Annotated in this window: 46 protein-coding genes and 2 tRNA genes (2 of these 48 running past the window's edge); 29 read left to right on the top strand and 19 right to left on the bottom strand. The window is 72.7% G+C overall.

Going from position 1 to position 57,671, the window contains the following annotated elements; translation table 11 throughout:
• Nucleotides 1–364, top strand: the 3' portion of a protein-coding gene (locus ACQY0Z_RS07440) for an SSI family serine proteinase inhibitor (protein ID WP_254587604.1). 125 nt of this gene lie to the left of the window's left edge; 364 of the gene's 489 nt are visible here — the last part of the coding sequence; its start codon lies off the left edge, out of view; the stop codon is at nucleotides 362–364.
• Nucleotides 365–580: 216 nt separating this feature from the next.
• Nucleotides 581–5,689, top strand: coding sequence for a PAS domain-containing protein (locus ACQY0Z_RS07435; protein WP_439811996.1), 5,109 nt, complete (start codon nucleotides 581–583; stop codon nucleotides 5,687–5,689).
• Between the two features lie 101 nt (nucleotides 5,690–5,790).
• Here ACQY0Z_RS07435 and ACQY0Z_RS07430 read toward each other — a convergent pair whose 3' ends face one another.
• The 3 genes from ACQY0Z_RS07430 to ACQY0Z_RS07420 all read right to left on the bottom strand — a co-directional run bounded on the left by ACQY0Z_RS07430 (nucleotide 5,791) and on the right by ACQY0Z_RS07420 (nucleotide 8,708).
• Nucleotides 5,791–7,506 carry a long-chain fatty acid--CoA ligase gene (locus tag ACQY0Z_RS07430; protein WP_381726494.1) on the bottom strand — a complete coding sequence of 572 codons (1,716 nt, stop codon included), beginning with the start codon at nucleotides 7,504–7,506 and terminating at the stop codon, nucleotides 5,791–5,793.
• An 84-nt stretch (nucleotides 7,507–7,590) separates the two neighbouring features.
• The gene (locus ACQY0Z_RS07425; RefSeq protein ID WP_189897197.1) at nucleotides 7,591–8,151 is read right to left on the bottom strand and encodes a SigE family RNA polymerase sigma factor; all 561 of its coding nucleotides are present in this window, start codon (nucleotides 8,149–8,151) and stop codon (nucleotides 7,591–7,593) included.
• A gap of 266 nt (nucleotides 8,152–8,417) precedes the next feature.
• The gene (locus tag ACQY0Z_RS07420) at nucleotides 8,418–8,708 is read right to left on the bottom strand and encodes a hypothetical protein (RefSeq protein WP_439811995.1); all 291 of its coding nucleotides are present in this window, start codon (nucleotides 8,706–8,708) and stop codon (nucleotides 8,418–8,420) included.
• Between the two features lie 397 nt (nucleotides 8,709–9,105).
• Between ACQY0Z_RS07420 and ACQY0Z_RS07415 the strand changes: the two genes are divergently transcribed.
• The 4 genes from ACQY0Z_RS07415 (at nucleotide 9,106) to ACQY0Z_RS07400 (ending at nucleotide 11,465) form a co-directional block, all read left to right on the top strand.
• Entirely contained in the window at nucleotides 9,106–9,966 is an 861-nt protein-coding gene (locus ACQY0Z_RS07415) for a bifunctional DNA primase/polymerase (protein WP_439811994.1), read from the top strand.
• 115 nt (nucleotides 9,967–10,081) lie between these two features.
• Complete coding sequence (locus ACQY0Z_RS07410) at nucleotides 10,082–10,513, top strand: hypothetical protein (RefSeq protein ID WP_189897194.1); 432 nt, start codon at nucleotides 10,082–10,084, stop codon at nucleotides 10,511–10,513.
• Nucleotides 10,510–11,046 (top strand): DinB family protein, encoded by a 537-nt coding sequence (locus tag ACQY0Z_RS07405; RefSeq protein WP_347226255.1) that lies wholly within the window; start codon nucleotides 10,510–10,512, stop codon nucleotides 11,044–11,046. The genes ACQY0Z_RS07410 and ACQY0Z_RS07405 overlap by 4 nt, the downstream gene beginning before the upstream one ends.
• Nucleotides 11,043–11,465 (top strand): YunG family protein, encoded by a 423-nt coding sequence (locus ACQY0Z_RS07400; RefSeq protein WP_254588664.1) that lies wholly within the window; start codon nucleotides 11,043–11,045, stop codon nucleotides 11,463–11,465. The genes ACQY0Z_RS07405 and ACQY0Z_RS07400 overlap by 4 nt, the downstream gene beginning before the upstream one ends.
• 606 nt (nucleotides 11,466–12,071) lie before the next feature.
• Here ACQY0Z_RS07400 and ACQY0Z_RS07395 read toward each other — a convergent pair.
• Together ACQY0Z_RS07395 and ACQY0Z_RS07390 are read right to left on the bottom strand one after the other, a co-directional pair.
• Nucleotides 12,072–12,158 (bottom strand) — tRNA-Ser (locus ACQY0Z_RS07395).
• Between the two features lie 64 nt (nucleotides 12,159–12,222).
• The gene (locus tag ACQY0Z_RS07390) at nucleotides 12,223–13,665 is read right to left on the bottom strand and encodes a S1C family serine protease (protein ID WP_439811993.1); all 1,443 of its coding nucleotides are present in this window, start codon (nucleotides 13,663–13,665) and stop codon (nucleotides 12,223–12,225) included.
• A 290-nt stretch (nucleotides 13,666–13,955) separates the two neighbouring features.
• Between ACQY0Z_RS07390 and ACQY0Z_RS07385 the strand changes: the two genes are divergently transcribed.
• From ACQY0Z_RS07385 to ACQY0Z_RS07375, 3 genes are all read left to right on the top strand, one after another.
• Nucleotides 13,956–14,786, top strand: coding sequence for a glycerophosphodiester phosphodiesterase (locus ACQY0Z_RS07385; RefSeq protein WP_254588395.1), 831 nt, complete (start codon nucleotides 13,956–13,958; stop codon nucleotides 14,784–14,786).
• Between the two features lie 222 nt (nucleotides 14,787–15,008).
• A complete protein-coding gene (locus tag ACQY0Z_RS07380; RefSeq protein ID WP_189897186.1) occupies nucleotides 15,009–15,653 on the top strand; it encodes an ATP-binding protein in 645 nt (214 codons plus the stop codon).
• A 215-nt stretch (nucleotides 15,654–15,868) separates the two neighbouring features.
• On the top strand, nucleotides 15,869–16,834 hold the full coding sequence (locus ACQY0Z_RS07375; RefSeq protein ID WP_439811992.1) for a DUF5926 family protein: 966 nt from the start codon (nucleotides 15,869–15,871) through the stop codon (nucleotides 16,832–16,834).
• A gap of 305 nt (nucleotides 16,835–17,139) precedes the next feature.
• Here ACQY0Z_RS07375 and ACQY0Z_RS07370 read toward each other — a convergent pair whose 3' ends face one another.
• Nucleotides 17,140–17,541 (bottom strand): hypothetical protein, encoded by a 402-nt coding sequence (locus tag ACQY0Z_RS07370; RefSeq protein ID WP_337662821.1) that lies wholly within the window; start codon nucleotides 17,539–17,541, stop codon nucleotides 17,140–17,142.
• 385 nt (nucleotides 17,542–17,926) lie between these two features.
• Entirely contained in the window at nucleotides 17,927–18,592 is a 666-nt protein-coding gene (locus ACQY0Z_RS07365; protein WP_189897183.1) for a bifunctional DNA primase/polymerase, read from the bottom strand.
• Between the two features lie 502 nt (nucleotides 18,593–19,094).
• On the opposite strand from ACQY0Z_RS07365, the gene ACQY0Z_RS07360 reads away from it, so the two are divergent.
• Together ACQY0Z_RS07360 and ACQY0Z_RS07355 are read left to right on the top strand one after the other, a co-directional pair.
• Nucleotides 19,095–20,606: a PP2C family protein-serine/threonine phosphatase gene (locus ACQY0Z_RS07360; RefSeq protein WP_254588393.1), complete on the top strand. Its 1,512-nt coding sequence runs from the start codon at nucleotides 19,095–19,097 to the stop codon at nucleotides 20,604–20,606.
• Nucleotides 20,607–20,724: 118 nt separating this feature from the next.
• Nucleotides 20,725–22,188, top strand: coding sequence for an aminopeptidase P family protein (locus ACQY0Z_RS07355; RefSeq protein ID WP_439811991.1), 1,464 nt, complete (start codon nucleotides 20,725–20,727; stop codon nucleotides 22,186–22,188).
• Between the two features lie 73 nt (nucleotides 22,189–22,261).
• Here ACQY0Z_RS07355 and ACQY0Z_RS07350 read toward each other — a convergent pair whose 3' ends face one another.
• Nucleotides 22,262–22,717, bottom strand: coding sequence for an ATP-binding protein (locus tag ACQY0Z_RS07350; protein ID WP_189897180.1), 456 nt, complete (start codon nucleotides 22,715–22,717; stop codon nucleotides 22,262–22,264).
• A gap of 220 nt (nucleotides 22,718–22,937) precedes the next feature.
• Between ACQY0Z_RS07350 and ACQY0Z_RS07345 the strand changes: the two genes are divergently transcribed.
• The 9 genes from ACQY0Z_RS07345 to ACQY0Z_RS07305 all read left to right on the top strand — a co-directional run bounded on the left by ACQY0Z_RS07345 (nucleotide 22,938) and on the right by ACQY0Z_RS07305 (nucleotide 32,951).
• Nucleotides 22,938–23,720 (top strand): hypothetical protein, encoded by a 783-nt coding sequence (locus tag ACQY0Z_RS07345; RefSeq protein ID WP_189897179.1) that lies wholly within the window; start codon nucleotides 22,938–22,940, stop codon nucleotides 23,718–23,720.
• Nucleotides 23,721–23,899: 179 nt separating this feature from the next.
• The gene (locus ACQY0Z_RS07340; RefSeq protein WP_439811990.1) at nucleotides 23,900–24,640 is read left to right on the top strand and encodes a YcnI family copper-binding membrane protein; all 741 of its coding nucleotides are present in this window, start codon (nucleotides 23,900–23,902) and stop codon (nucleotides 24,638–24,640) included.
• Nucleotides 24,641–24,729: 89 nt separating this feature from the next.
• Nucleotides 24,730–25,386, top strand: coding sequence for an SCO family protein (locus tag ACQY0Z_RS07335; RefSeq protein ID WP_189897175.1), 657 nt, complete (start codon nucleotides 24,730–24,732; stop codon nucleotides 25,384–25,386).
• A complete protein-coding gene (locus ACQY0Z_RS07330; protein WP_254586581.1) occupies nucleotides 25,383–25,832 on the top strand; it encodes a copper chaperone PCu(A)C in 450 nt (149 codons plus the stop codon). Before ACQY0Z_RS07335 ends, ACQY0Z_RS07330 begins: the two co-directional genes overlap by 4 nt.
• Nucleotides 25,833–25,845: 13 nt before the next feature.
• A complete protein-coding gene (locus tag ACQY0Z_RS07325; RefSeq protein WP_439811989.1) occupies nucleotides 25,846–28,035 on the top strand; it encodes a copper resistance protein CopC in 2,190 nt (729 codons plus the stop codon).
• A 6-nt stretch (nucleotides 28,036–28,041) separates the two neighbouring features.
• A complete protein-coding gene (gene efeB, locus ACQY0Z_RS07320) occupies nucleotides 28,042–29,319 on the top strand; it encodes an iron uptake transporter deferrochelatase/peroxidase subunit (protein ID WP_381729705.1) in 1,278 nt (425 codons plus the stop codon).
• A gap of 71 nt (nucleotides 29,320–29,390) precedes the next feature.
• Nucleotides 29,391–30,323, top strand: a complete 933-nt coding sequence (gene pheA, locus ACQY0Z_RS07315; protein ID WP_189897169.1) for a prephenate dehydratase — start codon at nucleotides 29,391–29,393, stop codon at nucleotides 30,321–30,323.
• 541 nt (nucleotides 30,324–30,864) lie between these two features.
• Nucleotides 30,865–32,142, top strand: a complete 1,278-nt coding sequence (gene serS / locus ACQY0Z_RS07310; protein ID WP_254586578.1) for a serine--tRNA ligase — start codon at nucleotides 30,865–30,867, stop codon at nucleotides 32,140–32,142.
• Nucleotides 32,139–32,951: an HAD family hydrolase gene (locus tag ACQY0Z_RS07305; RefSeq protein ID WP_189897165.1), complete on the top strand. Its 813-nt coding sequence runs from the start codon at nucleotides 32,139–32,141 to the stop codon at nucleotides 32,949–32,951. The genes serS and ACQY0Z_RS07305 overlap by 4 nt, the downstream gene beginning before the upstream one ends.
• Nucleotides 32,952–32,983: 32 nt before the next feature.
• Here the strand turns inward: ACQY0Z_RS07305 and ACQY0Z_RS07300 are convergent.
• The 5 genes from ACQY0Z_RS07300 to ACQY0Z_RS07280 all read right to left on the bottom strand — a co-directional run bounded on the left by ACQY0Z_RS07300 (nucleotide 32,984) and on the right by ACQY0Z_RS07280 (nucleotide 36,901).
• A tRNA-Ser gene (locus ACQY0Z_RS07300) sits at nucleotides 32,984–33,068 on the bottom strand.
• Nucleotides 33,069–33,391: 323 nt separating this feature from the next.
• The gene (locus ACQY0Z_RS07295) at nucleotides 33,392–34,111 is read right to left on the bottom strand and encodes an ABC transporter permease subunit (protein WP_189897164.1); all 720 of its coding nucleotides are present in this window, start codon (nucleotides 34,109–34,111) and stop codon (nucleotides 33,392–33,394) included.
• Nucleotides 34,112–34,120: 9 nt separating this feature from the next.
• Nucleotides 34,121–35,032, bottom strand: a complete 912-nt coding sequence (locus ACQY0Z_RS07290; RefSeq protein ID WP_037640554.1) for an ABC transporter ATP-binding protein — start codon at nucleotides 35,030–35,032, stop codon at nucleotides 34,121–34,123.
• Complete coding sequence (locus ACQY0Z_RS07285) at nucleotides 35,029–35,943, bottom strand: ABC transporter permease (RefSeq protein ID WP_189897160.1); 915 nt, start codon at nucleotides 35,941–35,943, stop codon at nucleotides 35,029–35,031. The genes ACQY0Z_RS07290 and ACQY0Z_RS07285 overlap by 4 nt, the downstream gene beginning before the upstream one ends.
• Nucleotides 35,933–36,901: an ABC transporter ATP-binding protein gene (locus ACQY0Z_RS07280; protein ID WP_028960566.1), complete on the bottom strand. Its 969-nt coding sequence runs from the start codon at nucleotides 36,899–36,901 to the stop codon at nucleotides 35,933–35,935. The genes ACQY0Z_RS07285 and ACQY0Z_RS07280 overlap by 11 nt, the downstream gene beginning before the upstream one ends.
• Before the next feature lie 171 nt (nucleotides 36,902–37,072).
• Between ACQY0Z_RS07280 and ACQY0Z_RS07275 the strand changes: the two genes are divergently transcribed.
• The 5 genes from ACQY0Z_RS07275 (at nucleotide 37,073) to ACQY0Z_RS07255 (ending at nucleotide 41,959) form a co-directional block, all read left to right on the top strand.
• Nucleotides 37,073–38,830 carry an SDR family oxidoreductase gene (locus ACQY0Z_RS07275; protein ID WP_439811988.1) on the top strand — a complete coding sequence of 586 codons (1,758 nt, stop codon included), beginning with the start codon at nucleotides 37,073–37,075 and terminating at the stop codon, nucleotides 38,828–38,830.
• A gap of 156 nt (nucleotides 38,831–38,986) precedes the next feature.
• Entirely contained in the window at nucleotides 38,987–39,535 is a 549-nt protein-coding gene (locus ACQY0Z_RS07270; RefSeq protein ID WP_189897155.1) for an RNA 2'-phosphotransferase, read from the top strand.
• Between the two features lie 15 nt (nucleotides 39,536–39,550).
• The gene (locus tag ACQY0Z_RS07265; RefSeq protein ID WP_189897153.1) at nucleotides 39,551–39,997 is read left to right on the top strand and encodes a hypothetical protein; all 447 of its coding nucleotides are present in this window, start codon (nucleotides 39,551–39,553) and stop codon (nucleotides 39,995–39,997) included.
• Nucleotides 39,998–40,070: 73 nt separating this feature from the next.
• Entirely contained in the window at nucleotides 40,071–40,973 is a 903-nt protein-coding gene (locus ACQY0Z_RS07260; protein WP_189897151.1) for an LLM class flavin-dependent oxidoreductase, read from the top strand.
• 98 nt (nucleotides 40,974–41,071) lie between these two features.
• Entirely contained in the window at nucleotides 41,072–41,959 is an 888-nt protein-coding gene (locus ACQY0Z_RS07255) for a Cof-type HAD-IIB family hydrolase (protein WP_189897150.1), read from the top strand.
• 41 nt (nucleotides 41,960–42,000) lie between these two features.
• Here ACQY0Z_RS07255 and ACQY0Z_RS07250 read toward each other — a convergent pair whose 3' ends face one another.
• The 5 genes from ACQY0Z_RS07250 to hisC form a co-directional block, all read right to left on the bottom strand.
• Nucleotides 42,001–43,056 (bottom strand): M23 family metallopeptidase, encoded by a 1,056-nt coding sequence (locus ACQY0Z_RS07250; protein ID WP_189897148.1) that lies wholly within the window; start codon nucleotides 43,054–43,056, stop codon nucleotides 42,001–42,003.
• Between the two features lie 478 nt (nucleotides 43,057–43,534).
• Nucleotides 43,535–47,032, bottom strand: coding sequence for a thiol reductant ABC exporter subunit CydD (gene cydD, locus ACQY0Z_RS07245; RefSeq protein WP_439811987.1), 3,498 nt, complete (start codon nucleotides 47,030–47,032; stop codon nucleotides 43,535–43,537).
• 13 nt (nucleotides 47,033–47,045) lie between these two features.
• Nucleotides 47,046–48,050 (bottom strand): cytochrome d ubiquinol oxidase subunit II, encoded by a 1,005-nt coding sequence (gene cydB / locus ACQY0Z_RS07240; protein WP_189897145.1) that lies wholly within the window; start codon nucleotides 48,048–48,050, stop codon nucleotides 47,046–47,048.
• A 20-nt stretch (nucleotides 48,051–48,070) separates the two neighbouring features.
• A complete protein-coding gene (locus ACQY0Z_RS07235; protein ID WP_189897143.1) occupies nucleotides 48,071–49,576 on the bottom strand; it encodes a cytochrome ubiquinol oxidase subunit I in 1,506 nt (501 codons plus the stop codon).
• A gap of 259 nt (nucleotides 49,577–49,835) precedes the next feature.
• Complete coding sequence (hisC, locus tag ACQY0Z_RS07230; RefSeq protein WP_254586574.1) at nucleotides 49,836–50,915, bottom strand: histidinol-phosphate transaminase; 1,080 nt, start codon at nucleotides 50,913–50,915, stop codon at nucleotides 49,836–49,838.
• A gap of 438 nt (nucleotides 50,916–51,353) precedes the next feature.
• Between hisC and ACQY0Z_RS07225 the strand changes: the two genes are divergently transcribed.
• The 3 genes from ACQY0Z_RS07225 to ACQY0Z_RS07215 all read left to right on the top strand — a co-directional run bounded on the left by ACQY0Z_RS07225 (nucleotide 51,354) and on the right by ACQY0Z_RS07215 (nucleotide 55,089).
• Nucleotides 51,354–52,466 (top strand): substrate-binding domain-containing protein, encoded by a 1,113-nt coding sequence (locus ACQY0Z_RS07225; RefSeq protein ID WP_189897140.1) that lies wholly within the window; start codon nucleotides 51,354–51,356, stop codon nucleotides 52,464–52,466.
• A 475-nt stretch (nucleotides 52,467–52,941) separates the two neighbouring features.
• A complete protein-coding gene (locus ACQY0Z_RS07220) occupies nucleotides 52,942–54,036 on the top strand; it encodes a metallophosphoesterase (RefSeq protein WP_254586573.1) in 1,095 nt (364 codons plus the stop codon).
• Between the two features lie 183 nt (nucleotides 54,037–54,219).
• The gene (locus ACQY0Z_RS07215) at nucleotides 54,220–55,089 is read left to right on the top strand and encodes a hypothetical protein (protein WP_439811986.1); all 870 of its coding nucleotides are present in this window, start codon (nucleotides 54,220–54,222) and stop codon (nucleotides 55,087–55,089) included.
• 29 nt (nucleotides 55,090–55,118) lie between these two features.
• Here the strand turns inward: ACQY0Z_RS07215 and ACQY0Z_RS07210 are convergent, their stop codons facing one another.
• Nucleotides 55,119–56,507: a VWA domain-containing protein gene (locus ACQY0Z_RS07210; RefSeq protein WP_347226242.1), complete on the bottom strand. Its 1,389-nt coding sequence runs from the start codon at nucleotides 56,505–56,507 to the stop codon at nucleotides 55,119–55,121.
• Nucleotides 56,508–56,676: 169 nt separating this feature from the next.
• Between ACQY0Z_RS07210 and ACQY0Z_RS07205 the strand changes: the two genes are divergently transcribed.
• Nucleotides 56,677–57,671: the 5' portion of a hypothetical protein gene (locus tag ACQY0Z_RS07205; RefSeq protein WP_439811985.1), read on the top strand. The gene runs 88 nt beyond the window's last position; only the first 995 of its 1,083 coding nucleotides appear in the window; it begins with the start codon at nucleotides 56,677–56,679; its stop codon lies beyond the right edge, outside the window.

The following is a 57,671-nucleotide window of genomic DNA, read 5'->3' as shown; positions in this document are numbered from 1 at the left end:
GGGACCGGCGCCGGAGGGCGACCGGCTCACCGTCACCGTGCGGGACGCGGGCGGCGGGGCGGACGGGACGTACGAGGTACGGTGCCGGCCGAGCGGCGGGACGCACCCCGACCCGGACGGCGCCTGCGCGGCCGTGGAGCGGCGGACGCGGTGGGGGCAGGACGCCTTCGCGCCGGTGCCGGAGGACGCCGTGTGCACCATGCAGTACGGCGGCCCCGCCACCGCCCGCATCACCGGCACCTGGGCGGGCCGCCGCGTCGACGCGACGTACGACCGGGCGAACGGGTGCGCGATCGAGCGGTGGGACCGGCTGGTGCCGCTGCTGCCGGCGGTGGGCCGGGCGGAGGGTGCGCCCGGGGCGTAAAGGTCCCGCGAAGGTTCGCGGTGCGTCGGCCCAGGCAGGCGCGGTTCCGGACGTACCGGGCGTCACATCACCGTCACCTCGGGGTGCGATGTGCGTCCCATCCGGCGTCCCCGGCGCACCCCCAGCCCTTAGACTCCCTCCCGTGACACGTTGCGGGCCCGTTGGCAAGATGGCCCGAGCGGTCGGCACGTCGCGGTAACAGGGAGGAAGCGTCTCGTGAGCAGCAGGCCATCCCGAGGCGCTGCTCGCCTCGCAGCCATACTGGACGCGCTTCCCGACGCCCTGGTGCTGGTCAACGCCAACGGGACCGTCGTCAACGCCAACACCATCGCCCTCGAGGCCTTCGAGGCGCCGGGCACCGCCCTGGTGGGGCGCGGGCTGCTCGACCTGCTGCCGGAGTTCGACAGCAAGCTCATCCCCGGCTCCATGCGGCGGCCCGACCACATCGACCCGCGCGGACGCACCAAGCCGACCCGGATGACCGCCCGGCGGACCGACGGCACCGAGTTCCCCGTCGAGGTCACCAGCGCCAACCTCGAGAACACCTCGCAGGCCTACGACAGTTACGGCTACACCGGCGACGAGCTGCTGATGCTGGTCGTCCGGGACCTCTCCGGCACGGTCGACACCGAGGCGGAGCTCGCCCGGTCGCAGCGGCAGACGGAGATGATCCTGCGGGCCGCCTCCGAGGGCGTCGTCGGCACCGACACCGACGGGCGGATCGTCCTGGTCAACCCGGCCGCCGCCCAGATCCTCGGCTACCGGGCCGGCGAGCTCGGCGGACGCGAGCTGCACACCCTGGTGCTGCACTCGCGCGCCGACGGCTCCCCGTTCCCGTACTCCGAGTCCCCGCTCGCCGACACCCTGCGCTCCGGCCGCAAGCACCGCGTGCGCGGCCAGGTCCTCTACGCCAAGAACGGCGACAAGCTGCCGGTCGACCTCACCACCGCCCCGGTGCGCGACGGCGACCAGCTCGTCGGCGCGGTCATGACGTTCCTCGACCGCCGCCCGTACGACGCGCTCCTCAAGGAGAAGGAGGACGCCGAGCGGGAGCACGCGAAGGAGCTGGAGCGGCTCGCCGAGGAGCACGGCTCCGAGCTGACCGCCCTGCGCCAGAGCCACGTCACCGAGGTGGAGGAGCTCCGCGAGAAGCACGCGGAGGAACTCGCCGCGCACGAGGAGCGGTACGCGGCCCTCGGCGAGCGCGAGAAGGACCGCTACGACGCCCTCGCCGCCCGTCACGAGCAGCTGCTCACCCTCCTCGGCCGCTCCCTGCGCGGCCCGCTCGACGAACTGCGCCGCGAGCTCGCCGCGCTGGCCGCCGACGACGCGGGCCAGCTGTGGCCCGAGGCCAACCAGGTCCTCCACCACCTGTCGGCCGGCTACTCCCGCATCACCACCCTCATCGACAACGTCCTCGGCTACCAGCGGCTCGACTCCGGCACCGAGCAGATCGCCCGTACGAAGGTGATGCTCGACGCGGTCGTCGCGGCCGGCGTCGACGGCGCCGTGGAGCTGATCGGCCCCGGCCGGGTGCAGTTCGCGGTGCACGCGCCGCCCATCGAGGCCGAGGTGGACGCGCGTCTCCTCGCGACCGCCCTCGCCCATCTGGTCGCGGACGTCGCGGGCGTCGACGCGACCGGCAACACGCCCCTGTCGGCGGGCGGTTACCTGGACAACACGGTCGTCGTGGCGGCGGCCCAGCGCGGCGAGGTCGTCCGCATCGAGGTGCGCGGCCCGTACGGCGGCGGCGACCCGGTGCACGAGCCGGTCGTGCGCGGCATCGTCCGGGCACACGGCGGCGTGCTCCAGACGCACGAGGTGCCGGGGATGAGCGGCAGCGCGTTCGTCCTCGAGGTGCCGATCGGCGGCGGGGCGGGATCCGTGCCGCAGGAGGCGGCTCCGCAGGCCGAGGAGGCCGCGGCTCCCGCCGAGCCCACGCAGGGCGGGGGACGGCGCCGGGCGCGGCGGTCGTCCGTCGACGCGTTCCTCGAGAGTGATGCGCCGGGTGGTGACGGCGAGGCTGCGGCGGCTCCTGCCGCGGAGGCGCCTCAGCCCACCGGGCGGCGCAGGCGGCGGGCGGCTCCTGCCGAGCCCGCGCAGGCGCAGGCGCAGCAGGCCCAGCAGGGGCACCAGGCTCAGCTTCCGGCCCAGGCGTCCGGCGAGGGCGCGGCCGTGTCCGGCGGGACCGGGCGACGGCGTGGCCGTCCCGCCGAGGGCGCGGCGGCCGCGACGGGTACGACGGGCGCCGAGGTCGAACTCGCCGGTGCCGCGGCGGGGGCGGGGGTGTCCGAGGGCGCCGTCGTCACCGCGGCCGAGCACGCGGCGGGCGCCGCGGCCTCCAACACGGGGCTGGGCGGGACCGTACCGCCGCAGGGTGTTCCCGCGCCGTCCGGACGCCGGGCCCGGCGCGCGGCCGGTGAGCAGCCGGCGCTCGCGCCGGCGCTGCCCGCGGGCGGCGAGGCGAACGGCGCTCCCGGCGCGGTCGCCGTGCACGTGCCCGCCCAGGGCGCGGGCCCCGACCAGCAGCCGCAGCCGACGGGACGCCGCCGGCGCGCGCTGGCCGCCGCGAACGAGCGGGCGGCGGCGCAGGAGGCCGCGCCGCGCACGGTGTTCGCGCTGCCGCCGGCCGGGGCGGACCAGGACGAGCAGGTGGCGCCGGCGTCGGCGGCTCAGGCCCCTGCCGGGCAGCCTGGACAGGCGGCGCCGGCCGAGGTCGCGGGGCAGGGCCCCGTGGCGCCGGGTCAGGTGCCGGGTGGTCAGGAAATGCCGGGTGCCCAGGGGGTCGCGCCGGTGGCGCCGGGTGCCGTGCCCAACGGGGTGGCTCCCGCGCCGCAGCCTGCGGTTCCGGGCGCGCAGCCTGTGGCGCCCGGTGGGCAGCCTGCGGCTCCCGTCGCCGGTCAGGCCGTACCGCCGAACGGGCAGGCGGCGCCGGTCGCCCCGCAGGCCGTACCTCAGAACCGGCAGGCCTCCGGACCGAACGCCGCGGCCGCGGGCGCGCCTCAGCCGGCCGCGCCCGGTCTTCAGCCGGTCGGGGCCGACGCCCAGCCCGTGCCGCCGAACCAGCAGGCCGCGCCTCAGCCCGCCGGGCAGAACCTCCAGCCCGTCGGCCCCCACGCACAGCAGCACCCCGTACCGCCGAACGCACCCGCCGCCGGGCCCGCGCCCCAGCCTGCCGCGCCGGGCCTCCAGCCCGTGGGTCCGAACCCACAGGCAGCCCAGCCGGTCCCGCCGAACCAGCAAGCCGTGCCCCAGGCGCCCGGGCCGAACCTCCAGCCCGTCGGCCCCGACGCGCAGCCGGTGCCGCCGAACGCGCGGGCCCCGCAGGCGGCCGGGCCCGGTCTTCAGCCCGTCGGCCCGAACGCGCAGCCCGCGCCCCAGCCCGCCGCACCCGCGCTCCAGCCGGCCGGGCAGGCCAACACGCAAACTCCGCAGCCCGTTCCGCCGAACCCGCAGGCCCCGCAGCCCGTTCCGCCGAACCCGCAGGCCCCGCAGCCCGTTCCGCCGAACCCGCAGGCCCCGCAGGCTCCGCAGCCGGCCGAGGTCACCGCCGCCCCGGCGCCGCAGGCAGGCGCGCAGCCCGCCCCCGCTCCCGTACCGCAGGGCGGACCCGCCGCCGATGCCGGGCAGCACGACGCCGTGCCCGTGGACCAGTCCGAGGACCACACCCCGCCGCAGCCGCACCCCACCAGCGCGCCCACCGGCCGCCGTCGGCGTGCGGTCACCCCGCCGGCCGATGCCGCGCAGGCGCCCGGTGCTCCCGAGCAGTGGGGGGCGGCACCCCAGCAGGGCGCAGCGGCCCCGCTCCCTCCGGCCCAGCCGCTTCCCGCCGAGGCGCCGCCCGCCCAAGGCGCGCCACCCCAGCCCGCCCCGGCCGCGGCCACCCCGCCCGCCGGGACGCCGGCCCCGCAGCAGTGGCCCGCCGCCGGTGACACCTCCGGCGCCGGTGCGGCGCCCGTGCCGAACGCGGCGCAGCCCACGCCCTCGGGCGGCACCCCGCTGCCGCCCGAGGGCACGCCCGCGCCGGCCCGGCCGGCCGCCCAGCCGCTGCCCGCCGAGGCCTCCGCGCCGGTGGACCCGAACTCGACCCAGGGCCGTGCGATCAGCGTGCGGACGCTGGGGCAGGGCGTGCCGTTCAACCGGCAGGCCGCCCAGGTGCAGCAGCCGCTGGCGTCGGCCACGCCTCCCCCGCACCAGCCGGGCGGTTCCGGCCGCCGCCGCAAGCTCGGCACCCGCAGCGACCAGGCCGCCGCGAACGGCCAGACCTCCGCCGGCCAGACCTCCGCCGGTCAGGCGCCCGGCGCCGCCCAGGGCGCCCGCCCGCACCCGCAGACCGAGCCCGTGCCGCCCCCCGGTCAGGCGCCCGCGCCGCAGCAGGACCGCACCCCGGCCGCCGCCCTCGCCCAGCCCGCCGCGCAGCCGACCCCGACGCCCGCCGGGCAGTCCCGGCTCGCGCCGGCCGCCGAGGCCGCCGGACGCTCGTACGCGATAGGGGCGCCGGACGCGGACGCCGCCGAGGGTCCCGAGCCGCTGGACGGTCCCGGCGGGGCCGTGGAGGTGGCGGACCCGCCGCGTCCGCAGCCGATGGACGACGAACTGCCGCCGGAGCCGCTGGACAACCCGCGCCGGCTGCTGGTGTGGCCCGCGCCGGACGTGGCGACGCAGCAGGCGCTGAGCGACCGCGGCTACCGCCCGGTGATCGTGCACTCCCGTGAGGAGGTCGACGCGCAGATCGCGGCCTTCCCGGCGGCGCTGTTCGTCGACCCGCTGACCGGGCCGATCACCCGTACCGCGCTGCAGTCGCTGCGTCAGGCGGCGGGCGCGGCGGAGGTGCCGGTCATGGTGACGGCCGGACTCGGCCAGGCCTCCCGCGACGCCGCGTACGGCGCCGACCCTGCCGTGCTGCTGAAGGCGCTCGCGCCGCGCGACAGCGAACAGCATCCGCCGCGCGTCCTGCTGATCGAGGAGCACGCGGAGATCGCGCTGGCCCTGACCGGCACGCTGGAACGGCGCGGCATGCAGGTCGCGCGGGCGGCGAGCGACGCCGACGCGGTGACGCTGGCGGGCCAGTTCCGGCCGAACCTGGTCGTGATGGACCTGATGCAGGTGCACCGCCAGGCCGGGCAGGCCGGGATCGTCGACTGGCTGCGCGCGAACGGGCAGCTCACCCGCACCCCGCTGGTCGTCTACACGGCCGCCGTCGACGCGGCGGACCTGCCGCGGCTGGCGTCCGGCGAGACGGTGCTGTTCCTCGCGGAGCGGTCCACCAGCCCGGAGGTGCAGGAGCGGATCGTCGACCTGCTCCTGCGGATCGGCACCAACTGACGGTCCCCGCACGGGCAGCGGGGTGCACGGACAGCAGTACGCCGGGCGGTGGGCGCGAGTCCCGCGCTCACCGCCCGGCGCATGTCCGGGTCCTGGCGTCGTCAGATCTGCGTGACGTCCAGCGCGCCCTCGGCGTACTGACGGCGCAGCACCTTCTTGTCGAACTTGCCGACGCTGGTCTTCGGCACCGCCTCGACGACCGTCCAGCGCTCCGGAAGCTGCCACTTGGCGATCTTCCGCTCCTCCTGGAGGAAGGCGCGCAGCGTGGTGAAGTCGGCGGAGGCGCCCTCCTTGAGGACGACCGTGGCGAGCGGGCGCTCGCCCCACTTGTCGTCGGGGACGGCGACCACGGCGGCCTCGGCGACGTCCGGGTGCGCCATCAGCGCGTTCTCCAGCTCCACCGAGGAGATCCACTCGCCGCCCGACTTGATGACGTCCTTGGCGCGGTCGGTCAGGGTGAGGAAGCCGTCGGGGCTGATGGTGCCGACGTCGCCGGTCTTGAGCCAGCCGTCCTCGCTGAACTTGTCGTCCGGGCGCAGCGGTTCGGCGTCGGGGCCGTTGTAGTAGGCGCCGGCGATCCAGGGGCCGCGCACCTCCAGCTCGCCCGCGGACTCGCCGTCCCAGGGCAGACGCTCGCCGCCGGGTCCGGTGAGGCGGGCCTCGACGCCGGCCGGGAAGCGGCCCTGGGTGAGCCGGTAGGCGAACTCCTGGTCCGTGCCGGCGACGTGGGCCGGCGGGCGGGCGATCGTGCCGAGCGGGGAGGTCTCCGTCATGCCCCAGGCGTGGCAGACCCGCATGCCCAGCTTGTCGAACGCCTCCATCAGCGAGGGCGGACACGCGGAGCCGCCGATGGTCACCTGGGTGAGGGAGGAGACGTCGCGGGGGCGGGCGGTGAGCTCGGCGAGCAGGCCTTGCCAGATGGTGGGGACGGCGGCGGCGTGCGTCGGCCTCTCGCCCTCGATCATCTCGGCGAGCGGGGCGGGCTGCAGGAAGCGGTCCGGCATCAGCATGTTGACGCCGGTCATGAACGTGGCGTGCGGCAGGCCCCAGGCGTTCACGTGGAACTGCGGGACGACCACCAGGGACGTGTCCTGGTCGGTCAGGCCCATCGACTGGGTCATGTTCACCTGCATGGAGTGCAGGTAGATCGAACGGTGGCTGTAGACCACGCCCTTGGGGTCGCCGGTGGTGCCGGAGGTGTAGCACATGGCGGCGGCGGAGCGCTCGTCCAGCTCCGGCCAGTCGTAGGCCACGGGCTGTCCGGCGATCAGCTCCTCGTACTCGTGCACCTGGACGTGGGTGTCGGCCAAGGGGGAGCGGTCGCCCGGTCCGGAGACCACGACGTGCTCGACGGTCTTGAGGTGCGGCAGCAGCGGGGCGATCAGCGGGATCAGCGAGCCGTTGACGATGACCACGCGGTCGGCGGCGTGGTTGACGATCCACGCGAGCTGCTCGGCCGGCAGGCGCAGGTTCAGGGTGTGGAGCACGGCGCCCATGGAGGGGATCGCGTAGTACGCCTCGACGTGCTCGGCGTTGTTCCACATCAGGGTGGCGACCCGCTCGTCGCCGGTGACGCCGAGGTCCTCGCGCAGGGCGTGCGCCAGCTGGGCCGCCCGGGAGCCGATCTCCGCGTAGGAACGGCGCTGGGGTGACCCCTCGCCGGTCCAGGTGATCACCTGCGAAGTGCCGTGGATCGACGACCCGTGGGTCAGAATCCTCGAGATCAGCAGCGGTACGTCCTGCATGGTGCTCAGCACGGCGTCCTCCTGGGCGACATTGCCTGGCGTCGGTACGGTGTGCGCTGATTCTGCGCACATACCGAGCGGTATGTCACTAGGGGAGCGGATGATCGATCACGCTCCGGGGGACGACGTTTCCCGTCAGGATCAGCTCATATCTCCTTAATTCCGAACAATCCCCAGCTCAGCGTCCTCGCGGAGCTTGCCGAGCGCACGCGACACGGCCGACTTCACCGTCCCGACCGAGACACCGAGCACCTCTGCCGTCTGGGCCTCGCTGAGATCCTCGTAGTACCGCAGCACGACCATCGCCCGCTGGCGCGCCGGCAGCCGCATGACCGCCCTCCACATCGCGTCCCGCAGTGCCTGCTGCTCGGCGGGGTCGTCGCCGGCCGGCACCGGGTCCGGCTCGGGCAGTTCGTCGCAGGCGAACTCGTCGACCTTGCGCTTGCGCCACTGCGAGGTGCGGGTGTTCACCAGCGCCCGGCGGACGTAGCCGTCCAGTGCCCGGTGGTCCTCTATCCGCTCCCAGGCGACGTACGTCTTGGCGAGCGCGGTCTGCAGCAGGTCCTCCGCGTCGCTGGGGTTTCCGGTCAGCGACCGGGCGGTCCGCAGGAGCACCGGCTGGCGGGCCCTCATGTACGACGAGAACGACGCGTACGGCGGGGTCTGCGTCGCCGGAGCGGCGGCGTTCGAAGCGCTGGTGCAGACGGGTGTGGTCATGTCGTCCACGCTAGGAGCGGGGCCCGCCCGGCGGATCGCCCGCAGGTCCCGAAGCCGGGTCCCCCTCAGGTTGTAGGGGTGGGGCCTGCCTCACCTCCCAGAGGTGGACGAGCGGATGAGGGGTCCTGCGGGTCCCCCCTGACGTACGGCGCGCCGTCTTGAGGACGGCCCGCCCGGCGCGGCGGCGCCGAAGCGCCGCCGCGGCCGACGTCCTCCCCCCTGTCCGGTGTCCCCCTTCTCCCCTGGCTCTCCCCCTGCCTACGCGGTCAGATCGCCGGCCACCAGAAGGGGGCGAAGCTGATGGCCACGTTGTCCTCCCCCTGGTTGACGGTCGTGAACGCGGAGCCGTTGACCTGGGCGGTATTGCTCTCGTTCTCGGCGCCCTCGCCCACGGCCTGCTGCTGTGTGGTGGCGGAGTTCCCGAAGTTGTCCCCGCCGACTCCGGTACCGAGGGCGCCGACGCCGTTGTCCGCCGCCGCGACTCCCGCGAAGAGCGCGGCCGCGAGCGGGAGCGCGGCGGCGGCGGCGACGACACGGGCGGTACGGATGCTTGCCATGTTGTGTTCCCTCCAGAACCAAGGACGCGCCGGGTCAAGGCCGTCCATGCGTGCACTACGACTGTGAAGCACTGCTGTGAAGTACTGCTGTGAACTGCGGTTTCCCACCAGGGAAGTTGGCCCCCCGCCCTGGTGCGGTGCACGACGTCGCAAGATCAGGATTGCCCAGCCGGAGCCGCGGAACCACCTCGTAAGCCCTGATTCGCACGCAAGCGTGAGGAGCCGCCGATAAACCCCGAGTCGACCCCGATTTGGCGCCTGTAGGACCCAGGGTGGCGACAGCCCCGGCGCCCCAAGGGGCGAAGCGTTTCGGCGCCCGCCCGGCCGGCCCCCGCACCCCCTGGGTGACACCCCTCACCCCCTTCCCTTCTTCGAACGTGTGTACGAACATAGAGGCATGGCCACCACCGACCGGCAGGCCACGACGCTGGCCCTCGCACACGCCCTGTCAGCCGCCGAACGCGGACTGGCCGTCATCCCGCTGTCCCGCACCAAGCTCCCGGCCCTGCGCTCCCCCCACCGCGGCGACCCGTCCCACCCGCCCTGCCACGGCGGGTGCGGCCGCTTCGGCCACGGCGTGTACGACGCCACCACCGACCCGGCGCGCGTCCGCGCCCTGTTCGCCGCCGCGCCCCGCGCGACCGGCTACGGCATCGCCTGCGGCCTGCCCCCGCACCACCTCGTCGGCGTCGACCTCGGCACGAAGAACGGCACCGACCCCGGCGCGGCCCTGCGCGCCCTCGCCTCCCGGCACGGCTTCACCGTCCCGCCCACCGTGGTCGTGCTCACCCCCAGCGGCGGCCGCCACCTGTGGCTCAGCGGCCCGCCCGACGTCGTCGTCCCCAACTCCGCCGGCCGCCTCGCCCCCGGCATCGACATCCGTGGCGCCGGCGGTTACCTCGTCGGCCCCGGCTCCCGTACGGAACACGGCACGTACAGGGCCGCACCCGGCACGGCCGGCCTGGCGCCCGCGCCCTGCCCGTCCGCCCTGCTGCGGCTGCTCCTGCCGCCGCCCCGCGCCCACCACCCGACACCCCCGTCCGCCGGTGACCACGGCCAGGGCCTGGTGCAGTTCGTCCTCGCGGCGCACGAGGGCCAGCGCAACACCCGCTTGTTCTGGGCGGCCTGCCGCGCCTACGAGGACGGCACAGGACCCGAGCTGGTGGAGCCCCTGGTCGACGCGGCCCGCGCCACGGGCCTGTCCGAACGCGAGGCGCGCGCGACGGTCGCGTCGGCCGCGCGCATGACCGGCCGCTGAGGCCGGCCGCGGTTTCTCTCCCGCCGAGGCGGCCGCCCTTCCTCCCCCACGCCCTCCCGCGCACGCGCCCGAAATTCGAAAGACCCGCATGCACCAGCGCCTTAAAGTGCCGACCATGGCACTCTCCCGCGTCGTCCTCGCCTCGGGCCGCTCCGTCGACCTGACCGAGCTGCGCCTGTCGGCGACGTACGGGGACGTGCTCGAGGGATACCCGTGCAAGCCGCTGAACGACCTCACGATCGCCGGGCTGCTCCGGTCCGCCGAACACGTCCACCCGGGCGTCCCGGTGCATCTGATCCCGCCGCCGCGCGAGTACCCCGACCAGTTCGCGGGCGGCTTCGGCCCGGTGGAGGTGCTGCCGGCCGTGACCTGCGTCGGCAGCTTCCGCTCCGAGGCACTCGATCCCGGACACGACCGCGCCCTGTACCGCTCCCGCCTCACCGTGGTCTGGTTCCAGCCGACGTCACGCATCCCCTCGGGGTGCGACGCGGAGACGGAACTGCTGGACATGGACTGGGAGCGACTCGCCACCGACGAGGAACTGTGACCGCACCTGATCCTGCCGCCGCCCGCGTCGACCTGCTCCGCTGGCAGTTCGACCTGACCTGGTCCCTGTTCGAGTACCACCTGGAGCGCCTGGAGCCGGAGGACTTCCTCTGGGAGCCCGCCCCGCTCTGCTGGACGGTCCGCCGGTCGCCCGAGGGCGCCTGGGTCCCGGACTGGGCGGACACGGAACCCGACCCGGTGCCGGTGCCCACCGTGGCGTGGGTGAGCTGGCACATCGGCTGGTGGTGGAGCGTGACGCTGGACCACGCGCGCGGGGAGCGCCCGCGCGAGCGGACGGACATCGTGTGGCCCGGCGCGGGCGAACCCACGGTCACCTGGCTCCGCTCCCTCCGCACGGAATGGCTCGCCCACCTCGGCACCCTCACGGACGCCGGCCTGGACGCCCCGGCGCCGTTCCCGTGGCCGGACGACCCGTCCCGCACGAAGGCGCACATGCTGGCCTGGGTCAACGCGGAGCTGATGAAGAACGCGACGGAGATCGGCCACCTGCGCATGCTGCGGGCGGCGTCATGAACGGCGCCACCGCGGGGCAGCCGTACTCTTTGCTCGACCTCGACAGGGCGTTCCGCGCCTGCTGGGCCGCCGACACGTGCTCACCGGACGACCTGCCCGACTGGAGCCCGGACAACCCGTCCGTGGGCCACTGCGACATCACGACGCTGGTCGTCAACGACCTGTTCGGCGGCGACCTCCTGGTCGCCGACGTGACCCGGGCGGGCAACCCCCACGGCTACCACTGGTGGAACCGCCTGCCCAGCGGTGTGGAACTCGACCTGACCCTGGAACAGTTCCGCGCGGGAGAGACCCTGTCGCCTCCCCGCACGGTGACACGCCCTCCGGGCCCACTGCCCCGCCGCCACCCGGAGTACGAACGGCTGCGCACGCGCCTGACGAAGCACCTGGGCCCGCTGCCGCGGGCGGGAGGCGTCTAGGCTCCACGGAGGCGGTGGAAGGGGGGAGTGACCGCAGACCAGGAATGGCCGGAGGGCGGTACGCCGACGAGGATGCGGCGAGGGCGCGCTACGAGGCGGGCCTGAGGGCGTCCCGCCGCTCGGCCCCCGGCAGGCACTCCGCACGGACCTGCCCACGGCCCACCTGGCCTCGCCGTGACGGTCATCGCGTGCTTCGTCCCGGGGGCAGCCAGGGCACCCGTTTCTGCGGTGATCACCGCCGGAGCCTTCGCCGCGCTGTTCACGGCCGTCCTGACGGCAGGACTCCGCTCGCCGAGCACCGCGATCACCTCGCCGTGCACACGCGTACCGTACTGGACACCAGCAGTAACGCCGCCAACCAGCGCGTCGCCTGGAAGGTTCTCGAAACATGGGGACACGATGTTCCCCGACACTGGAGCTTCCCGCGAGGAGCCTTGGGACGCGGGTCCGCACAGCGACGGCGCGGCGACCTCGCGCCTCCCTTTCGATCCGAACGCGCACGTGCCCCACCCGTGCCCGCTCGAGCAGGGCACCACGGCGACCCGAGCACGAGAGCGGCCCCTGACCACGTCACCAGGTCGGGGGCCGCTCTCAGTGCTCATCCTGCGGAGGCGGTGGGATTTGAACCCACGGTGACATCGCTGCCACGACGGTTTTCAAGACCGTTCCCTTAGGCCGCTCGGGCACGCCTCCCCGCGCCGGCCGGTGATCGGCGGCGCGGGGACAAGGGTAACGGGTTCGGGGGTGGCGGGTGGGGTCAGCTGTCGCCGACGCGGGAGCCCAGGGTGAGTTCCGTGGTGTGCTCCTTGCCGCCCCGCTCATAGGTGATCGTGACCTCGTCGCCGGGCTTGTGGGTCCAGATTTCGCCGATCAGGGTGGGGCCGGAGTCGATGACCCGGTCGTCGAGCTTGGTGATGACGTCGCCCGGCTTCAGGCCGGCCTTGTCCGCGGGGCCGCCCGGGTCGACGGGCTCGGCGCCGCCCACGCCCTGATCGGTGATCTTCGCGCCGTCGGTGGTGTCCTCCAGGGAGACGGACGCGCCGATCTTGGCGTACACCGGCTTGCCCGTCCTGATCAGCTCCTGGGCGACGTACTTCGCCTGGTTGATCGGGATGGCGAAGCCGAGGCCGATCGAGCCGGCCTGGCCCGTGCCGAAGCCGCCGTTGCTGGTCGACTGGATCGCCGAGTTGATGCCGATCACGTTGCCCTGCGCGTCCAGCAGCGGGCCGCCGGAGTTGCCCGGGTTGATCGACGCGTCGGTCTGCAGGGCGCTCATGTAGGAGGCCTTGCTGCCGCTGCCGTCGCTGGAGGCGACCGGGCGGTTCTTCGCGCTGATGATGCCGGTCGTCACCGTGTTGGACAGGCCGAAGGGCGCGCCGATGGCGATGGTCGAGTCGCCGACCGCCACGTCGTCGGAGTTGCCCAGGGTGAGCGGCTTGAGGTCCGACGGCGCGTTCTTCAGCTTGATGACGGCGACGTCGTACCCCTGCGCGTTGCCGACGACCTCGGCCTCGTACTTCTTGCCGTCGGGGAACGTCGCGGAGAGGTTGCCGCCGTCGACGGCGTCCGCCACCACGTGGTTGTTGGTGACGATGTGGCCCTGCTTGTCGAAGACGAAGCCCGTGCCCGTGCCGCCCTCGCCGCTGCTGCTCGCCGCCTCGATGGTGACCGTGCTGGGCAGCGCCGCCGCCGCGACCGCGGCGACCGTGCCCGGGTCGCGCTTGACGTTACCGCCGGTGGTGCCCGACGACACGGTCGTCGAGTTGCCGCTGTCGTTCTCCCGGGCGAGCGTGTAGCCGAGGCCGCCGCCCAGACCGCCCGCGACCAGCGCGGCCACCAGGACCGCGGCGACGAGCCCGCCGCGCCCGCGGCCGTTCTTCGGCGCGGGCTGCTGGTGCGCGGCGCCCCAGCCTGCGCCCCAGCCGCCACCGCCCTGGCCCGCGGCGCCGTGTCCCGCTCCGCCGTCACCGCCGTACGCCGGGGAGGACGGCGGCGGGGGCGGCGGCCAGGAGGGGTCGGGGGCGGACGTGGATTCGCCCGACCCGGCGTCGTGGTGGGCCGGGGGGCCGTAGGGGTCGCCGGCCGCCGGAGCCGACCCCGGGTGTGCGCCCTGGGGTGCGGAAGCAGCGGGAGCATCCGCCGGGGGCGGCGGAGCCGACGGGGCCGGGGGGACCGCGGTGCCCTCGTTCTCGGTGCTCACAGCTTCTCTCCTCGATCCACGGCTTTCAATCGGTCGCACTCGGGCCCGCATGTCACGCGCGCCTGACGTCCGGCGCGATGCAGATGGAGCTGTGCACGTCTCTTTGTATGACGTCAGCTTTTCCCACACGCCGTCAGGGCACCGTAAGCCGTTCCTGTGGGTCCGGGGTCATTCTTTATATAGGGCATTACTCACTTAAGGTGCGCCACTCGATGGCTCCGCCCGGACTGCCGTACCGATCACACCATGCTGCCCGCCCGTCCTCCGGCGAGCGGTGGCACCATGACGCGGTGACCCACGCACGTCAGCATCTGACCCGAGTCGTCGCGCACCGCGGGGCGTCCGAGGACGCCCCCGAGCACACCCTGGCCGCGTACCGGAAGGCGATCGAGGACGGCGCGGACGCACTCGAGTGCGACGTACGCCTCACCGCCGACGGACACCTGGTGTGTGTACACGACCGTCGCGTCAACCGTACGTCGAACGGACGCGGCGCCGTCTCGGCGCTCGAGCTGTCCGACCTCGCCGCGCTCGACTTCGGCTCGTGGAAGACCAGGGACGCGGCCGGCGGGCCCCGCGTCGAGGAGCCCGACTGGGAGCACCGCCCGGAGGACCGCGAGGCCACCTCCGTGCTCACCCTGGAGCGGCTGCTGGAGCTGGTCGCCGACGCCGGACGCCGGGTGGAGCTGGCGATCGAGACGAAGCACCCCACGCGCTGGGCGGGGCAGGTCGAGGAGCGGCTGCTGGTGCTGCTCAAGCGGTTCGGCCTGGACGCGCCCGCCTCCCGTGAGGACTCGCAGGTACGCGTGATGAGCTTCTCCGCGCGCTCCCTGCACCGCGTGCGGGCCGCCTCCCCGACGCTGCCGACGGTCTACCTCATGCAGTTCGTCACACCGCGGCTGCGGGACGGGCGGCTGCCCGCGGGCGTGGACATCGCGGGCCCGTCGATCCGCATCCTGCGCAGCCACCCCGGCTGCATCGAGCGTCTGAAGCGGACCGGGCGCCAGGTGCACGTCTGGACGGTCAACGAGCCGGCGGACGTCGACCTGTGCGTGCGTCTCGGCGTGGACGCCATCATCACCAACCGGCCGCGGGCGGTGCTGGACCGGCTCGGGCGCTGAGCCGGGCGGCGAGGCACCAACCCCGGCGGACGGCTGGAAACACACCCGTCCACCTCAGCGTGCCCGCCACATCCGTCCCGTGTGTCCCAGTGGTTACCCACCTGCCTCTTGACCGGCAGGGCCGGGCGCCCACTTCCTCCTATCTCGGCCACATCGACGAAATCCAGCCATACGACTACGGGGAGTGCTCCGGCGCGTTCGGTACGTATTCGATCGTTCCGAGTGCGTCACCGCGCACGGATCGGCCGGTTTCCGGTTCAGGCCGATGGGGCATCCACACCGTGGCGTGGGGCGAAGGAGGTCTCGGGGGTGGCGTTGGTGGTGGCACAGGAGGTGCCCACGTCGTCGAGCATGGCCGTGCCCCATGGCCCTGCGGGCGTGGGGAAGGCGAGGCGCCGGATGCGCGCGCAGCTGCGCGACGGAGGTGTCCCGGAATCGGTCGTCGACGATGCCGTACTGATCCTTTCCGAGCTGTTGAGCAACGCGTGCAAACACGGCCGGCCCCTGGGCGACAGCCTGGCGGGCGACGGCGACGTGCGTGCGGCCTGGCGGGTGGACCCGCGCGGCCGGCTCGTCGTCGAGGTCACCGACGGGGGCGGACCGACCCGCCCAGCGCCTGCCACCCCGTCGGTCACCGCCCACGGCGGCCGCGGGCTCAACATCATCTCCGCGCTCTCCGACGACTGGGGCGTACGCGACGAGGTGCCCGGCGAGGTCACGGTGTGGGTCGTCGTCCACGAGGACGTGCACGACCCGGACGCCGCGAGCTGCCACCGCCGCGAGGACTTCGCGGCACGGGTGACCGCGCCGCCGGTCGCGCGGCTCACGGGGCTGGACTTCGCGGACGTGTTCGAGGACCTGGACTGACGGTCTTCGGCAACCCGGGCTGATGGCACGGCGGTCGGACCGGGCTGCCGTCGGCAGGGTGCCGGCCCGCTCCGGTCGGACGCCCCCGAATGCGGTCGCGTCCACGCGCCCCCGTTGTCCACAGGCAGCCCGTCGTCCACAGGTACCGGTCCGCCGCGGCCCGAACGGCTAGGCTCGCGCCGTACGAGACGAGCCGTAACCGGGAGACACCCACGATGGCCAAGAAGCGACCCCAGACGAAGGCCAAGCGCCCGCAGCTCACGGACGGGCAGATCCCGGTCGTCGGCGCCCGCGAACCCTGCCCCTGCGGCAGCGGCCGCCGCTACAAGGCGTGCCACGGCCGCGCCGCCGCGCAGGCGGTGACCGAGCTGGTGCACCGCCCGTTCGAGGGCCTTCCGGGCGAGTGCGACTGGGTGGCGCTGCGCGAGCTGGTGCCCGCCGCGACCGTCGAGCTGACCCTGAAGGACGGCCTGCCCGAGGGCGTCCCGTCCGTCACCCTGGCCACGGTGCTTCCGATGGCCTGGCCGGCGCTGCGCCGCGACGACGGCTCGGTGCTGCTCGGCCTGCAGAACGACACGCCCTCCGGCGACATCAGCCGCGACCTCGCCGACACGCTGCGGCGCGCGCTGACCGCCGAGCCGGGCACCCCGGTGCAGGCCCGCCGCGCGCCCGCCGACGGCCCCCGGCTGCAGGACCTGCTCGACCCGAAGGGTCCTTTCGAGCCGGTCGTGCACGACGGGTTCGAGTTCTGGGTCCCGGACCCGGAGAACGCCACCCCGGACGTCACCGCCTCCCTGGAGCGGGCGAACGCTGCGGCGATCCCGACGGTGAAGCTGACGGGCGTGGACTCCGCGTACTGGTGCGAGACGCCCGAGAAGAACCACCTGCGGTGGGTCATGCCGCACCCGGAGGAGCAGCTTCTGGACGCGCTCGCGCGACTGCACTCGGCAGGCACCTCCTCCCTGGGCGAGGGCACCCGTCTGGTCGGCTCCTTCCGCGCTCACGGGCTCACCGTGCCGGTCTGGGACCTGCCGAGCGAGGTCCGCGCGGAGGACGTGGAGAAGCCGGCCGCCGAGTTCGTCGAGCGGCTCGCCGCAGCGCTGGCGACCGACGCCCCGCTCACCGCGGACGAGCGCCGGGCGCGCGGCGGTCTGACGAACCGCCAGGTCACGCTGAGCTGAGGCGCCCCGCACCCGGCTCCTCACGGATGCCCCGGGCGGCCGAAACACCCGGGGCACAAGTTCTTACGCGCGGGTAACTACCCGTTCACTCAAGCCAGTCGGTGACCGGAAACGCCGAGATCGAATTTGCTTACCGCCGATCTCTTGTTACCGTTCCAGTAGCCCGGTTGCTGGTGCATCCCCCGTCGCCAGCAACCGGGTCTTTACGTGCCCGCAGCGCGCCCCGCTCACGGGCCTCCGGAGCCGACCGTTCCGGATCTCCGGCACCCGGCTCTCCCGGTGGTCGACACAGGCTCGCCCCGGCCTCACCGGTCCTCCCCCGACGGGGAGTTGCTCCCGGCCCGCAGCAGCAGCGGCCCCTTCTCCGCACCGCCCGCGTGGGCGGCGAACTCCGCGACCGCCGCGTACCGCAGGGGCTCCCCCTCCAGTCGCACGCGCGGCGTCTCGCACAGGGACGGGTCGTCCCCCGCTCCCGCCACGCACCGGCTCCGCACGCTGTGCCCGTCCGGGCCGAGCAGGGACAGGGCCGCGTCCAGGGACGCGCCGGTGGTGTTGCGGTAGTACGTCCGCGCCCACACGTCCTTCCCCCGCACCGCCACGCACGTCTGCGCCTCGACGCCGTCCGGCGAGGACAGGGCGGGGCCACAGCGCAGGGCGGTCGACAGATGCGCGCCGGGCGGCGCCTGGTCGGCTGTCGGCGCCCGCACGGGGGTGTCCGCGTCCCCTGGGGCACGCCCTACGGAGGCCCGTCTCTCGGGGGCGCTTGCCTCCGCGGCGCGTCCCTCGGGATTGCGTCCCTCAGGATTGCGTCCCTCGGGATTGCGTCCCTCAGGATTGCGTCCCTCAGCTCCGGAAACCGGACGCAGATCGTCAGGACCGGCCGGGCCGGCCGAGGCCCTGCGCCGGTCGTCGTCCTGGCCCGCACAGGCCACCGCCAGCGGCTGCGCGAGCGCGCAGGCCGCCGCGACGGCCGCGAAGGCGGTCGCTCGGGTTCTGCGGGACGTCCTGGCACGGCCCCCGGCATGACGCGGCATGCCCCGGGAAGATAGCGGCCCGGCACCGGGTGCCGGGCGCGGCGCGCGACGGCGCCGCCTACATCTCGGGGGCGCTCACACCCGTACGGGTGAGGGCGTCGACCACCGCGTCCACCACGGCCTCGACGTCAGGGACCCAGGGAGACGCCGAGCCGGGCAGCGGTGCCCGCTCCCAGCGGACCTCGCCCTGCGCGGTGACGGACGGGGGCAGGGCCAGATAGCCGCCCTCGCCGTGGAAGCGGAGCGAGCCGGGGACGAAGTCCTGGGCGTACAGCAGCTCGCCCAGCTGCTCCAGGGAGTACGGCTTGACGAGGATCGCCCAGCGGGTCGGCGAGGCGACGACCGGGCCGAGCCGCATCCCCCGGCGGTCCAGCGCGGCGAGCGCGCGGGCGGCCGGCAGGGCGGGCAGGGACACCGCGCACGGGGCCTTGCCGCCGGTGGCGAGCACGATCGGCGCCGTCGGCCGGTTGGCCCACCACCAGCGCACCATCCGCGCGTCGGTGGTGGCGGCGAGAAGGCCGGGGTCGAACGGATGGGCGCCCGGCACCGTGCACTCCGGGTCGGGGCAGGCACAGCGGGACCCGTCCTGCGGGTCGGCCGCCACGCCGGGGAGTACGGGCCACTGCCATTCCGCGGCGAAGGTCAGGGCCGCACCGATCAGATCGGGCCCTTCGTCACCGCGCCGGGACAGGAGCCTGCGTCGCCTTCCGAGGATCTCGCGCATGAGCGCTCGTTCCTTTCCGTTGCACGCCTGGCAACACCGTGGACCACTCACGTCATGTGTCGATCACTTCACTGTGCGTACCTGTTGGCGCATCACACCCCCGTGCCGGGCAGGGGGAACCCCTATGGGCCGGGCATGGGCTGCCTCCGCGGCCGTTCCACCCATACAGCGTTTATCAGAAGTACGGGTACGGCGTGGGGTGGCGAAGTCTGGCGTTTACCGTCGCGCGTGTTTCTCTCCGCCTCCGCCACGGGAGGATGGGGCACGGTCGTCGGTGGTTAAGACGCCCGGGTCCGTCGCCAGGTTCCCGGGCGGTTCCCAACCACCCCTGGCCTTCTCCGAGTACGTACCCATCACGACCGCTGTGACGCTCCGTCGAGCAAGGCCAGTCGACCGCAGTAAGCCTCCCCCTGAGGCAGTTTCAAGCCAACTTCGAATTTCAGCAAGAGGACTGTCGGGAGTTCCCCTCGGTCACACGGACACCAGGAATCCCAGCAGGACAATGCTGGACATCTCCTCACGAGTACGTGTACATGTGGAGACACTGCCGGCGACGCAGAACGACATGGGGGTTTGCGATGCTTTTGAGCAGTACGTACCGGCCGGAAAGCCGGACGCCATGAACGCTCCGCACCCTCCGAAAGTGGCCGGAATCGATTCAACGGTTCCCGCCCCCGCACACACTGTCGCGCCCGCCACGGGTACGGTCCCGGCCGCCGCGGCACACCCTCAGGACGCCCCGGGCGCGCTGCTCCAGGACCGCCTCGCCGGCTGGGTCTCGGACCTCACCACCCTGCACGAGCTGACCGAGCGTCTGGTCCGCGCCGGCACGCTCGACGCCGCGCTGGACGAACTGCTGCGCGCGGGCGCCGCCCTGGTGGGCGCACGACGCGGACTCGTCGCCCTGGAGCCCGCCGACGGCCGCGGGCCGTCCACCACCGTCGGGTTCGGCCTCGGCCGCGCCGACCTGGGCCACATGGAGACGGTGCCGCGCAGCGCCCTGCCGCACGGCCGGATCCTCGACGGACTGCGTGACGGGGACGACGGCGTCGCCGAGCCCGACCTGTTCGCCGAGAAGGGCCTCGACCCCCGGCATCGCGAGGTGGCCGCCCGCCTCGGTTACGCCGCGAGCTACGCCCTCCCCCTCGCCACCGACTCCGCCGGACGCCTCGGCGCGGTCGTCTGGCTGTACGACGAGCCCGCCGAACCCGCCGAGCGGCAGCGCCACCTCGTCGGCCTGTACGTCCGGCACGCCGCGGAGCACCTCGCCCGGCTCCTCGAACTGGAGCACACACGCGCGTCGATGGCCACGATGACCGAGGAGCTGCTGCCCTCCCGGCTGCCGCGGGTGCCCGGTGTGCAGCTCGCCGCCCGCCATCGCACCTGCCCGAGCGGGGGCGGCGACTGGTACGACGCGCTGCCGCTGCCGGACGCCGCGCTCGGTCTCGCCGTCGGCTCCGTCACCGGCTCAGGGCCCAGCGCGGTCGCCGCGATGGGCCGGCTGCGGGCGTCGCTGCGGGCGTACGCCGTGATGGAGGGCGAGGACCCGGTCGCCGTCCTGTCCGACCTGGAGCTGCTGCTGCGGCTGACCGAACCGGCCCGGTCGGCCACCGCGCTGTTCGGCTACTGCGAGCCCGCGATGCGCCGGATCACCCTCGCCGGGGCCGGGCACAGCCCGCCGCTGCTGCTCGGCGAGCGCCGCACCGAGTACGTGGAGACGTCCGTCTCGGCCCCGCTCGGGATGCTCGCCTGCTGGGAGGCGCCCAGCGTGGAGGTGCAGGCGGAGGCGGGCGACACCGTACTGCTCTACACCGACGGCCTGCTGCACCGCACCGGCGACCCGACCGACCGGGCCTTCGCCCGGCTTCACTCCGCCGCGGCCGGGGTGCCGCGCGCGCTGCGCCGCGATCCGGGGGCCGTCGCCGACCATGTGCTGCGGGCGGTGCTGCCCGAGGGCGCCCAGGACGCGGACACCTCGGAGGACGTGGTGCTCCTCGCGGCGCGCTTCGACTGACCCGCCCGGTCCGCGCGCCGCTCACTCCGCGTGCCTTTGAGGTAACAGGCGCTTCCCCGGTTCGTCCGTTTCCGCCCGACCGTACGATGGGGGGTGGTCCAGTGCCGTATCGAGGAGGATGACCGTGGCGGAGGAGCTGCCGGAGACCCCGGAGACTGCCGACGAGGAGCCCGTCAAGCAGCGGAAGAACGGCCTGTACCCGGGCGTGTCCGACGAGCTGGCCGAGAACATGAAGAGCGGCTGGGCCGACACGGAGCTGCGCGACCTGGAGCCGATCCCGCAGGCCGCCGAGACCGCCGCCCGCCGCGCGGCGCTGTCCGCCCGCTTCCCCGGTGAGCGCCTGGTGATCCCGGCGGGCAACTTGAAGACCCGCTCGAACGACACGGAGTACCCGTTCCGTGCGTCCGTCGAGTACGCGTACCTCACCGGCAACCAGACGGAGGACGGCGTCCTCGTCCTGGAGCCGACGGCCGACGGCCACAAGGAGACGATCTACCTCCTGCCCCGCTCCAACCGCGAGAACGGCGAGTTCTGGCTGGACGGCCAGGGCGAGCTGTGGGTGGGCCGCCGCCACTCCCTCACAGAGGCCGAGAAGCGGTACGGCATCCCCGCCTCCGACGTCCGCGAGCTGGCCGGCGCGCTGCGCGAGGCCACCGGTCCGGTCCGCGTGGTCCGCGGCTACGACGCCGGGATCGAGGAGGCGCTGACCGACAAGGTCACCGCCGAGCGCGACGAGGAACTGCGCGTCTTCCTCTCCGAGATGCGGCTGGTCAAGGACGACTTCGAGATCGGCGAGCTGCAGAAGGCCGTCGACTCCACCGTGCGCGGCTTCGAGGACGTGGTGAAGGTCCTCGACAAGGCCGAGGCCACCAGCGAGCGCTACATCGAGGGAACGTTCTTCCTGCGCGCCCGCGTCGAGGGCAACGACGTCGGCTACGGCTCCATCTGCGCCGCGGGACCGCACGCCTGCACCCTGCACTGGGTGCGCAACGACGGCCCGGTCCGCTCCGGCGACCTGCTGCTGCTCGACGCCGGCGTGGAGACGCACACGTACTACACGGCCGACGTCACGCGCACCCTGCCCGTCAACGGCCGGTACACCGAGCTGCAGAAGAAGATCTACGACGCGGTGTACGACGCCCAGGAGGCGGGCATCGCGGCGGTGAAGCCGGGCGCCAAGTACCGCGACTTCCACGACACCGCGCAGCGCGTGCTGGCCGAGCGGCTCGTCGAGTGGGGCCTGGTCGAGGGCCCGGTGGAGCGCGTGCTGGAGCTGGGCCTGCAGCGCCGCTGGACGCTGCACGGCACCGGTCACATGCTCGGCATGGACGTCCACGACTGCGCCGCCGCGCGCACCGAGACCTACGTCGACGGCACGCTGGAGCCGGGCATGGTCCTCACCGTCGAGCCGGGCCTGTACTTCCAGGCCGACGACCTGACGGTCCCGGAGGAGTACCGCGGCATCGGCGTCCGCATCGAGGACGACATCCTGGTCACCGAGGACGGCAACAGGAACCTGTCCGCCGGCCTGCCGCGCCGGTCGGACGAGGTGGAGGCGTGGATGGCGGGCCTCAAGGGCTGAGTCACCCACCCCGTACCTACGAGCGAGGGCCCCTAGAAACCGCCATCGTCGGAAGGGGCCCTCGTGGTGCGTGCTAAACCGCCGTCAGCGGTGCGTCCTCGCGCCATTTGAGGATCTTGTCGAAGCTCACCACCGCGCCGCCGCGGCCCGGTTTGTTGCCGATGTGCACATGGTCGGCCAGCTGCTCGATGAGGCGGAGGCCGCGGCCGTGTTCCGCCTCGGCGGGGACGGGCTGGGGGCGGGGGCGGGTTCCGGCGGCGGGGAAACCGGGGCCGGCGTCGGCGACCTCGATGCGGCACTTCTCGCCGTCGAGGTAGGCGGTCACCCGGAAGGCCTCCGAGGTGTGGTCGCGTGCGGCGCCGCCGCCGTGCTCCACGGCGTTCGCGCAGGCCTCGCTGAGCGCGACGGACAGGTCGTAGGAGATCTCGGGATCGACGCCCGCGGTTTCCATGGTGCCGAGCAGCAGGCGCCGGGCGAGCGGCACGCTGGCGGCATCACGCCGCAGATGGAGTGACCACCAGATGCTCATGCTCCAGCCTCCTGGCTGCGGCTCGACATACCGTTACGTATTGCCCTGAGTGATGACCGGTAAGCACGAAGTTGACGTGAGACCGCCCATATGGCGGGTGTACGGGGGAGCCGATCGGTGTATGTGGGACGCCGCACCGCACAGGTGATCTTACGGTCGTACCTCATCTTGCGGACCTGGCGTACGGCGCCCCTGTGGCTGGTGCGATGATGAGGCCGCCATGTCTGCCCCTTATCCGCGCATGACGCGCGCCGGACGAGGACTCCGGATCCTGCGGGCCGCGGTGTTCGCCGCGGTCTGTGTCGTGCTGGCCGGGGCAGGCCACTCGCTCGCCTCCTGCGACGCCGTCCCGTTGTGGACGCTCGGCGCGGGATTCCTCGCCGCGGTCGCCGTCGCCGTGCCGCTCGCCGGGCGCACCCGCCCGCTGCCGGTGATCACCGCGCTGCTGGCCGGCGGGCAGACCGCGCTGCACACGCTGTTCGGGCTCGGGCAGCACGGCACGCCCTCGGGCGCCGTGTCCGACGCCGCCCTGGTCGCCCAGGCGGCCCGCCTGCTGTGCGGGCCCCGCGCGATCAGCCCGGCCGAGGCCCAGAAGGTCCTCGCCGACGCCCGGATCGCACCGCACGGACCCGGCGCGCACGCGACCGACGCCGTGGCGGCCGGACCGGCCTCGCTGCTGCCCTCGCTGCCGATGCTGCTGGGGCACCTCCTCGCCGCGCTGGTCGCGGGATGGCTGCTGCGCCGGGGCGACCTGGCGCTGCTGCGCCTGGCCGACCTGTCCGCGCAGGGCGTCGCCGAAGGCGCCCTGGTGCGGTCGCTCCGCGGGGCGCTCGCCCTGGTGCGGGCCCTGCGCGCCGGGCTCCCCGGCGCGCCCGAGGCCGGCCCCGTCACCCCGCGCACCGCGCTGCCCGCACCGCTTCCGCCGCGCTGGGCGGGGCTGCACCACACGGTGATCCGCCGGGGTCCCCCGGCCTCCGCCTCCGCGCTCGCGCTCGCCGTCTGACGCGGGGCGACCCACCGTTCCGGGGGTTCCGGACGGAATGAGGGGCGCCTCCGTGCGGCACGCGTGTGCGCCGGTTCCGCCACGTGCGCCCGGCCGTCGTCCCGCTCCAGGGACCGGCCGTCCGCGCCGCGTGTTCCTCACCGTCCAGTGAAACCTCTACACAGCGGAGTGCTTCTGCCATGAAGGCTTCTCGTATCGCCGCCGCCGGTGCCGTCGCCGGCGCCGCCGTCCTCGCCGTGTCCTCCCCCTGCTTCGCGCACGTCAGCGTGCAGCCCGAGGGAGAGGCCGCTCAGGGCGGCTACGCGGTCGTCGGCTTCAAGGTCCCCAACGAGCGGGACAACGCCTCGACCACCAAGCTCGAGGTCACCTTCCCCTCGGACCACCCCCTGTCGTCCGTGCTGCCGCAGCCGGTCGAGGGCTGGGACATCAAGGTCACCAAGTCGCGCCTGGCCAAGCCGCTCGAGGTGCACGGCAAGAAGATCGACGAGACCGTCACCAAGGTCACCTGGACCGCCAAGGGCGAGGGGATCAAGCCGGGCTTCTTCCAGAAGTTCCCGGTGTCCGTCGGCACGCTGCCCGAGGACACCGACCAACTCGTCTTCAAGGCCCTGCAGACGTACTCCAGCAAGGAGGTCGTCCGCTGGATCGAGGTGCCGCAGGAAGGCCAGGACGAACCCGAGAACCCGGCCCCGGTGCTCGACCTGACCGCTCCCGCCGAGGACGGCCACGGGCACGGCGCCGCCGCCGACGACAAGGCGTCCGACGACGCGGAGAAGGCCTCCGCCGAGACGTCCGCCGCGTCCGACGGCGACTCCGGCGGCACCGACACCACCGCCCGCGTGCTGGGCGTCGTCGGCATCGTGGTCGGCGCCGCGGGCGTCGCGTACGGCGTGCTCGCCGGGCGCCGGCGCACCGCCTGAGCCTCCCCTCTCCACGGCGCGCACTGGGACCGGCCGCGGCCCCGCGGCCTCCCGGTGCGCGCCGCACACCCACCCTTCAGGACCATCCCATGCGCAAGAAGACCCTCGCGGCGGCGGCTCTGCTCGCCGTCCTCCCGCTGACCCTCACCGCCTGCGGCGGTGACAAGGAGGACAGTGGTTCGCCCGTCTCCGTGGTCTCCGAGGAGACCGGCGGCCAGCAGGCGGCCACCGTCCTCGACAAACCCTTCGAGAAGCCCGACCTCGTCCTCACCGACACCCAGGGCAAGCCGTACGACTTCCGCGAGCAGACCGCCGGCAGGCCCACACTGATCTACTTCGGCTACACGCACTGCCCCGACGTGTGCCCGCTGACGATGAACAACATCGCGGTGGCCAAGAAGCAGCTTCCCAAGGAGCAGCAGGACCAGCTGCGGATCGTGTTCGTCACCACCGACCCGGAGCGGGACACCCCGGCCGAGCTCGGCACATGGCTCAAGGGCATCGACTCCCAGGTCGTGGGCCTGACCGGTGACTTCGCCACGATCCAGGCCGGCGCCCGCACGCTCGGCATCTCCATCGACCCGCCGCGCAAGGACGACAACGGCAAGACGGTCTCCGACCACGGCACCCAGGTCATCGCCTTCTCCCCGAAGACGGACGGCGGTTACGTCCTCTACGGCGAGGACGCCACCGTCGAGGACTACACCAAGGACCTGCCCAAGATCATCAAGGGTGAGAACCCGTGAGGCACCGCGCGGCCGCCGCCCTGGCCCTGGCCGGCGCGCTGGCCCTGACCGCGTGCGGCGGCTCGGACGACGGCTCCGCACGCCTTTCGGTCGGGTCCGCGTACATGCCGCAGCCGGTGTCGGACCTGGCCGCGGGCTTCCTCACGATCACCAACGACGGTGACGCCGCGGACCGGCTGACCGCGGTCAGCAGCGACGTCGCCGGCCAGGTCACCGTGCACGAGACCGTCGACGGGTCGATGCGGGAGGCCGAGTCCCTCGACATCCCGGCCCACGGCAGCCTCGTATTGGAGAGCGGCGGCAACCATCTGATGTTCGAGCAGCTGAAGCGCAAGCCGAAGCAGGGTCAGAAGGTCTCCGTCGAGCTGCGTTTCGCCCACTCCGACCCCGTCACGGTCGAGCTCCCGGTGAAGCCGGCCACCTACCGCCCGACGACCGGACACTGAGGGAGACACCCCTGTGACCCAGACCATCGCCCCCCGCGTACGGACCCTGGTGCTGCTGATCCTGGCCGTCGCCGGCGCGCTCCTCGCCGGGGCCGCTCCCGCCTCCGCGCACGCCGCGCTGACCGGCAGCGACCCCGCGCAGGGGGCGGTGGTCGACACCGCGCCCTCTCGGGTCTCCCTCACCTTCTCGGAGCCGGTCGCGGTCGGCGACGACTCCGTGCGGGTGCTCGACCCCAAGGGCGAACGGGTGGACAAGGGAGAGCCCGCCAACCCCAGCGGCACCACGTACAGCGTGCCGCTGATGAGCGGGCTGCCCGACGGCACCTACACGGTGGCCTACCAGGTCGTGTCCGCCGACAGCCACCCCGTCGCCGGCGCCTTCACCTTCTCCATCGGCGCCCCCTCGGAGACGACGGTCCCGGTCGACGCGCAGGCCTCCGACGACGGCCTCGTCGGCTGGCTCTACGGCTTCGGCCGCTACATCTCCTACGCGGGCTTCGTCGTCCTGGTGGGCGGCGCCGCCTTCGTCCTCGCCTGCTGGGGACCGGGCGCCCGGGTGCGGGCGGTCCAGCGTCTTGTCGTCGCCGGGTGGCTCGCGCTCACCGCGGCGACGCTGGGCCTGCTGATGCTGCGCGGCTCCTACACCACCTCCGGCAAGGTCGGCGACGTCTTCGACCTGGAGCTGCTCGGCGACGTGCTCCAGACCAAGACGGGCGCGGCCCTGGTGTCGCGGCTGCTGCTGCTCGCGGCGGCGGCGTTGTTCATCGCGGTGCTGTTCGGGGCGTACGCGCGCACAGCGGACGCCGGTGACCCGGACCACCCTGCCGAGGGGGACGGCGGCGAGCCGGACAAGCGGGACCTGACCTTCGGGCTGGCTCTCGGCGGGACGGTCGTCGCGGCAGGGCTGGCCGCGAGCTGGGCCATGTCCGAGCACGCCTCGCAGGGCCTCCAGGCGGGCGTGGCCATGCCGGTCGACGTGGTGCACCTGCTGGCGGTCGCCGCGTGGCTGGGCGGGCTCACCGCTCTCCTCGTCGCGCTCTACCGCGCGCCCGTGGAGACGCCGGTCGGGCGGGACGCCGTCCGGCGGTTCTCGCGCCTCGCCTTCGGCAGCGTGGTGGTGCTGGCCGTCACGGGCGTCTACCAGAGCTGGCGGCAGCTCGGCTCCTGGTCCGCCTTCACCGACACCCGGTACGGGCAGCTGCTCCTCGTCAAGATCGCGCTGGTGGCCGTGATGGTCGCCGTCGCCTTCCTGTCCCGGCGCTGGACGCAGCGACTGGCCGACGCGCGCGTGTCCGCTGCGGCTGGGGAGGCCGAGCGGGCGGAGAGCGCCGAGGTGAGTGAGCGCGCCGCCGCTGCCGAAGGGAGCGACCGGGACGAGGAGGGCGAGGAGACGGAGGCGTCCGAGCGCGCCGAGGAGGAGAAGCAGCCGGCCGGCGCTGTCCCGGCCGAGGCGTCCGCGAAGTCCGGAGCGTCCGCTACGTCCGAGAACTCGAAGGCCTCCAAGGCGTCCGACGGGGCGTCCCCAGCAGCCGATGCCGAGGCGTCCGAAGCGTTCACGGCATCCGATGGCGCTTCCACGGCATCCGACGCCGACAAGGCCGAGTCCGGACCGGACGCCGTACGCGCCGCGCAGCTCGCCCGGCAGCGGGCCGCGACGGAGGCCGCCCGGCAGAAGCGGCTGCGGGACGCCGACCCGAACCGCTTCGGGCTGCGCCGCTCGGTGCTCGCCGAGGCGGGCGTCGCCGTCGTGCTGCTGGCCGTGACCACCGTGCTGACGCAGACCGAGCCGGGCCGCACCGAGCAGGACGCGAAGGCGGCCGCCGCCACCTCGTCCTCGGCCTCGGCGACCGGGCAGGGCAGTGGCGCGGTGAGCCTGACCATGCCGTTCGACACAGGCGGAGCGAACGGCAAGGGCGTCGTCTCGGTCGACCTCGACCCCGCCCAGACCGGTGACAACTCCCTGCACATCTACGTCGAGGGCCCGGACGGCACGCCCGTCGACGTGCCCGAGGTGAAGATCGCGCTCACCCTCGCCGCCCAGGACATCGGTCCGCTGCCCGTCGCACCCGACCACATCACCACCGGACACTGGTCGGCGAGCGGAGTGCAGATCCCCATGGCGGGCGACTGGAAGGTCGAGGTGACCGTGCGAACCTCCGACATCGACCAGGTGACCGTCTCCAAGAACGCTCAGATCGGCTGAACCACCATGGCTGACCCTTCCCTGTCGCAGACCCGCGCCCCTGAGGAGGAGCCCCGGGCGGAATCCACCGCCTCCGGCATCTCGCGGCGCCGTCTGCTCGGCACGGCCGGCGCCACCGGGCTCGTCCTCGGCGCGGCCGGCGGCGCCGTCGGGTACGCGTCCGCGCCCTCCGGAGCCACTCCGCTCACCTCGGTCGGCGCCACAAAAGTCCCGTTTCACGTGAAACATCAGCCGGGCATCACCGACCCGCTCCAGTCGCGAGGCCATCTCCTCGCCTTCGACCTGGCGCCCGGCGCCGGACGCAAGGAGGCGGCCGCACTGCTGCGTCGCTGGTCCGACACCGCCCGGCGGCTGATGGCCGGGGAGTTCGACGCCGAGGGCGACAGCGACGTGGCCCGTGACGCCGGGCCCTCCTCGCTGACCCTGACCTTCGGTTTCGGACACAGCTTCTTCGCGCGCACCGGGTTGGAGAAGCAGCGTCCGGCCGCCCTGGACCCGCTGCCCGCCTTCTCCTCCGACCGTCTCGACCGGGCCCGCAGCGACGGGGACCTGTGGGTGCAGATCGGCGCCGACGACGCCCTCGTCGCGTTCCACGCCCTGCGCGCGGTGCAGAAGGACGCGGGCGCGGCAGCCCGGGTGCGCTGGCAGATGAACGGCTTCAACCGCTCGCCGGGCGCCACCGCCCGCCCGATGACCACCCGCAATCTGATGGGCCAGGTCGACGGCACCCGCAATCCGAAGCCCGAGGAGCCCGACTTCGACCAGCGGATCTTCGTACCCGAGCAGGGTGAGCCCGCCTGGATGGCGAACGGCTCCTACGTGGTCGTCCGGCGGATCCGCATGCTGCTGGACGACTGGGAGAAGCTTTCGCTCACGGAGCAGGAGGGCGTCATCGGGCGGCGCAAGGCGGACGGCGCCCCGCTCTCCGGGGGTGACGAGACGACCGAGATGGACCTGGAGAAGACCGACGCCCAGGGCAACCTGGTCGTCCCCTTCAACGCCCACGCACGGATCACCCGGCCCGACCAGAACGGCGGGGCGGCGATGCTGCGCCGGCCGTTCTCGTACCACGACGGCATCGACGCGGACGGGACGCCGGACGCGGGCCTGCTGTTCGTCTGCTGGCAGGCCGACCCGCTGCGCGGCTTCGTGCCGGTGCAGCGCAAGCTGGACCGGGGCGACGCCCTGACACCGTTCATCCGCCACGAGGCGAGCGGGCTGTTCGCGGTCCCGGGCGGGGCGGCGGAGGGCGAGTATGTGGGCCAGGCGCTGCTGGAGGGGTAAGAACCGCCCGGAGTCACCCTCCGGAGCTCTCTCGGGAGGGGCCGCGGGCGTGGGCCCATTAGGGTGAGGTCATGCCAGCGAGCTATGCGTATCTCGGCCCAGAGGGCACCTTCACCGAAGTCGCTCTGCGCACGCTTCCCGAGGCGGCCACGCGTGAGCTGGTCCCGTACGTGTCCGTGCAGTCCGCGCTCGACGCGGTGCGCGCCGGCGAGGCCGAGGCCGCTTTCGTCCCCATCGAGAACTCGGTGGAGGGCGGGATCACCACCACTCTCGACGAGCTGGTCGCGGGCACCCCGCTGATGATCTACCGCGAGGTGCTGCTGTCGATCACCTTCGCGCTGCTGGTCCGCCCGGGCACCAAGCTGTCGGACATCAAGACGGTGACCGCGCACCCGGCCGCGCAGCCGCAGGTGCGCAACTGGCTGCGCACCCACCTGCCCGACGCACTCTGGGAGTCGGCCGCCTCGAACGCGGACGGCGCGCGGCTGGTCCAGGAGGGCCGGTACGACGCGGCCTTCGCCGGGGAATTCGCGGCGGCCCGGTACGGCCTCGAGGCGCTGGAGACGGGCATCCACGACGCGGAGAACGCCCAGACCCGGTTCGTGCTGGTGGGGCGGCCCGCGCGTCCGGCGGCACCGACCGGCGCGGACAAGACCTCGGTGGTGCTGTGGCAGCGCGACGACCACCCGGGCGGGCTGCGTGACCTGCTGGGCGAGTTCGCCACCCGGGGCATCAACCTGATGCTGCTCCAGTCACGGCCGACCGGCGCCGGCATCGGCAACTACTGCTTCTGCGTCGACGCCGAGGGGCACATCTCGGACCGCCGGATGGCGGAGGCGCTGATGGGGCTGAAGCGCATCTGTCTCCAGGTGCGCTATCTCGGTTCGTACCCGAGGGCGGACGTGAAGCCGGGCGAGGTGCGGCCGCCGTTCCCGGGAACGTCGGACGAGGAGTTCGTGGGGGCCGCGGACTGGGTGGCGCGCTGCCAGGACGGCCGGTTCTGAGCGGTCCGCCGCCGGTCCTACCTGCCGATTGTCGTTATCCACAGAAGTTATCCACAGGTCCGCTTCTCGACCTGGGGACAAGTCGACACCCAGCCGCCCTTCGGTCGACAAATCGCCCTATAGACCATGATCACGTTCATTGCGCCGCACCTCACCCTTCGTCCACCTTTTTGAAGGGATCAATCCTTTAGAGGGAGGTCTTTCCACTCGAAAGTGGCTGCGGAGCGCGTTTGTGCGGCGAATGCCCGTGGTCGGCCGAGCGTTTCGGAGTGATCAATTCCGACGTCCACAGATCTTCCCCACAGCCTGTGGATAACTTATCGCCCGGTGTGGACAGCTGTGGACAGCACGGCCTCAAGTCCCCTTCGCCGCAAGGGTTTCCGGTCAACCCTGCGCCGTGCGGACCAGTCTTTCAAGCGGTCACACCCCATTTTATTGACCTTGAGGAACACAAGGGATAATTCATCAGTAAAGGGACACAGAACGCGTCACCGCAATAGTGAGTCGTGAGCCCTCACCCCGCACCGGTAGCCTTGACCGCGTGATTGACCTTCGCCTGCTCCGTGAGGACCCCGACCGTGTGCGCGCTTCGCAGCGCGCCCGTGGAGAGGACGTCGCGCTCGTCGACGCCCTCCTGTCTGCCGACGAACGGCGCAGGTCGTCCGGCGTCCGCTTCGACGAGCTGCGCGCCGAGCAGAAGTCGCTCGGCAAGCTCATCGGCAAGGCCACCGGCGACGAGAAGGCCGAGCTGCTCAAAAGGGCCGAGCAGCTCAAGGCCGACGTCAAGGCCGCCGACGCCGAGCGCGACGCCGCCGACGCCGAGACCCAGGAGCTCCTGCTCAAGCTGAGCAACCTCGTCCACCCCGACGTGCCCGTCGGCGGCGAGGAGGACTTCGTCACGCTCGAGACGCACGGCACCATCCGCGACTTCGCCGCCGAGGGCTTCGAGCCCAAGGACCACCTGGAGCTCGGCCAGCTCCTCGGCGCGATCGACGTCGAGCGTGGCGCCAAGGTCTCCGGCAGCCGCTTCTACTTCCTCACCGGTGTCGGCGCGATGCTCGAGCTGGCCCTGGTGAACGCCGCGATGGCGCAGGCCACGGCGGCCGGCTTCACGCCGATGCTGACCCCGGCGCTGGTGCGCCCCCAGTCGATGGCGGGCACCGGCTTCCTCGGCCAGGCCGCGCAGGACGTCTACCACCTGGACAAGGACGACCTGTACCTGGTCGGCACGTCCGAGGTGGCCCTGGCCGCCTACCACATGGACGAGATTCTGGACGCCGACAAGCTGCCGCTGCGCTACGCGGGCTTCTCGCCCTGCTTCCGCCGCGAGGCCGGCTCGCACGGCAAGGACACCCGGGGCATCTTCCGCGTCCACCAGTTCGACAAGGTGGAGATGTTCTCCTACGTCAAGCCGGAGGAGTCACAGGAGGAGCACCGTCGGCTGCTGGAGTGGGAGAAGCAGTGGCTGACCTCGCTGGAGCTGCCGTTCCGCGTCATCGACGTCGCCTCGGGCGACCTGGGCTCCTCGGCCGCCCGTAAGTACGACTGCGAGGCGTGGATCCCGACCCAGGGCAAGTACCGCGAGCTGACCTCGACCTCGGACTGCACCGAGTTCCAGTCCCGCCGTTTGCAGATCCGCATGCGCGAGGACAAGAAGGTGCGCCCGCTGGCCACGCTGAACGGCACGCTGTGCGCCGTACCTCGCACCATCGTGGCGATCCTGGAGAACCACCAGCAGCCCGACGGCTCGGTCCGCGTGCCCGAGGTGCTGCGTCCCTACCTGGGCGGCCGGGAGATCCTGGAACCGGTCGCCAAGTGAGCGGCGCGTCCTCCTCCTTCCCGTACCGGCTCGTCGCCACCGACCTGGACGGCACGCTGCTGCGTGACGACCACTCGGTGTCGCCGCGCACCCGTGAGGCGCTCGCCGCGGCCGCCGCGGCGGGTGCCGCCCACATCGTCGTCACCGGCCGCGCCGTGCCGTGGACCCGCCCGATACTCGAGGACCTCGGCTACGAGGGCCTCGCGGTCTGCGGCCAGGGCGCCCAGGTGTACGACGCCGGCGCCGGACGGCTGCTGACCTCCGTGACGCTGGACCGGCAGCTCGCCGGGGTGGCGCTCGCCAAGATCGAGGCCGAGGTCGGCCCGCTGCACCTGGCGGCGAGCCGGGACGGCCTGGACGGCGAGGTGCTGGTCGGGCCGGGCTACGACGTCATCGGCGAACTGCCGGCGACGCCGTTCACGGACGCCTCCGACCTGTGGGCCGCCCCGCTGAACAAGCTGTACATCCAGCACCCGGAGCTGACCTCCGACGAGCTGGCCGCGGCGGCCGAGCGCACCGCGGGCGGTTTTGTCACCGTCGTCATGGCGGGCGAGGGCATCGTCGAGCTGCTGCCGCTGGGGCTTTCCAAGGCGACCGGGCTGTCGCTGGCCGCCCGCCGGCTCGGCGTGAAGGCGACGGAGACGATCGCCTTCGGGGACATGCCCAACGACATCCCGATGTTCGCCTGGTCCGGCCACGGCGTGGCCATGGCCAACGCCCACCGCGACCTGCGGGCGGTCGCGGACGAGGTGACGGCGTCCAACCAGGACGACGGCATCGCGGTGGTGCTGGAGCGCCTGCTGGGCTGACGCCCGACGGTTTCACGTGAAACGCGTTCTTGCGGAGGATGCACTGATCGAACGTGCGCGGGCTCTCACCCGACCACGGCTTAGCAAGCCGGTGCCTTACCACTCGGCCAATCCTCCGGGTGGGCGGCCCGCGCGCGGTGAGCGCGCGCTCGAAGCGGCCGCCCCGGGCAGGTCCTCGGGGGGACTCGACGGAGCAGTAGGGATTACTCCGGAGTCCGCCTCGGGCCGCCCCGACGGAAGCGGAACGTACTGCCGTGCATGGGCATGGTCCCGCTCCTCTCCCGGCTCTGGGCCGCCGGACGTCCCCGGCGGCGCGGACACCTCACTGTGCCCGGCCGGGCACGTCCGGCGCCACCGAATAAATCACCGCAGGACATGACGAAGGGCGGTGCCGCCGACACCGGCGGCACCGCCCTCGCGCACATCAGGGGGTGTGTCCCTCACTCCTCGCCGGCGAGCGTCAGCGTGCGCAGCTTCTGGCCCGCGTACCAGGTGGCCAGCACCGTGACGGCGGCCAGCGCGACCGTCGCCGTGGTCAGGCCCACGTCCGAGGTGACCAGCTCACCGCCGGCCACCTTCTCCGCCACGGCGAGGGACCACTGCTGGACGCTCAGGGTGCGCGCGCCGGGCACCAGGGAGCCGAACAGCGCCTCCCAGATCAGCGCGTACACCAGGCCGAACACGACCGCGTGCCGCGAGACCGTGCCGAGCAGCAGGAACAGCGCCGCGTAGGCGATGGAGGCGACCAGGGCGGCCACCGTGTAGGCGACGGCGACCTGCTGGCCGTTGCCGTTGAGGATGAACCCGGCGATCAGCGTCGGCACCGCGGAGAACACCATGGTGACGGCGATGGCGACGATCAGCTTGGTGTAGATGATCGTGGGCCGCTTGATCGGCTTGGACAGCAGGTACACCACGGAGCCGTCGTCGATCTCCGGGCCGATCGCGCCGGTGCCCGCGATGACGCCGATGATCGGCACCATCGTGGCCAGCGCGAGCCCGCCGAGGACGTCGGCGGCGGTCTGGTCGTCGGCGCCGGCGAGGGCGCGCACCGCCAGGGAGATGACGATCAGCAGCAGGGGCAGCGCGCCCAGGATGAGGGCCCGGCGACGGCCGAGCAGGGCCCGGTAGGTGAGCCGGGCGACTGTGGGGTCGTACATCAGGGCCTCCTACGCCGCGACCAGGTACGAGAACACGGACTCGAGGGACTCGTCGGACGGCGAGACCGTGAGCAGGCGGATGCCGTGCTCCCTCGCGACCTTCGGCAGCAGCGCGGTGAAGCGGCCGAAGTCGACCGCCTGGATGCGCAGGGCGCCCTCGGTGACGTCGACCTCGATGCCGGAGGTGGACGGGTCGGCGATCAGCGCGGCCGCGAGGGCGCGGTCGTCGCTGGAACGCACCAGGTAGCGGTGCGGGCGGTCCGTCATCAGACGGCGGATGCGGCGGAAGTCGCCGCTGGCCGCGTGCCGTCCGGCGACGACGACCTCGATGTGCCAGGCGAGCTGCTCGACCTCCTCCAGGATGTGCGAGGAGAACAGCACGGTGCGGCCCTCGTCGCCCATGCGCCGCAGCAGGTCCATCAGCTGCATGCGCTGACGCGGGTCCATGCCGTTGAACGGCTCGTCGAGCAGCAGCAGCGACGGGTCGTGGACCAGCGCGGACGCCATCTTCACGCGCTGCCGCATGCCCTTGGAGTAGGTGGCGATCTTCCGGTCCTGCGCGTACTCCATCTCCACCGTGGCGAGCGCTTTCTGGGCGGCCTTGGCGCCCAGTCCGTGCAGCTCGGCGTTGGCGAGGACGAACTCGCGTCCGGTGAGGAAGTCGTACATCGCCTCGCGCTCGGGGACGATGCCGATGTGGCGGTAGATCTTCTCGTTGCGCCACACCTGCTCGCCGTCGAGGGTGACGGTCCCGGTGGAGGGGGCGAGGAAGCCGCCCATCATGTTGATCAGGGTGGACTTGCCGGCGCCGTTGGGGCCGAGCAGACCGGTGACGCCGGGGCCGATGGTCATCGTGACGTCGTTGACGGCGACCACGTTGCCGAACCAGCGGGAGACGTGGTCGATGCTGAGGGTTGTCACAGGCCCACCTTCTTGTAACGGCGCATCAGGAGAGCGTGGGAGCCGGCGATCAGGCCGAGGGTGACCAGAACGAAGAGGATGCCCTCGGTCCGGTCGGGCCCGACCCCGCCGGGGAAGGAGGAGCTCGCGCCCAGGTAGGCGGACTGCACCCCGTCGATGAGGGTGGTCGGCGAGAACAGGCCGATCAGGATGCCCGCGTCGCCGCTGCCCTGGACGTCGGCGATGGCCTGGAGGGTGGAGACGGCGCCGTAGGAGATGGTCAGCACGGCGATCACGGCGGCGATGCCGAAGCCTCGGCGCGGCGTGACCGACGCGATGACGAGGCCGATGCCGGCGAACAGCAGTGAGAGCAGGGCCACGGACACCAGTCCCTGTGCGAATCCCTTGGTCTGGTCGGTGAAGTCGAGTTCGGCCAGCAGCGCCCCGACGTACAGCACCAGCAGGGGCGCCGCGGTGAGGACGAACAGGGCGGAGGCCAGCGCGGCGTACTTGGCGCGGACGTAGTCACCGGTCTCGATGGGCCGCGAGAAGTACAGCGGCACCGTCTTGAAGCGCAGGTCACGGGAGACCGACTGGGGCGCCTGCGAGGCGACGTACAGGCTGATGACGGCCTGCATGACGATCGCGTAGCGCGTGTAGTCGAGCGGCAGTTCCTTCGCCTTGGTGGCGACGGCGACGGCCACCATGATGGCGGCCGGCACGCACATCACGACGAACAGCAGCATCGGCAGCACCTTGGACTTCGCCGAGCGGCCGAGGCCGTAGGCGCCGCGCAGGGACTGCGAGTACAGCGACATCCTGGCGTACGAGCGGCCCAGGCGGGGGCCGTCGTAGGAGCGGTAGCCGATGTTGTGGATACGGGTGTCACCCGACGGGGTGGCTGGTGCCTGCAGGGACTGCTCAGCCGCCATGGCCGACCGCCTCCTTCCGCTGTGCGTCGTCGGTGTTGTCGGTGAAGACCTCGGCGATCTGGTGCCGCCGCTGTTCCATGCGCACCAGGCCGAGTCCGAGGTCGGCGATCACGTCGCGGACCAGGTCGTAGGTCTCCTCGCCCTGCGCGGTGAGCAGCAGGATGTGCCCGGCGCCCGGCAGCCCGCTGCCGTCCTGGACGGTCACCCCGCGCGCGTGGAGCGCCTCGCGCACCGCGCGGGTGCCGTCGGGGTGCTCGTCGGTGTCGGTGACCTCGATCGCGAGGGTCGTGGTGGTCTGCGTGAAGTCCCGGGTGGAGGAGGAGCGCAGCAGCTTGCCGCCGTCCACGACGACGACGTGGTCGCAGGTGCGCTCCAGCTCGCCCAGCAGGTGGGAGGTGACCAGGACCGAGATGCCGAAGTCGGTGTGGATGCGGCGGATGAGGCCGAGCATCTCGTCGCGGCCGACCGGGTCGAGGCCGTTGGTGGGCTCGTCCAGGAAGACCAGCTGCGGGTCGTGCACCAGGGCCTGCGCGAGCTTCACCCGCTGCTTCATGCCGGTGGAGTAGCCGCCGATGGGGCGGTAGCGCTCCTCGTACAGGCCGACGTGGCGCAGGGTGTCCGCGGTGCGCTCCCGGGCCGCGGTGGCCGGCAGGCCGGACATGCGCGCCATGTGGACGACGAACTCGGTGGCCGAGACGTCCGGGGGGAGGCAGTCGTGCTCGGGCATGTAGCCCACCCGTTCACGGATGGCGGCACCCTCGGTGGCGACGTCGAGTCCGAGCACTTCGGCGCGGCCCTCCGTGGCGGGGGACAGACCCAGCAGGATTTTGATCAACGTGGACTTGCCGGCCCCGTTGGCTCCGACGAGCCCGGTCACACCGGGCCCGACGTCCACGGAGAGCCGGTCAAGCGCGGTCACCCGGGGGAACCGCTTGCTCAGGCTTTCGGTCGCGATCACAGTCACATCCATGAAGGTAGTGACCCGGACCACTGCGGTCGTCAGACCGCGGGGCCGTCTTGGCGTCCGTCTGGAGTCGTACGCGCCCGTAGGGGACACCCTGCCTGAGAGTTAGGCGCGGCTCGGGGCGCACTGTTGACGACTTGTCTCACAGCTGCGAGATTCGCCGCTGTGACGGGACTCGAGGGTGCGCGGCAGCGGTGGGTGCGGACGGGCGGGGTCGAACTGTGCGTGGCCGAGCTGGGCGACCCGGAGCGGCCCGCGGTCGTCCTGGTGCACGGCTACCCGGACAGCAAGGAGGTGTGGTCGCGGGTCGCGCCGCGCCTCGCCGAGCGCTTCCACGTGGTGGCCTACGACGTCCGGGGCCACGGCGGGTCCACGGTGCCGCGTCCGCTGCGCGGCGGGTTCACGCTGGAGAAGCTGACGGACGACTTCCTGGCCGTGGCGGACGCGGTCAGCCCGCACCGGCCGGTGCACCTCGTGGGGCACGACTGGGGCTCGGTGCAGGGCTGGGAGTTCGCCACGGCGCCGCGCGCCCGGGAGCGGATCCTGTCCTTCACCTCGGTCTCGGGCCCCTCGCTGGACCACTTCGGGCACTGGATCAAGAGCCGGGTGTCCCGCCCGACCCCACGCCGGGCGGGACATCTGCTGGGCCAGGGCCTGAGGTCCTGGTACGTGTACGCGCTGCACACGCCCGTGCTGCCCGAACTGGCCTGGCGCGGGCCGCTCGGGCGGCACTGGCCTCGCATGCTGGAGCGCATGGAGCGGGTGCCCGGCGACGGCTACCCGACGGCGTCCCTGCCGTCGGACGCCGCGCACGGCGCCTGGCTGTACCGGGACAACGTGCGGCCCAGGCTGAGCGACCCGCGTCCCGACGCCTACGCGCACGCGCCCGTGCAGCTCGTCACGCCTCTGGGCGACCGGTTCCTCTCGCCGCGGCTCCACGACGGCCTGGAGCAGTGGGCGCCCCGGCTGACCCGGCGCACCCTGGCGTCGGGCCACTGGGTGCCGCGCAGCCGGCCCGACCAGCTGGCCACCTGGATCGCCGACTTCGTGACCTCCGTGGAGGACGGGCGGCCCGAGGCGCGCGCCCGTGGCCGGTACGCCGACCGGTTCGCCGGGCGGCTGGTGCTGGTGACGGGCGCGGGCAGCGGCATCGGGCGGGCCACCGCGCTGGCGTTCGCGGAGGCGGGCGCACGGGTGGTGGCGGTCGACCGGGACACCGGCTCGGCGCTGCGCACCGCCGGGGAGGCGCGGGCGCGGGGCGCGGCGGACGCCTGGGCGGAGACGGCGGACGTGGCCGACGAGCGGGCCGTGGAGAAGCTCGCCGAGCGGGTCACCGCGGCGCACGGCGTGGTGGATGTGCTGGTGAACAACGCGGGCGTCGGGCTGGGCGGCGCCTTCCTGGACACCACGACGGAGGAGTGGAAGCGGGTCCTCGACGTCAACCTGTGGGGCGTGATCCACGGTTGTCTGCACTTCGGGCGGCGCATGGCGGAGCGCGGGCAGGGCGGCCACATCGTCAACGTGGCGTCCGCGGCCGCGTTCCAGCCGTCGCGGGCGCTGCCCGCCTACGGGGCTTCCAAGGCGGCGGTGCTGATGCTCAGCGAGTCCCTGCGGGCCGAACTGGCGGGGCGGGAGATCGGCGTGACGGCGGTGTGCCCGGGGTTCGTCACCACGGGCATCACGTCCACCGCGCGCTTCGCGGGCACGGACGCGGCGGAGGAGCGGCGCAGGCGGCGGAAGGCGGCGCGGCTGTACGAGCTGCGGAACTACCCGCCGGAGAAGGTCGCCGCCGCGGTGCTGCGGGCGGTGGTGCGTGACGAGGCGGTCGTGCCGGTCACCCCGGAGGCGCGGGTCGCGTACGCGCTGGCGCGGTGGCTGCCGGCGGCGGCGCGGAGGGTGGCGCGGGTGAAGCCGCCGGTGTGACGGGCGTGAGCCGTGTGACCAGCGGGACCGGCGTAAGCGGGCCCGGTTGTCCACAGAACCCGGCGTTCCCCTGTGGATAACCTCACTTATCTGTGGATCAAACCTTCGGATGTAAATCGATCGCGTGACGCGCGTCTCTCCCGGCAGTCTGAACAGATGGACGAAAGACGCACCGTGCGGGTGTCGAAGTACCTCGCGAAGCACCTCCGCCATCAGCCCGAGCGGATCGGGCTGACCCCCGACGAGGCCGGCTGGGTCGAGATCGACACGCTGCTCGCCGCCGCGGCGGACCACGGCTTCCCGATCACCCGGGAGGAGCTGGACCATGTCGTCGCCGCCAACGACAAGCGGCGCTTCGCCGTCGAGGGCACCCGGATCCGAGCCAGCCAGGGCCACACCATCCCCGTGGACCTCCGGCTGCCGACCGCCGAACCCCCGGCCTGGCTCTACCACGGCACCGTCGCCCGGAACCTGGACGCGATCCGCGCCGAGGGCCTGCGCCCGATGAACCGGCACGCCGTCCACCTCTCCGCCGACCGCGAGACCGCCACCCGCGTCGGCGCCCGCCGGGGACGGCCGGTGGTGCTGTCGGTCGACGCGGGCGCCATGCACCGCGACGGCCATGTCTTCCACGTCAGCGCCAACGGCGTCTGGCTGACCGAGGCCGTTCCCAGCCGGTATCTGCGCTTCGGCGAGAGCCGGTAGGCCAGGATCGACGGCATGGAGCATCTGCCCACCACCGAGGCCGCCGTCACCGCCCTCCGCGCCCTCGCCGACCGGTACGGCCGCGAGATCGAGGTCACCCACGACATCGGCGCCGACCAGACCTCACGTCGCACCGCGGCCGGCGTCGGCGTGACCACCGACCCCGACGGCTCCCTGCCGCACGAGGCCTACGTCGAGTTCGGCGGCCTGCCCCGGGTGCGGGTGCGCCTGTACCCGGAGGACGATGCGCTGATCGACGTCGAGGGCGTCGAGTGCCCCGACGTCCCCCGCGACGACGTGCCCGCCTTCCTGCGCTCGCTCTTCGACGGGCTGGCCTGTGTGAAGGCGCGGCGCTTCCCGCCGGGCTACTTCCTCGTCGTGCCGCTGTCGGGGGACCGGACGCACAAGGAGTTCATCCCGATGGTCGTGCTCACTCCCTGGCTGAGCGCCCGCGTGCGGTGACGGGTAAGCGGCGAGGCCCCGGGAAGACTCACGTGTTTCACGTGAAACCGGACGCGCCGCTTAGGCTCGGGGCATGAGCCTGCGTCTGAGCACCGTGATCCTCCCGTACCGCCGCTGGCACGACGGCAGCCGTTCCGCCTGGGTGCGGGCCGAGGAGCTGGGCTTCCACGCGGGCTACACCTACGACCACCTGTCCTGGCGCAGCTTCCGCGACGGCCCGTGGTTCGGGGCCGTCCCGACCCTGACCGCCGCCGCGGGCGTGACCGAGCGGATGCGTCTGGGCACGCTGGTGACCTCGCCGAACTTCCGGCACCCGGTCACCCTGGCCAAGGAGCTCATCTCCCTCGACGACATCTCCAACGGCCGCGTCACCCTCGGCATCGGCGCGGGCGGCACCGGCTTCGACGCCACCGCCCTCGGCCAGGAGCCGTGGACCCCGCGCGAGCGCGCCGACCGCTTCGCCGAGTTCGTGCCCCTGCTGGACCGGCTGCTCACCGAGGACGCCGTGTCGTACGAGGGCGACTTCTACCAGGCGCACGAGGCACGCAACATCCCCGGCTGCGTCCAGCGGCCCCGGCTGCCCTTCGCCGTGGCGGCGACCGGCCCGCGCGGACTGCGGCTCGCGGCCCGGTACGGGCAGGCGTGGGTGACCACCGGCGACCCGAAGCTGTACGAGGACGGCACGCCCGAGCAGTCGGTTCAGGCCATTCGCGGTCAGGTGGAGAAGCTCACGGACGCCTGTGCCGAGATCGGCCGGGACACCGGCGAGCTGGACAGGATCCTGCTCACCGGCTTCACCCCGGAGCGGGGCCGTCCGCTGGAGTCGCTGGACGCGTTCGTCGACTTCGCCGGCCGCCACATCGAGCTGGGATTCAACGAGATCGTGGTGCACTGGCCCATCCCGGACTCCGACTTCGCGGCGGACCAGAAGGTCTTCGAACGCATCGCGATGGAGGCTCCGGCGCAGCTGCGGTGAGCGACAACGGGCGCCGCCCCTCCGAGGCGGGTCGTGAAGCCGCTGGTGACGTCGGTAATCACTCAGATGTGCGGAGTCCCGCACGGCCGTGCGGGCATATGCGCGACAATGAGCGGGTGACCTCAGCGATCCGAGAGCCCGAGACCCCGGCCGCCGCCACCCCACCGCGGCTCATCGCCACCGACCTCGACGGCACCCTGCTCCGCGACGACAAGTCGGTGTCCCCACGGACCGTCGCCGCCCTGGCCGCCGCCGAGGAGGCGGGCATCGAGGTCTTCTTCGTCACCGGCCGCCCGGCCCGCTGGATGGACGTGGTCAGCGACCATGTGCACGGCCACGGCCTGGCCATCTGCGGCAACGGCGCCGCCGTCGTCGACCTGCACGGCGGCCCGGGCGCGCACCGCTTCGTCAAGGTCCGCGAGCTGCCGCGGGACAACGCCCTGGACGCGGTGGGTCTGCTGCGCGACGCCGCCCCGGGCACGGTGTACGCCGTGGAGCAGACGTACGGCTTCCACCAGGAGCCCGCGTACCCGAAGCTGCACATGGAGGTGCCGGACGACCTGGCGCCCGCCGAGGACCTGCTGGCCGACGACTCCCCCACCGCCGCCGAGCCGGTACTCAAGATCCTGGCGTACCACCCCGAGATGGAGCCGGACGCGTTCCTCACCCTGGCCCGGCTGGCCATCGGGGACCGCGCCAACGTGACCCGCTCCAGCCCGAGCGCCCTGCTGGAGATCAGCGGGCCCGGCGTCTCCAAGGCCAGCACGCTCGCGCTGTGCTGCGCCGAGCGCGGCATCTCCCACGAGGAGGTCGTCGCCTTCGGCGACATGCCGAACGACGTCGAGATGCTGACCTGGGCCGGCCGCTCGTACGCGATGGGCAACGCCCACCCGGACGTGCTCGCCGCCGCCTCGGGCCGCACGGTCGCCAACAACGACGACGGCGTGGCCGTGGTGATCGAGCAGCTGCTGAACGGGCGCGTGTAGGCACTACCGACGGGGCGGGGCAGACGCTGTCGGGCCGGCGCTCAGAGCGTCACCCCGTGCTCGGCGAGCCACCGCACCGGGTCCACCGACGACCCCATCTCCGGGGTCACCCGCACCTCGAAGTGCAGGTGCGGGCCGGTGGAGTTGCCGCTGGTTCCGGACTGGCCGATCCACTGCCCGGGGGACACCCGCTCCCCCTGGTCGACGGCGACGGCGGCCAGGTGCGCGTACTGGGTGCAGTAGCCGCCCGGGTGCTCGACCACGATCTCGATGCCGAACGCGCCGCCGCAGGACACCTTCACCACGGTGCCGCTGCCCACGGACCGCACCGGCGTCCCGATCGGCACCGCGAAGTCCTGCCCGGTGTGCCGGTTCGCCCAGCGCGCGCCGCCGCTGCCGTAGGAGGCGGACAGCTCGTACCCCTCCACGGGCGCCACCCACGGGGTGCCGTACTGCAACGGCGGCTGGTCGAGCCGTACGGCGCCACGGCAGGAGCCCGATGCCACCGAGGCGTCCGCCTCGCCCTGGAGCTTCCAGCGCGCCGTCTCGAGCTTCTCCTCGATGTCCCGCTGCAGCGCGGCGAGTTCCTCGTTCCGCTTCTCCAGCTTCTTCCAGGCCGCCGCGGCCTTCGCCTCGTCCCGGGCGAGCCGCGCCTCGGCCCGCCCGCTGCGGCCGAGCGCCTGGTCCAGCGTCACCTCGGCGTGGTGCACAACACGCTGACCGCGCATCAACTGCTCGGGGTCGTCGGCGAGGAGCATGTGCGCGGTCAGCGGCAGCCCGCCGCCGTCCCGGTACTGGGAGCTGGCGATCCGGCCCAGGTCCTCGCGGAGCACGGCGGCCTCCTGCCGTTCGCGGTCGAGCCGCTCCTCCAGCCGCTGGGCCAGCTCCCGCTGCTTCTCCGCCTCCTCGCGCCCGGCCTCGTACCGCTCGGTGGCCTTCGCCGCCTCCTCGTACAGCCGAGCCACCTCGGCGCTGACGGCGGAGGAGCCATGACCGGGGGCGTGGGATCCGTCGCCGTCGGCGGGCCGGGCGGCGAGCACGGCGAGCGCGCAGAACAGCACGGCGACGAGCAGCGGACGACGGCGGGTGAGACGCATGCCTGCGATCCTGTCCCCGCCCCGGGGCGGGAGGCGCGTTCACGTCGTACACATGGGGGAGGACACGCCCCCGGACGGATGCTTCGACGGTCGTCCGGAGGGCAGCGTGTATGACGAGCAGTCAACCCCCGTTCACCAAGCCTCCCCTCACGAATCGAACTGAGGGTCAGACACTCCTCAGATCGGGTGTCTGATGCCCATGTGGCTGCGGTGGTCCGAGTGACCCGGTAATCCTTGTAGGGCACAAGCAACGGGCTGCAGACCGGTGTCTTGCGCATGTCCCCCATGCGTTCCCGCGCATGGAGCGTGCGTAGTCCCACGCACGCGCTGCACATCACAGGAGGATCTGCCATGAACGTTCTGACCGAGCTGCTCGCCGGTGTCGTCCACCTCGTGGGCTGGCTCGTCTGACGTGCCGGAGGGGGCCGTCCCGACGCTGTGTCGGGGCGGCCCCCTCGTGCGTGGGCGGCAGGCTCGGTCAGGACACCGCCACCAGCTCTCCCGCCTCCTCCTCGCGCAGCGCCATGTCCCGCAACGGCCCGTCGACGGCTCGGAGTTCCTCGTACGGCCCGCGCTGCACCACCCGTCCCGCGTCCAGCACGATCACCTCGTCCACCGCCTCCAGGCCGGCCAGCCGGTGGGTGACGAGAACGGTGGTGCGGCCCTCGGTCGCGGCCAGCAGATCGGCCGTGAGCGCGTCCGCGGTCGGCAGGTCGAGGTGCTCGGCGGGCTCGTCCAGCACCAGCACGGGGAAGTCCGCCAGCAGGGCCCGCGCCAGGGCGAGCCGCTGCCGCTGGCCCCCGGACAGCCGCGCACCGTGTTCGCCGACCAGCGTGTCCAGACCGTCCGGCAGTCCGTCCACCCAGTCCAGCAGCCGGGCCCGGCGGAGCGCGTCGCGCAGGTCGGTCCCGGTCGCGTTCTTCCGCGCCAGCAGCAGGTTCTCCCGCACGGAGCTGTTGAACAGGTGCGCGTCCTGCACGCACAGCCCCACCATCCGCCGTACGTCGTCCCCGTCCAGGGCGCGCGCGTCCACACCCGCGAGCGTGTAGGAACCGGCCCCGGGGTCCAGGAACCGCAGCAGCACCTGGGCGAGGGTCGTCTTGCCGGAGCCGGAGGGACCGACCACCGCGACGCGGCGCCCCTGTTCCAGCGTCAGGTCCACCCCGGCGAGCGCGTCCCGGTCCTGCCCGGGGTGGCGGGCGGCAAGCCCCTTGAGGGTGAGCGGGAACGGCGACACGGGCGCCTGCCGAGGCGTCTCCGGCTCGCGTACGGGTGGCTGCGCGTCCAGCACCTCGTACACGCGCTCCGCGCTGCGGCGCACCCGCTGCCGGTAGCGCACGGCGAGGGGCATGCCGAGCACCGCCTCGAACGCGGCCAGCGGGGTGAGGACCACCACGGCCAGGGCCACGCCGTCGAGCCGGCCGGAGGTCACGCCCTGCACGCCGACGAGCGCGGCGGCGGCCACGGTCAGCCCGGAGATGAGAGCGGTGAGCCCGTCCCCTGCACCGGTGACGGCGGCGGAGCGGGAGGCGATGCGGGTCAGCACGCCGTCGGCCCGCCGCGTCCCCTCGGACCGGGCGGGAAGCGCCCCGGCGACGGTCAGTTCGGCGGTGCCGGTGAGCAGGTCGGTCACCCGGGTGGCGAGGTCGCCGCGGGCCGGGGCCAGCCGGCGCTCGGTACGCCGTGCGACGGCGGCGGTGAGCAGCGGGACGCCCGCGCCCGCCAGCAGGAGCCCGGCCGCGAGCACGGCGCCGGCCTCGGGCAGGAGCCACGCGGTGAAGCCGACGGACAGGGCGGACACGGCGACGGCGGCGCCGGCCGGGAGCAGCCAGCGCAGCCAGTAGTCCTGGAGTGCGTCGACGTCGGAGACCAGCCGGGTCAGCAGGTCGCCCCGGCGGGTGCCGCGCAGTCCGGCGGGCGCGAGGCGTTCCAGCCGCCGGTAGACCGCGACCCGGGTGTCCGCCAGCATGCGCAGCACGGCGTCGTGGGACACCAGGCGCTCGGCGTAGCGGAACACGGCCCGGCCGATGCCGAAGGCGCGCGTCGCGGTGACGGCCACCATCAGGTACAGCACCGGCGGCTGCTGCGAGGCGCGGGAGATGAGCCAGCCGGACGTCGCCATGAGGCCGACGGCGCTGCCCAGGGCGAGGGTGCCGAGGAGCAGCGCGAGCGTGATCCTCCCCCGCCGGGCGCCCGAGAGGGCACGGACCCGGGCGAGTACACGGCCGGGGGTCGGATCGGTGGGCGCGACCGTCTCAGATTCGGAGCCCTTCTCGGGTGCCGTCACCGACACCGTGTCCGCGTCCGTCCGCCCCGCCGCGACGGCCGCGACCCCGTCGTGCGCTTCAGGCACCGCCAGCCGAACCACCCGGTCGGCCACGGCCAGCAGCGCCGGGCGGTGCACCACGAGCAGCACCGTCCGGCCCTCCGCCAGCCGCCGTACCGCCTCCACGACCTCGGCCTCCGTGGCCCCGTCGAGAGCGGCCGTCGGCTCGTCGAGCAGCAGCACGGGCCGGTCCGCGAGGAACGCGCGGGCCAGGGCGAGCCGCTGACGCTGCCCGGCCGAGAGGCCCGCCCCGTCCTCGCCCAGCACGGTGTCGGCGCCGTGGGGGAGGGCGTCCACGAAGTCCAGCGCGCCCGCGTCCCGCAGCGCGCGCCGCACTGCCGCGTCGTCCGCGTCGGGGCGGGCCAGCCGGACGTTCTCCGCGATCGTCCCGGCGTACAGATGCGGCCGCTGCGGCACCCAGGCCACGCGGCGGTGCCACTCGCTGAGGTCGAGTCCGCTGAGGCCGGCCCCTCCGACGCTCACCCGGCCCGCGTCGGGGCGGACGAAGCCCAGCGCGGCGCTGAGCAGCGTGGACTTCCCGGCCCCGCTCGGTCCGACCAGGGCGACCGTCTCGCCGGGGGCGACGGTGAAGGACACGTCTGTCACGGCATCGACGGCCCGGCCCGGATATCGGACCGTCACGTCCTCGAAGGCAAGGGCGCCCTGCGGCACTGTGCCCTTCCCCGCCGCGGGTACGGGCGTCTCCAGCACCGTGAAGATCTCCTCGGCCGCGCCCAGCCCTTCCGCCGCCGCGTGGTACTGCGTCCCCACCTGACGCAGCGGCAGATACGCCTCCGGCGCCAGGATCAGGATGAGCAGACCGGTGTACAGGTCCAGGTCACCGTGGACCAGGCGCATGCCGATGGTCACGGCGACCAGCGCCACCGAGAGAGTGGCGAGCAGCTCCAGCGCGAACGACGAGATGAAGGCGATCCGCAGCGTCCGCATGGTCGCGCGCCGGTACTCGGCGGTGATGGCGCGGATGGACTCGGCCTGCGCCTTGGCCCGCCCGAAGACCTTCAGCGTCGGCAGCCCGGCGACGACGTCCAGGAAGTGCCCGGACAGCCGCGACAGCAGCAGCCACTGCCGGTCCATCCGGTTCTGCGTGGCCCAGCCGATCAGCACCATGAAGACCGGGATGAGCGGCAGGGTGCCGACGATGATCGCCGCCGACACCCACTCCTCCGTGACAATCCGCGCCAGCACGGCGGCCGGGACGACCACCGCGAGGCCCAGCTGGGGGAGATAGCGCGAGAAGTAGCCGTCGAGGGCGTCGACGCCCCGGGTCGCCAGGGTGACCAGCGACCCGGTGCGCTGTCCGTCCAGCCACCCCGGACCCAGGGACGTCGCCCGGTCCAGCAACCGGCCCCGCAGCTCCGACTTCACAGCGGCGCTCGCCCGGTGCGCGGCCAGCTCGGTCAGCCAGCCGACCAGGCCCCGGCCGGCCGCCACCGCGACGAGCAGCAGCAGCGGCGTGCGCAGCTCACCGACGGAGAGGCCGTCCTGGAACGAGCCGACCACGATCTCGGCGATGAGCATGGCCTGGGCGACGACCAGTCCCGCGCCGACGGCCCCGAGGCCGACGATCGCTGCCAGGAAGGCGCGGGTGGCACGCGCGTACCGCAGGAGCCGGGGGTCGATCGGTTTCACGTGAAACACACCCTCAGTGCACGGGGTCGGCGATGTGCTGGGTGCCGATCCGCTTGCGGAAGACCCAGTAGGTCCAGCCCTGGTACAGCAGCACCAGCGGGGTGGCGAGGACCGCGAGCCAGGTCATGATCTTCAGCGTGTACGGGCTGGACGAGGCGTTGGTGACGGTCAGGCTCCACGCGGGGTCCAGGGTGGAGGGCATGACGTTCGGGAACAGCGTCAGGAAGAGCATGGCCACCGCGGCCACGATCGTGACGCCGGACAGGGTGAACGCCCATCCCTCACGGCCGGCCTGGTTGGCTCCCAGGGCCGCGACCAGCGAGGCGACCGCCACGCCGGACGCCACCAGGCTGGTCCCGTCACCGCTCTCGACCTGCGTCCACAGCAGGAAGACCAGGGCCAGCACGGCGGCGGCCAGACCCACCTTCAGGGCCAGCTTCCGTGCCCGTTCCCGGATCTCCCCGACGGTCTTGAGGGCCGTGAACACCGTGCCGTGGAGGGTGAACAGGGTGAGCGTGACCAGACCGCCCAGCAGGGCGTACGGGTTGAGCAGGTCCCCGAGGGTGCCCACGTACTCGAAGTCGGCGTCGAGCTTCACCCCGCGCACGATGTTGCCGAAGGCGACACCCCACAGGAACGCCGGAACCAGCGAGGTCCAGAAGATCGCCGTCTCCCAGTTGCGCTGCCAGTTCTCCTCGGGCCGCTTGGCCCGGTACTCGAAGGCGACACCGCGGACGATCAGGCAGATCAGGATGGCCAGCAGCGGCAGGTAGAAGCCGGAGAAGAGGGTGGCGTACCACTCGGGGAAGGCGGCGAAGGTGGCGCCGCCGGCCGTGAGCAGCCAGACCTCGTTGCCGTCCCACACCGGCCCGATGGTGTTGATGAGCACCCGCTTCTCGGCCCGGTCGCGGGCCAGCAGCCGGGTCAGGACGCCGACCCCGAAGTCGAAGCCCTCGAGGAAGAAGTAGCCGGTCCACAGGACGGCGATGAGGACGAACCAGACGTCGTGCAATTCCATGACAGTGCAGCTCCCTCGGCCTAGTACGAGAAGGCCATCGGCTTGTCGGCGTCATGGACGTCGCCGCCGATCTTCGTGGGCGGGTTGAGGTCGGAGTCGCTCAGCTCGGGCGGCCCCGCCTTGACGTACTTGACGAGCAGCCGGACCTCGATGACGGCCAGCACGGCGTAGAGCAGGGTGAAGACGGACATCGAGGTGATGACCTCGGCCTGCGACACGTTGGGGGAGACCGCGTCCTCGGTGCGCATGACGCCGTAGACGACCCAGGGCTGACGGCCCATCTCGGTGAAGATCCAGCCCCAGGCGTTGGCGATCAGTGGGAAGGCCATCGTCCACACCGCGGCCAGCCAGTACAGCCGGGTCAGCCGGGAGCCGAGCGGGCGCTTCAGCAGCACCAGATGCGGCACCTCGTCCTCGCCGGTGCGGTACGCGGCCGGCAGCAGGAACTTCTTCCGGGTGAGCCACAGCCCCAACAGACCCAGCGAGAAGGAGGCCATGCCGAACCCGATCATCCAGCGGAAGCCCCAGTAGGCGACGGGCACGATCGGCTTGTAGTCGCCGGGCCCGAACTTCTCCTGCAGCGCCTCGTTCGTGTCGTTGATGCCGGGCACGTACGACTCGAAGTCGCTGTGGGCGAGGAAGGACAGCAGGCCGGGGATCTCCAGGGCGACCTTGTTGTGCCCCTCGTCGACGTCGCCGTAGGCGAAGACGGAGAAGGGCGCCGGTTCCTCGCCGTCCCAGAGGGCCTCGGCGGCGGCCATCTTCATCGGCTGCTGCTCGTACATGACCTTGCCGAGGGTGTCGCCGCTGATCGCGGTGAACAGTCCGCCGACCGCCAGGGTGACCAGGCCGAGCCGCAGCGAGGTGCGCATCACCGGGATGTGCTTCCTGCGCATCAGGTGGAAGGCCGCGATGCCGACCATGAAGGCGCCGCCGGTGAGGAAGGCCGCCGAGAAGCTGTGGAAGACCTGGTTGAGCGTGGTGTTCTGGGTCAGCACGAGCCAGAAGTCGGTGAGCTCGGCGCGGCCCTTCTCCCCGTTCATCCGGTAGCCGACCGGGTGCTGCATCCAGGAGTTGGCGGCGAGGATGAAGTACGCCGACAGCAGCGTGCCGATCGACACCATCCATATACAGGCCAGATGGATCTTCTTCGGCAGCCGGTCCCAGCCGAAGATCCACAGGCCGATGAAGGTGGACTCGAAGAAGAAGGCGATCAGCGCCTCGAAGGCGAGCGGGGCGCCGAAGACGTCACCGACGAAGCGTGAGTAGTCGGACCAGTTCATACCGAACTGGAACTCCTGCACGATGCCGGTGACGACACCCATCGCGATGTTGATCAGGAAGAGCTTGCCCCAGAACTTCGTCGCCCTGAGGTACTTCTCCTTCTCCGTCCGCACCCAGGCGGTCTGCAGCCCGGCGACGAGGGCGGCGAGCGAGATCGTCAGGGGAACGAAGAGGAAGTGGTAGACGGTGGTGATGCCGAACTGCCATCGCGCCAGGGTCTCCGGCGCCAGAGCCAGATCCACGTCGTCGCTCCTTACTTCGCCGTGGTGCAGCAGCCGCGGTCCCGCTCCGTCCCCGTCCATCTCGGGAGAAACGGGATGCGCTTGTGAACGCGTTCACATTCACAAGCAATTATGACCTACTGCTTTTCCGACCCGGAAGGGGGGTCCTGTGTGACGTCAACCCCTTCGCCGGAACTCATTCGGTGGAGGCGTGCGACCGGCCCCGGACACACGGAAGCGGCCGGCGGACCAGCCGCCGGCCGCTTCACATCCGTACAGCTCAGACCTGGGCGCGGAACTCCTCCGCGACCTTCAGGAAGATGTCGTTCGCCTCCGTCTCACCGACAGTGACGCGCACGCCCTCGCCGGGGAACGGCCGGACGACCACACCCGCCTGCTCGCACGCCTGCGCGAACGCCACGGTGCGCTCCCCCAGCCGCAGCCACACGAAGTTGGCCTGGGTCTCGGGCACCGTCCACCCCTGGGCGCGCAGCCCCTCGACCACCCGGTTGCGCTCGCAGACCAGGGAGCCGACCCGGCCGATCAGCTCGTCCTCGGCGCGCAGCGAGGCGATGGCCGCCTCCTGTGCGATCTGGCTCACACCGAACGGCACCGCCGTCTTGCGCAGCGCCGCGGCCACCGGCTCGTGGGCGATGGCGAAGCCGACGCGCAGGCCGGCGAGACCGTACGCCTTGGAGAAGGTGCGCAGGACGCAGACGTTGGGCCGTTTGCGGTAGATCTCCACGCCGTCCGGCACCTCGGTGTCGCGGATGAACTCGCGGTAGGCCTCGTCCAGCACCACCAGGACGTCGCGGGGCACCCGGTCGAGGAACCGTTCCAGCTCGGCGCGGCGCACCACGGTGCCGGTCGGGTTGTTGGGGTTGCAGACGAAGATCAGCCGGGTCCGGTCGGTGATCGCGTCGGCCATCGCGTCCAGGTCGTGCACGTCGCCGTCGGTCAGCGGGACCTGCACGGACGTGGCACCGCTGATCTGCGTGATGATCGGGTAGGCCTCGAAGGAGCGCCAGGCGTAGATCACCTCGTCGCCGGGGCCCGAGGTGGCCTGCAGCAGCTGCTGGGCCACGCCGACCGAGCCGGTGCCCGTCGCCACGTGGGACGCCGGCACCCCGAACCGCTCGGCCAGCTCGGCCGTGAGGGCGGTGCAGGCCATGTCCGGGTAGCGGTTGAAGGTGGAGGCGGCGGCCGCCACCGTCTCCATCACGCCGGGCAGCGGCGGATAGGGGTTCTCGTTGGAGGACAGCTTGTACGCCACCGGCCCGTCGGCCGCCGCGGGCTTGCCCGGCTTGTAGGTGGGGATCCCCTCCAGCTCGGCGCGCAGCTTGGGGCTCGTCTCGCTCACCGCAGTCCTCCTCGCGAAGACCGGCGGCCCATGACCGCCGCCGACATCCAATACTCCTCACCTTATGAGGATTCGGCGTCGTTGCGTACAGGGGCGGCGACCGGGCCTTCTTTCTCACGCGTCACAGGGACAACACAGGCAACATCGCCCGTACGGGTGCGAAGGGCGTGCGGGCCAGGGGCGCGCCGCACATATATCTACGCGCCGGTGGTTCGCGCCGTGGCGCGCGTCACCCGTGCAGGTGAGTTGAGACCTCTTCGCAACATCGCACCCTCGCCAGGCGCGCATGCACCGACACGTCAGGGACTGGCATTGAACCGTTCAACACCCATGGTTTCCACGGCGATTGAGGCACAATGATCATGCAGAAACGTGCCTGTCAACGCGTGCATATGCGTCCGCCCTACCCCACCGCATGAGCCCTACTATCGGCTCGCCATGACAGCAGCAGGGAAGCACCAGGTGAGCCGCGCGGAAACCTCACGCCGAGGCAGCCGGCCGGGTCGAGCGGGCATCAGGGACGTGGCCGCCGCCGCCGGAGTCTCCATCACGACCGTCTCCGACGCCCTCAACGGCAAAGGCCGGCTCCCGGACGCCACCCGGCGCCACGTCCGCGAGGTGGCCGAAAGACTGGGGTACCGCCCCTCGGCCGCCGCCCGAACGCTCCGCACCGGGAAGTCCGGACTCATCGGCCTGACCGTGACGACGTACGGGGATGAACCTTTCACCTTCACGGAGTTCGCGTACTTCGCCGAGATGGCGCGGGCCGCCACCTCCGCCGCGCTCGCCCGCGGCTACGCCCTCGTCATCCTGCCCGCGACCTCCCGTCACGACGTGTGGTCCAACGTGGCCCTGGACGGCACGGTGGTCATCGACCCCTCCGACCAGGACCCGGTGGTCAGCGAGCTGGTCCGCCAGGGCTTACCCGTGGTCTCCGACGGCCGCCCGGCCGGCTCCCTGCCGGTCACGGCCTGGGTCGACAACGACCACGAGGCCGCCGTGCTCGGCATCCTCGACCATCTCGCCGCCGCCGGAGCCCGCCGCATCGGCCTGCTGACCGGCACCACCACCGACACGTACACCCACCTGTCGACCACGGCGTACCTTCGCTGGTGCGAGCGGGTGGGGCAGGACCCGGTGTACGAGGCGTACCCGGCGCACGACCCGTGCGCGGGCGCCGTCGCCGCCGACCGGCTGCTCGCCCGCCCGGACCGCCCCGACGCGGTCTACGGCCTCTTCGACCCCAACGGCACGGATCTGCTCGCCGCGGCCCGCCGCTACGGGCTGCGCGTGCCGGAGGACCTGCTTCTCGTCTGCTGCAGCGAGTCCACGGTGTACGCCAACACCGAGCCGCCCGTCACCACGCTTTCCCTGAAACCACGCCGCATCGGCACGGCGGTGGTGCAACTGCTGATCGACGCCATCGAGGGGGTCGAGTCGGACCAGCCGGTCGAGCAGGTGATACCGACCGAGCTGATCGTGCGCACGTCCTCGCAGCGCCGGCCGCCCCGCACGACGGTCAGCCCGCCGAGGTCGCCGCAGGGCACATGAACACCCGGGGGCACGAGGGGCCGGAGTACCAGGGGGAATGCCCCGCTTCCGGAGGGGTGAAGCGAGGTGGAACCCGGTCCGCCCGAGGCTCCCGGGGAAGACGGACCGGCCGGCCCGCGGGACGGTCGGGTCGACTGAGGGGTGCGGGGGCGTGAGCTCAGGGGGTACGGCGCGGATCGCGCGCCGAGGGGATGACCGGACGGGCCCGGAAACGGAATCCGGGCCACCGGCCGGGCGCCCGGCGAGCCCGATCCGGCGTTCGTGGGGCGTTCGGGGACGGCCGCGCGCCGGTGTCGAACACCATTCGACGGGCCGGAGACCACCGCAAACGGGATGAAAGCCGCGATGAACCGGAGTCCTGTTCTGATTCACCACCCCTGGGTCATCACACGGCGCGATCCGCATTCCTATGATGGGCCCACGACACCGCGGGCCGCTGCGACCAGGCAGTCCGACGCGGTGCAGATGCGGCGCGATGGTGGAGGGGTCGATGACTCAGGGGGCCGGTCAGGGACCCGAGGTGGAGCGAACGGCGACGTTGCGCGACTTCCGGGTGCCCGCGTACGTCCACGAGACCGGTCCGTACGTCCACAGCGGCACGCACCCCGGTGACGTCGTGCCGCCGGCCGAGGAGGCGTACCCGGAGGGGTACACGCCGACCCAGCGGGACCTTCCCGTCATCAACCGGGGTGACACGGTCCAGGTGACCGTCGACCCCGTGGCCGCGCCCGCCCAGCAGCCCGCCACCGGCAAGGGCCCCCTGTACGTGGTCGGCGACGTCCACGGCTATCTGGACGAGCTGGTGGCCGCCCTCCAGGAGCAGGGCCTCATCGACGCCGCGGGCAACTGGTGCGCCGGCACCGCGCGCCTGTGGTTCCTCGGCGACTTCACCGACCGCGGCCCGGACGGCATCGGCGTCATCGACCTGGTGATGCGGCTGTCCGCCGAGGCCGCCGCGGCCGGCGGGTACTGCAAGGCCCTCATGGGCAACCACGAACTGCTGCTGATCGGCGCGAAGCGGTTCGGCGACACGCCCGTCAACTCCGGCGCGGGCACCGCCACCTTCCAGGCGGCCTGGCTGCTGAACGGCGGCCAGAAGACCGACATGGACCGCCTCCAGGACCACCACCTGCAGTGGATGGCCCGCCTCGACGCCGTCGAGGAGGTCGACGGCCATCTGCTGCTGCACTCGGACACCACCGCCTACCTCGACTACGGCCGTTCGATCGAAGAGGTCAACGACACGGTCCGCGAGACCCTCACGCGCAACGACGCCGACGAGGTCTGGGACCTGTTCCGCAAGTTCACCAAGCGGTTCTCCTTCCGGGACGAGGGCGGCGCCGACGCGGTGCGCTCCCTGCTCAATACGTACGGCGGCACCCGGGTCGTTCACGGGCACAGCCCGATCCCGTATCTCCTGGGCGAGGTCGGCTCCGAGGACGGCGAGGACGACGGCGGCCCCGTGGTGGCCGAACCGCACGTGTACGCCGACGGACTCGCCATCGCGATGGACGGCGGCGTGACGATGGCAGGAAAACTGCTGGTACGACAGTTGCCGTTGACCAACTGAGGGGTGCGCGGGCCGCGTTGAGGCGGCCCTCGACCGCATCCCGGGGACGGCAATTTCCGCAGACCCCCTGTCACCGCGCGCCGTCACCGCTCTACCATCGGCTTATCCGTAGCAGGCTCCCCTCCGTTTCTGCCCGACGGCTCGTCAGCATGCCGAGCCCCAAGCCCTACGGAGCATCGGGGGATGCACATGAACAGCGTTCCGCAGCACCTGCTGAGCGAGGACCGCCAGGACTACGAGCGGATTCTCGATGAGGCGCTGCGCTCCGCACCGCACAACCCGGAGCTGGCCGCTGTGGGACAGCGGCTCAACTCGGAGCAGCTGCGCACGATGGCGCTGAACGCCACCGCGCTCATCAGCGCGGCCGCGGCGACGGAGTACCAGCACTACGTGAAGGTCCGCGAGGAGGCGCGCAGGCCGCCCACGGTCACCCCGGCCGTGCGCGACGCGGGCACCGAAGATCCGGGCGTCACCGGCGCGGCGGGGTTCGCCGCGTCGATGGGCGAGATGGCCGAGGCCGCCGGAGCGGGGGTGGCGGCCGTCGTCGCCGTCCTGGCGCCGGTCCTGGCCGGGACCGCCGCCGCGATATTCCTGCTCGTCGGCTTCGTCCTGCGGACGCTCGACTCGGATAACGAGTTCGCGCGGACAATGCTGACCACCGGCTGGGTGTTCGGCGCGGTCACGGCGGTCGCCATCCTCGTCGCCGGGGTGGGCCTGCTGCTCACCGCGCTGCGCAACAAGCCGTCGGCGCTCGGCGGGACGTACCGCGAACTCGACGAGGAGGTGGCCCAGGCGCGGGACGCCTGGCGTGAGGCGCTGCTGGAACGGGGCATCGTGCCGTTCCTGCGGGAGGCGCTCGCCGACCCCGCGGGGGCCACGGCGCTCCAGCACACGGCGCCGCCCGCGCCGACCAGCCGCATCCCGAACCTGGGGTACGACCGGCCGGGCTTCTCCAGCCCCGACGACGGGGCGCACCGGGGCACCCGCCCCAGCTACTCCAGCCCGGACTGGTCGAGCCCGGACTTCGGGGGCCCGGAACACCAGCCGGAGTAGCCGCCAGGCTGCGCGACGGGGGCGGGGGGTCAGAGGATGCCCGCCCCGCGCGCCGCCCTGATCCACTGCGGGAACTCGGACAGCAGCCGGTCGTACAGCTCGGCGTCCGGGACCCTGCTGATGTCGTCGACGGAGAAGAAGCCGACGTTGTCGACGCGCCGCCCGGGCAGCGTGTCGAACCGCTCCAGGACGCCGTAATTCGCATGCCCGAGCCCCACGAACTGCCAGAACACCGGCTCCTCGACGGCCTCGCGCAGCTGCGCCTCGATCTCGGCGTTGCGGTAGACGCCGCCGTCGGAGAAGAACAGCACGAGTGTGGGGGCGGGCACCGGGTTCTCCCGTACGTACGCGCGCACCTCCGCGATGACCTTCTGCTCCTCGTTCTGGATGCCGACCTCGCGCATGTCGACCTGGCTCGGGTCGAGGCCCTTCTTGCGCTTGCGCCGGAACAGGGAGATCTCCCCCACGCGGACGTGCAGCCGCAGCCACTCGGGAAGCTCCCCCAGCCGCAGGTCGGGCAGCCGGGCGGGGGTGGTGGCGAACGTCCAGGCCTGCATCTCCCCGTCGTCGTCCAGTTGCGCGGCGACGGCCGCCATCCGCTCGACGACGTCGGCGACGGCGCCCTTGGAGTACAGGAAGGACATCGACCCGGAGGCGTCCAGCACGAGGATCACGCGTGCGGTGACGTCGGCGGCGCCGTGTTTGCGCAGGCTGACGGCGACCTGCTCCTTGCGCAGGGACAGCCGCTTGCGCATGTCGACGGGGAGCCGTTCCTCGCCCTTGCCGGGGCGGGCGGCGCCGGACGGGGACGGTCCGGGCGGCCCCGGATCGGCCGGCGGAGGCGGCAAGGGGGGCACAGGCGCGGTGACGAGGGGGGTCTGGGCGGGGTCGTCGACGGTGATGCCGAAGTCCGTGGCGAGTCCGGCGAGGCCGGAGGCGTACCCCTGGCCGACCGCGCGGAACTTCCAGGCGCCCTGCCGCCGGTACAGCTCGCCGCCGATGAAGGCGGTCTCGGTCCCTGCCGCCATGTCGAAGCGGGCGATCTCCGCGTCCGAGGCGGCGTCCAGCAGCCGCAGCACCAGGCCGGGCACCTGTCCGAAGGTCCCGCCGTCGGCCGACGCCCCGAGCACGATCCGCTCGACGGCCGGCTCCAGGGAACGCAGGTCCACCTCGACGGTGTCGGTGGCGGCCCCGTCGGCATGCCGCTTGCCCAGGTGCCGCACGGCCTCGGAGGCGTGACGCGGCTGGTTGTAGAACACGAAGTCCCCGTCGTCCCGCACCCGCCCCACCGACGTCAGCAGCAGGGCGGACGCGTCGATGTCGGGCACCCCGGGCCCCACCGCCCACGCCAGCTCGGCCCGCACGACAGGCACCTCGACGGAACAGTTGGACCCCTTGCTCAACGCCCACGCAGCCATGGGCCCAGTCTGCCCAGACCGGACGGATTCCACGAGGGTGACCCACGGAGCGGGCTCATCACGTCGTGCGACCGGGACAGACCGTCCCCCACCGCCGGGTCACCGCACAGCGTCCTACGATGCGTCAGTCCTCCGGCGGCTCCGGTTCCCCGTACAGCAAGGAAGCTCGATGCGCCTGTCCAGCCAGTTCGGGAAGGCCGCCATGGGCGCGGCGGTCCTGCTTCTCCTCGCCGGGTGCGCAGGGGAGCGCGACGCGGGCGGGGCGGTGGTCGGAACGTCGGAGAGGCCGGCCTCCTGGACCGACCTGCCGGTGCGGACCGGCGCCCGGGACGTCGTCCACACGGACGTCGACGACCGGCCGCACACGGTCCGGATCACGGTCAGGAGCCTGGTCCGGGGCTCGGAGAAGGACATGCGCGGGGCCCGTGTGGGCGAGGAACTGAAGGGCACGGTCCCTCACTACCTCACCTTCGAGGTCACCAACACCGGCCCGAGGAGGATCCCCGACCCGTTCATGGTGGACAGCGATCTCGTCCTCATGGGCACCGACTGGGAGGACGGGCAGGAGGCCCACCTCAGCGGCGGCAGGCCGGGAGGAGCCGATCTGCCGTGCGCGAACTTCCCGCCGGAGACACTGGCACCCGGCGCCTCCTACGAGGTCTGCGTGACCTACGCACTGCCGGAGGGTGTCGGGGTGCTGTCCGTGCTGCACTACGCCGGCGGCTACCACGACGAGACCGCCGCCGTCGCGGTCTGGCCCGTCGACGGCGGCGTGGAGACGGTCTCGGCCGGGCTGGCGGAGCCGGGAGACGTCATCCCGGTCCGGCACGGCGCCGACGAGGACGGCATCCTCGAACTGCCCGCCACTCCGGTGTCCGTACGCCGGGGCAACATGGCCGACCTCAAGGACGCGGGTCTCCCTCTCACCGAGGAGGAGCGACGCGGCGTGCCGTACTACGTCTCGGTCACCTACACCAACACCGACACGTCGGACCTCTACAACGACCAGTCCGACCGCATCCGCCTCCTCACGCGGGACGGCCGGCAGATCCCGGAGAAGAGCCACTACTTCATGGACTCGGAGGTTCCCGGCTGCCCGTCCGACTGGATCTTCGCGACCGTCCCGACGGGCGACAGCGTCACGCAGTGCAGCATCCACGTGGT

The organism is Streptomyces sp. P9-2 (assembly GCF_051903975.1).
GTDB classification, from domain to species: domain Bacteria; phylum Actinomycetota; class Actinomycetes; order Streptomycetales; family Streptomycetaceae; genus Streptomyces; species Streptomyces cellulosae.
Note: the sequence above shows the minus strand (reverse complement) of the source record. Positions and strands in the feature narration are given on the sequence as shown.

Coding starts and splice junctions, on each gene's coding strand:
- ACQY0Z_RS07430 (WP_381726494.1), bottom strand. CDS start 7,506: ATGTGCGCAGAATCAGCGCACACCGTACCGACGCCAGGCAATGTCGCC.
- ACQY0Z_RS07425 (WP_189897197.1), bottom strand. CDS start 8,151: ATGACCACACCCGTCTGCACCAGCGCTTCGAACGCCGCCGCTCCGGCG.
- ACQY0Z_RS07420 (WP_439811995.1), bottom strand. CDS start 8,708: ATGGCAAGCATCCGTACCGCCCGTGTCGTCGCCGCCGCCGCCGCGCTC.
- ACQY0Z_RS07415 (WP_439811994.1), top strand. CDS start 9,106: ATGGCCACCACCGACCGGCAGGCCACGACGCTGGCCCTCGCACACGCC.
- ACQY0Z_RS07410 (WP_189897194.1), top strand. CDS start 10,082: ATGGCACTCTCCCGCGTCGTCCTCGCCTCGGGCCGCTCCGTCGACCTG.
- ACQY0Z_RS07400 (WP_254588664.1), top strand. CDS start 11,043: ATGAACGGCGCCACCGCGGGGCAGCCGTACTCTTTGCTCGACCTCGAC.
- ACQY0Z_RS07375 (WP_439811992.1), top strand. CDS start 15,869: ATGGCCAAGAAGCGACCCCAGACGAAGGCCAAGCGCCCGCAGCTCACG.
- ACQY0Z_RS07365 (WP_189897183.1), bottom strand. CDS start 18,592: ATGCGCGAGATCCTCGGAAGGCGACGCAGGCTCCTGTCCCGGCGCGGT.
- ACQY0Z_RS07360 (WP_254588393.1), top strand. CDS start 19,095: ATGCTGGACATCTCCTCACGAGTACGTGTACATGTGGAGACACTGCCG.
- ACQY0Z_RS07355 (WP_439811991.1), top strand. CDS start 20,725: ATGACCGTGGCGGAGGAGCTGCCGGAGACCCCGGAGACTGCCGACGAG.
- ACQY0Z_RS07350 (WP_189897180.1), bottom strand. CDS start 22,717: ATGAGCATCTGGTGGTCACTCCATCTGCGGCGTGATGCCGCCAGCGTG.
- ACQY0Z_RS07345 (WP_189897179.1), top strand. CDS start 22,938: ATGTCTGCCCCTTATCCGCGCATGACGCGCGCCGGACGAGGACTCCGG.
- ACQY0Z_RS07340 (WP_439811990.1), top strand. CDS start 23,900: ATGAAGGCTTCTCGTATCGCCGCCGCCGGTGCCGTCGCCGGCGCCGCC.
- ACQY0Z_RS07335 (WP_189897175.1), top strand. CDS start 24,730: ATGCGCAAGAAGACCCTCGCGGCGGCGGCTCTGCTCGCCGTCCTCCCG.
- efeB (WP_381729705.1), top strand. CDS start 28,042: ATGGCTGACCCTTCCCTGTCGCAGACCCGCGCCCCTGAGGAGGAGCCC.
- pheA (WP_189897169.1), top strand. CDS start 29,391: ATGCCAGCGAGCTATGCGTATCTCGGCCCAGAGGGCACCTTCACCGAA.
- ACQY0Z_RS07295 (WP_189897164.1), bottom strand. CDS start 34,111: ATGTACGACCCCACAGTCGCCCGGCTCACCTACCGGGCCCTGCTCGGC.
- ACQY0Z_RS07285 (WP_189897160.1), bottom strand. CDS start 35,943: ATGGCGGCTGAGCAGTCCCTGCAGGCACCAGCCACCCCGTCGGGTGAC.
- ACQY0Z_RS07270 (WP_189897155.1), top strand. CDS start 38,987: ATGGACGAAAGACGCACCGTGCGGGTGTCGAAGTACCTCGCGAAGCAC.
- ACQY0Z_RS07265 (WP_189897153.1), top strand. CDS start 39,551: ATGGAGCATCTGCCCACCACCGAGGCCGCCGTCACCGCCCTCCGCGCC.
- ACQY0Z_RS07260 (WP_189897151.1), top strand. CDS start 40,071: ATGAGCCTGCGTCTGAGCACCGTGATCCTCCCGTACCGCCGCTGGCAC.
- ACQY0Z_RS07255 (WP_189897150.1), top strand. CDS start 41,072: ATGCGCGACAATGAGCGGGTGACCTCAGCGATCCGAGAGCCCGAGACC.
- ACQY0Z_RS07250 (WP_189897148.1), bottom strand. CDS start 43,056: ATGCGTCTCACCCGCCGTCGTCCGCTGCTCGTCGCCGTGCTGTTCTGC.
- cydB (WP_189897145.1), bottom strand. CDS start 48,050: ATGGAATTGCACGACGTCTGGTTCGTCCTCATCGCCGTCCTGTGGACC.
- ACQY0Z_RS07225 (WP_189897140.1), top strand. CDS start 51,354: ATGACAGCAGCAGGGAAGCACCAGGTGAGCCGCGCGGAAACCTCACGC.
- ACQY0Z_RS07220 (WP_254586573.1), top strand. CDS start 52,942: ATGGTGGAGGGGTCGATGACTCAGGGGGCCGGTCAGGGACCCGAGGTG.
- ACQY0Z_RS07215 (WP_439811986.1), top strand. CDS start 54,220: ATGCACATGAACAGCGTTCCGCAGCACCTGCTGAGCGAGGACCGCCAG.
- ACQY0Z_RS07210 (WP_347226242.1), bottom strand. CDS start 56,507: ATGGCTGCGTGGGCGTTGAGCAAGGGGTCCAACTGTTCCGTCGAGGTG.